Origin of the sequence: Ancylobacter mangrovi (assembly GCF_024752335.1) — a bacterium.
Taxonomy (GTDB): domain Bacteria; phylum Pseudomonadota; class Alphaproteobacteria; order Rhizobiales; family Xanthobacteraceae; genus Ancylobacter; species Ancylobacter mangrovi.
The window spans coordinates 669,101-721,600 of the sequence record NZ_JANTHY010000001.1; the positions used below are offsets into that span (position 1 = coordinate 669,101).

Annotated in this window: 66 protein-coding genes and 1 tRNA gene (2 of these 67 only partly in view); 30 read left to right on the forward strand and 37 right to left on the reverse strand. The window is 69.3% G+C overall.

The features are described from left to right. The 6 genes from NVS83_RS03150 to NVS83_RS03175 all read right to left on the reverse strand — a co-directional run. Positions 1–271, reverse strand: the 5' portion of a protein-coding gene (locus NVS83_RS03150) for a phage terminase large subunit family protein (RefSeq protein WP_258738025.1). Its footprint begins 1,688 nt before the window's first position; 271 of the gene's 1,959 nt are visible here — the first part of the coding sequence; it begins with the start codon at positions 269–271; its stop codon lies beyond the left edge, outside the window. A gap of 11 nt (positions 272–282) precedes the next feature. Next, on the reverse strand, positions 283–945 hold the full coding sequence (locus tag NVS83_RS03155; protein ID WP_258738026.1) for a hypothetical protein: 663 nt from the start codon (positions 943–945) through the stop codon (positions 283–285). Positions 946–1,278: 333 nt separating this feature from the next. Beyond that, the gene (locus NVS83_RS03160; RefSeq protein ID WP_258738027.1) at positions 1,279–2,124 is read right to left on the reverse strand and encodes a hypothetical protein; all 846 of its coding nucleotides are present in this window, start codon (positions 2,122–2,124) and stop codon (positions 1,279–1,281) included. A 373-nt stretch (positions 2,125–2,497) separates the two neighbouring features. Continuing rightward, a complete protein-coding gene (locus tag NVS83_RS03165; protein WP_258738028.1) occupies positions 2,498–4,438 on the reverse strand; it encodes a phage/plasmid primase, P4 family in 1,941 nt (646 codons plus the stop codon). Next, entirely contained in the window at positions 4,435–5,604 is a 1,170-nt protein-coding gene (locus NVS83_RS03170; protein WP_258738029.1) for a DUF7146 domain-containing protein, read from the reverse strand. Before NVS83_RS03170 ends, NVS83_RS03165 begins: the two co-directional genes overlap by 4 nt. After that, complete coding sequence (locus NVS83_RS03175; RefSeq protein WP_258738030.1) at positions 5,601–6,506, reverse strand: hypothetical protein; 906 nt, start codon at positions 6,504–6,506, stop codon at positions 5,601–5,603. Before NVS83_RS03175 ends, NVS83_RS03170 begins: the two co-directional genes overlap by 4 nt. 92 nt (positions 6,507–6,598) lie before the next feature. Between NVS83_RS03175 and NVS83_RS03180 the strand changes: the two genes are divergently transcribed. Continuing rightward, entirely contained in the window at positions 6,599–6,808 is a 210-nt protein-coding gene (locus tag NVS83_RS03180; protein ID WP_258738031.1) for a type II toxin-antitoxin system HicA family toxin, read from the forward strand. A 36-nt stretch (positions 6,809–6,844) separates the two neighbouring features. Beyond that, positions 6,845–7,237 (forward strand): type II toxin-antitoxin system HicB family antitoxin, encoded by a 393-nt coding sequence (locus NVS83_RS03185; RefSeq protein ID WP_258738032.1) that lies wholly within the window; start codon positions 6,845–6,847, stop codon positions 7,235–7,237. A gap of 5 nt (positions 7,238–7,242) precedes the next feature. Here NVS83_RS03185 and NVS83_RS03190 read toward each other — a convergent pair whose 3' ends face one another. Both NVS83_RS03190 and NVS83_RS03195 read right to left on the reverse strand, forming a co-directional pair. Further along, on the reverse strand, positions 7,243–7,974 hold the full coding sequence (locus NVS83_RS03190; protein ID WP_258738033.1) for a hypothetical protein: 732 nt from the start codon (positions 7,972–7,974) through the stop codon (positions 7,243–7,245). Then, positions 7,974–8,582, reverse strand: a complete 609-nt coding sequence (locus tag NVS83_RS03195; RefSeq protein ID WP_258738034.1) for an MT-A70 family methyltransferase — start codon at positions 8,580–8,582, stop codon at positions 7,974–7,976. The genes NVS83_RS03190 and NVS83_RS03195 overlap by 1 nt, the downstream gene beginning before the upstream one ends. A gap of 283 nt (positions 8,583–8,865) precedes the next feature. On the opposite strand from NVS83_RS03195, the gene NVS83_RS03200 reads away from it, so the two are divergent. The 3 genes from NVS83_RS03200 to NVS83_RS03210 all read left to right on the forward strand — a co-directional run bounded on the left by NVS83_RS03200 (position 8,866) and on the right by NVS83_RS03210 (position 10,044). Then, on the forward strand, positions 8,866–9,162 hold the full coding sequence (locus NVS83_RS03200; protein WP_258738035.1) for a hypothetical protein: 297 nt from the start codon (positions 8,866–8,868) through the stop codon (positions 9,160–9,162). A 96-nt stretch (positions 9,163–9,258) separates the two neighbouring features. Next, on the forward strand, positions 9,259–9,447 hold the full coding sequence (locus NVS83_RS03205) for a hypothetical protein (protein ID WP_258738036.1): 189 nt from the start codon (positions 9,259–9,261) through the stop codon (positions 9,445–9,447). A 345-nt stretch (positions 9,448–9,792) separates the two neighbouring features. Continuing rightward, a complete protein-coding gene (locus NVS83_RS03210; RefSeq protein ID WP_258738037.1) occupies positions 9,793–10,044 on the forward strand; it encodes a hypothetical protein in 252 nt (83 codons plus the stop codon). Here NVS83_RS03210 and NVS83_RS03215 read toward each other — a convergent pair. From NVS83_RS03215 to NVS83_RS03235, 5 genes are all read right to left on the reverse strand, one after another. Continuing rightward, positions 10,017–10,910 carry a hypothetical protein gene (locus NVS83_RS03215; protein ID WP_258738038.1) on the reverse strand — a complete coding sequence of 298 codons (894 nt, stop codon included), beginning with the start codon at positions 10,908–10,910 and terminating at the stop codon, positions 10,017–10,019. The two genes, NVS83_RS03210 and NVS83_RS03215, sit on opposite strands and share 28 nt — an antisense overlap. Then, positions 10,907–11,155, reverse strand: coding sequence for a hypothetical protein (locus NVS83_RS03220; RefSeq protein WP_258738039.1), 249 nt, complete (start codon positions 11,153–11,155; stop codon positions 10,907–10,909). The genes NVS83_RS03215 and NVS83_RS03220 overlap by 4 nt, the downstream gene beginning before the upstream one ends. Next, positions 11,155–11,706, reverse strand: a complete 552-nt coding sequence (locus NVS83_RS03225; protein WP_258738040.1) for a hypothetical protein — start codon at positions 11,704–11,706, stop codon at positions 11,155–11,157. Before NVS83_RS03225 ends, NVS83_RS03220 begins: the two co-directional genes overlap by 1 nt. A 3-nt stretch (positions 11,707–11,709) precedes the next feature. Next, a complete protein-coding gene (locus NVS83_RS03230; RefSeq protein ID WP_258738041.1) occupies positions 11,710–12,177 on the reverse strand; it encodes a hypothetical protein in 468 nt (155 codons plus the stop codon). 81 nt (positions 12,178–12,258) lie between these two features. Then, complete coding sequence (locus tag NVS83_RS03235) at positions 12,259–12,663, reverse strand: hypothetical protein (RefSeq protein WP_258738042.1); 405 nt, start codon at positions 12,661–12,663, stop codon at positions 12,259–12,261. A 50-nt stretch (positions 12,664–12,713) separates the two neighbouring features. Between NVS83_RS03235 and NVS83_RS03240 the strand changes: the two genes are divergently transcribed. Next, the gene (locus NVS83_RS03240) at positions 12,714–13,010 is read left to right on the forward strand and encodes a hypothetical protein (protein ID WP_258738043.1); all 297 of its coding nucleotides are present in this window, start codon (positions 12,714–12,716) and stop codon (positions 13,008–13,010) included. A 73-nt stretch (positions 13,011–13,083) separates the two neighbouring features. On the opposite strand, the gene NVS83_RS03245 is transcribed toward NVS83_RS03240, so the two are convergent. Beyond that, complete coding sequence (locus tag NVS83_RS03245; RefSeq protein ID WP_258738044.1) at positions 13,084–13,212, reverse strand: hypothetical protein; 129 nt, start codon at positions 13,210–13,212, stop codon at positions 13,084–13,086. Next, the gene (locus tag NVS83_RS03250; RefSeq protein ID WP_258738045.1) at positions 13,209–13,466 is read right to left on the reverse strand and encodes a hypothetical protein; all 258 of its coding nucleotides are present in this window, start codon (positions 13,464–13,466) and stop codon (positions 13,209–13,211) included. The genes NVS83_RS03245 and NVS83_RS03250 overlap by 4 nt, the downstream gene beginning before the upstream one ends. A 159-nt stretch (positions 13,467–13,625) precedes the next feature. Here NVS83_RS03250 and NVS83_RS03255 point away from each other — a divergent pair, with 159 nt between their 5' ends. Together NVS83_RS03255 and NVS83_RS03260 are read left to right on the forward strand one after the other, a co-directional pair. Further along, positions 13,626–14,375 carry a S24 family peptidase gene (locus tag NVS83_RS03255; RefSeq protein ID WP_258738046.1) on the forward strand — a complete coding sequence of 250 codons (750 nt, stop codon included), beginning with the start codon at positions 13,626–13,628 and terminating at the stop codon, positions 14,373–14,375. A 155-nt stretch (positions 14,376–14,530) separates the two neighbouring features. Beyond that, positions 14,531–15,313: a hypothetical protein gene (locus NVS83_RS03260; protein WP_258738047.1), complete on the forward strand. Its 783-nt coding sequence runs from the start codon at positions 14,531–14,533 to the stop codon at positions 15,311–15,313. Between the two features lie 76 nt (positions 15,314–15,389). On the opposite strand, the gene NVS83_RS03265 is transcribed toward NVS83_RS03260, so the two are convergent. From NVS83_RS03265 to NVS83_RS03275, 3 genes are all read right to left on the reverse strand, one after another. Then, positions 15,390–15,884, reverse strand: a complete 495-nt coding sequence (locus NVS83_RS03265; RefSeq protein WP_258738048.1) for a TIR domain-containing protein — start codon at positions 15,882–15,884, stop codon at positions 15,390–15,392. Between the two features lie 3 nt (positions 15,885–15,887). Beyond that, complete coding sequence (locus NVS83_RS03270) at positions 15,888–16,760, reverse strand: DUF4231 domain-containing protein (protein WP_258738049.1); 873 nt, start codon at positions 16,758–16,760, stop codon at positions 15,888–15,890. Between the two features lie 548 nt (positions 16,761–17,308). Further along, positions 17,309–18,001, reverse strand: coding sequence for a hypothetical protein (locus NVS83_RS03275; protein ID WP_258738050.1), 693 nt, complete (start codon positions 17,999–18,001; stop codon positions 17,309–17,311). Between the two features lie 153 nt (positions 18,002–18,154). On the opposite strand from NVS83_RS03275, the gene NVS83_RS03280 reads away from it, so the two are divergent. The 5 genes from NVS83_RS03280 to NVS83_RS03300 all read left to right on the forward strand — a co-directional run bounded on the left by NVS83_RS03280 (position 18,155) and on the right by NVS83_RS03300 (position 20,204). After that, the gene (locus NVS83_RS03280; protein WP_258738051.1) at positions 18,155–18,667 is read left to right on the forward strand and encodes a hypothetical protein; all 513 of its coding nucleotides are present in this window, start codon (positions 18,155–18,157) and stop codon (positions 18,665–18,667) included. Then, on the forward strand, positions 18,664–19,344 hold the full coding sequence (locus NVS83_RS03285; protein WP_258738052.1) for a hypothetical protein: 681 nt from the start codon (positions 18,664–18,666) through the stop codon (positions 19,342–19,344). The genes NVS83_RS03280 and NVS83_RS03285 overlap by 4 nt, the downstream gene beginning before the upstream one ends. Continuing rightward, positions 19,341–19,574, forward strand: coding sequence for a hypothetical protein (locus NVS83_RS03290; RefSeq protein ID WP_258738053.1), 234 nt, complete (start codon positions 19,341–19,343; stop codon positions 19,572–19,574). Before NVS83_RS03285 ends, NVS83_RS03290 begins: the two co-directional genes overlap by 4 nt. Positions 19,575–19,587: 13 nt before the next feature. Further along, positions 19,588–19,884: a DUF2312 domain-containing protein gene (locus tag NVS83_RS03295; protein ID WP_258738054.1), complete on the forward strand. Its 297-nt coding sequence runs from the start codon at positions 19,588–19,590 to the stop codon at positions 19,882–19,884. A 116-nt stretch (positions 19,885–20,000) separates the two neighbouring features. Beyond that, on the forward strand, positions 20,001–20,204 hold the full coding sequence (locus tag NVS83_RS03300; protein WP_258738055.1) for a hypothetical protein: 204 nt from the start codon (positions 20,001–20,003) through the stop codon (positions 20,202–20,204). A gap of 119 nt (positions 20,205–20,323) precedes the next feature. Here the strand turns inward: NVS83_RS03300 and NVS83_RS03305 are convergent, their stop codons facing one another. From NVS83_RS03305 to NVS83_RS03315, 3 genes are all read right to left on the reverse strand, one after another. Further along, a complete protein-coding gene (locus NVS83_RS03305; protein WP_258738056.1) occupies positions 20,324–20,605 on the reverse strand; it encodes a hypothetical protein in 282 nt (93 codons plus the stop codon). A gap of 111 nt (positions 20,606–20,716) precedes the next feature. Continuing rightward, a complete protein-coding gene (locus tag NVS83_RS03310; protein WP_258738057.1) occupies positions 20,717–21,034 on the reverse strand; it encodes a hypothetical protein in 318 nt (105 codons plus the stop codon). 249 nt (positions 21,035–21,283) lie between these two features. Continuing rightward, complete coding sequence (locus NVS83_RS03315; protein ID WP_258738058.1) at positions 21,284–21,526, reverse strand: hypothetical protein; 243 nt, start codon at positions 21,524–21,526, stop codon at positions 21,284–21,286. Between the two features lie 239 nt (positions 21,527–21,765). Between NVS83_RS03315 and NVS83_RS03320 the strand changes: the two genes are divergently transcribed. Then, on the forward strand, positions 21,766–22,173 hold the full coding sequence (locus NVS83_RS03320; protein WP_258738059.1) for a thermonuclease family protein: 408 nt from the start codon (positions 21,766–21,768) through the stop codon (positions 22,171–22,173). Positions 22,174–22,326: 153 nt separating this feature from the next. Beyond that, a complete protein-coding gene (locus NVS83_RS03325) occupies positions 22,327–23,949 on the forward strand; it encodes a recombinase family protein (RefSeq protein ID WP_258738474.1) in 1,623 nt (540 codons plus the stop codon). Here the strand turns inward: NVS83_RS03325 and NVS83_RS03330 are convergent. Then, positions 23,906–23,982: transfer RNA gene (locus NVS83_RS03330), tRNA-Met, on the reverse strand. The genes NVS83_RS03325 and NVS83_RS03330 overlap by 44 nt on opposite strands. Before the next feature lie 189 nt (positions 23,983–24,171). Then, a complete protein-coding gene (locus tag NVS83_RS03335) occupies positions 24,172–24,618 on the reverse strand; it encodes an NUDIX domain-containing protein (protein WP_258738475.1) in 447 nt (148 codons plus the stop codon). Between the two features lie 117 nt (positions 24,619–24,735). Between NVS83_RS03335 and NVS83_RS03340 the strand changes: the two genes are divergently transcribed. After that, the gene (locus tag NVS83_RS03340) at positions 24,736–25,665 is read left to right on the forward strand and encodes a metallophosphoesterase family protein (RefSeq protein ID WP_258738060.1); all 930 of its coding nucleotides are present in this window, start codon (positions 24,736–24,738) and stop codon (positions 25,663–25,665) included. A 19-nt stretch (positions 25,666–25,684) separates the two neighbouring features. Here the strand turns inward: NVS83_RS03340 and NVS83_RS03345 are convergent, their stop codons facing one another. Continuing rightward, positions 25,685–26,278, reverse strand: coding sequence for a hypothetical protein (locus NVS83_RS03345; RefSeq protein ID WP_258738061.1), 594 nt, complete (start codon positions 26,276–26,278; stop codon positions 25,685–25,687). A 187-nt stretch (positions 26,279–26,465) separates the two neighbouring features. Here NVS83_RS03345 and NVS83_RS03350 point away from each other — a divergent pair, with 187 nt between their 5' ends. Further along, entirely contained in the window at positions 26,466–27,566 is a 1,101-nt protein-coding gene (locus NVS83_RS03350; protein WP_258738062.1) for an alpha-hydroxy acid oxidase, read from the forward strand. On the opposite strand, the gene NVS83_RS03355 is transcribed toward NVS83_RS03350, so the two are convergent. Then, positions 27,560–28,168: a pyridoxamine 5'-phosphate oxidase family protein gene (locus NVS83_RS03355; RefSeq protein ID WP_258738063.1), complete on the reverse strand. Its 609-nt coding sequence runs from the start codon at positions 28,166–28,168 to the stop codon at positions 27,560–27,562. The two genes, NVS83_RS03350 and NVS83_RS03355, sit on opposite strands and share 7 nt — an antisense overlap. A gap of 10 nt (positions 28,169–28,178) precedes the next feature. Then, positions 28,179–28,970 (reverse strand): phosphonate metabolism transcriptional regulator PhnF, encoded by a 792-nt coding sequence (phnF, locus tag NVS83_RS03360; RefSeq protein ID WP_258738065.1) that lies wholly within the window; start codon positions 28,968–28,970, stop codon positions 28,179–28,181. Positions 28,971–29,071: 101 nt separating this feature from the next. On the opposite strand from phnF, the gene phnG reads away from it, so the two are divergent. Genes phnG through phnN form a run of 8 tightly spaced genes read left to right on the forward strand, consistent with a single transcriptional unit; the run spans position 29,072 to position 35,393 of the window. After that, positions 29,072–29,548: a phosphonate C-P lyase system protein PhnG gene (gene phnG, locus NVS83_RS03365; RefSeq protein WP_258738067.1), complete on the forward strand. Its 477-nt coding sequence runs from the start codon at positions 29,072–29,074 to the stop codon at positions 29,546–29,548. Between the two features lies 1 nt (position 29,549). Then, positions 29,550–30,158 carry a phosphonate C-P lyase system protein PhnH gene (phnH, locus tag NVS83_RS03370; RefSeq protein WP_258738068.1) on the forward strand — a complete coding sequence of 203 codons (609 nt, stop codon included), beginning with the start codon at positions 29,550–29,552 and terminating at the stop codon, positions 30,156–30,158. 4 nt (positions 30,159–30,162) lie between these two features. Beyond that, complete coding sequence (locus NVS83_RS03375) at positions 30,163–31,260, forward strand: carbon-phosphorus lyase complex subunit (protein ID WP_258738069.1); 1,098 nt, start codon at positions 30,163–30,165, stop codon at positions 31,258–31,260. Continuing rightward, a complete protein-coding gene (locus NVS83_RS03380; RefSeq protein ID WP_374115009.1) occupies positions 31,257–32,168 on the forward strand; it encodes an alpha-D-ribose 1-methylphosphonate 5-phosphate C-P-lyase PhnJ in 912 nt (303 codons plus the stop codon). The genes NVS83_RS03375 and NVS83_RS03380 overlap by 4 nt, the downstream gene beginning before the upstream one ends. After that, a complete protein-coding gene (gene phnK, locus NVS83_RS03385; protein WP_258738070.1) occupies positions 32,165–32,953 on the forward strand; it encodes a phosphonate C-P lyase system protein PhnK in 789 nt (262 codons plus the stop codon). Before NVS83_RS03380 ends, phnK begins: the two co-directional genes overlap by 4 nt. A 4-nt stretch (positions 32,954–32,957) precedes the next feature. Further along, the gene (phnL, locus tag NVS83_RS03390; protein WP_258738071.1) at positions 32,958–33,662 is read left to right on the forward strand and encodes a phosphonate C-P lyase system protein PhnL; all 705 of its coding nucleotides are present in this window, start codon (positions 32,958–32,960) and stop codon (positions 33,660–33,662) included. Between the two features lie 7 nt (positions 33,663–33,669). Continuing rightward, on the forward strand, positions 33,670–34,809 hold the full coding sequence (locus NVS83_RS03395) for an alpha-D-ribose 1-methylphosphonate 5-triphosphate diphosphatase (RefSeq protein WP_258738072.1): 1,140 nt from the start codon (positions 33,670–33,672) through the stop codon (positions 34,807–34,809). Beyond that, the gene (gene phnN / locus NVS83_RS03400) at positions 34,806–35,393 is read left to right on the forward strand and encodes a phosphonate metabolism protein/1,5-bisphosphokinase (PRPP-forming) PhnN (RefSeq protein WP_258738073.1); all 588 of its coding nucleotides are present in this window, start codon (positions 34,806–34,808) and stop codon (positions 35,391–35,393) included. Before NVS83_RS03395 ends, phnN begins: the two co-directional genes overlap by 4 nt. A 73-nt stretch (positions 35,394–35,466) precedes the next feature. Here the strand turns inward: phnN and sciP are convergent, their stop codons facing one another. Beyond that, positions 35,467–35,742, reverse strand: coding sequence for a CtrA inhibitor SciP (gene sciP / locus NVS83_RS03405; protein WP_258730811.1), 276 nt, complete (start codon positions 35,740–35,742; stop codon positions 35,467–35,469). Between the two features lie 249 nt (positions 35,743–35,991). Between sciP and mnmA the strand changes: the two genes are divergently transcribed. Continuing rightward, positions 35,992–37,179, forward strand: coding sequence for a tRNA 2-thiouridine(34) synthase MnmA (mnmA, locus tag NVS83_RS03410; protein ID WP_258738074.1), 1,188 nt, complete (start codon positions 35,992–35,994; stop codon positions 37,177–37,179). An 82-nt stretch (positions 37,180–37,261) separates the two neighbouring features. Further along, complete coding sequence (locus NVS83_RS03415; RefSeq protein ID WP_258738477.1) at positions 37,262–37,945, forward strand: class I SAM-dependent methyltransferase; 684 nt, start codon at positions 37,262–37,264, stop codon at positions 37,943–37,945. Positions 37,946–38,008: 63 nt separating this feature from the next. Here the strand turns inward: NVS83_RS03415 and NVS83_RS03420 are convergent, their stop codons facing one another. The 5 genes from NVS83_RS03420 to NVS83_RS03440 form a co-directional block, all read right to left on the reverse strand. Next, positions 38,009–39,382: a carbohydrate porin gene (locus tag NVS83_RS03420; RefSeq protein ID WP_258738075.1), complete on the reverse strand. Its 1,374-nt coding sequence runs from the start codon at positions 39,380–39,382 to the stop codon at positions 38,009–38,011. Positions 39,383–39,472: 90 nt separating this feature from the next. Beyond that, entirely contained in the window at positions 39,473–40,441 is a 969-nt protein-coding gene (locus NVS83_RS03425; RefSeq protein ID WP_258738076.1) for a glutathione S-transferase family protein, read from the reverse strand. A 138-nt stretch (positions 40,442–40,579) separates the two neighbouring features. After that, positions 40,580–41,776 carry an HD-GYP domain-containing protein gene (locus tag NVS83_RS03430; protein WP_258738077.1) on the reverse strand — a complete coding sequence of 399 codons (1,197 nt, stop codon included), beginning with the start codon at positions 41,774–41,776 and terminating at the stop codon, positions 40,580–40,582. A gap of 172 nt (positions 41,777–41,948) precedes the next feature. Continuing rightward, positions 41,949–42,488, reverse strand: coding sequence for a GNAT family N-acetyltransferase (locus tag NVS83_RS03435; protein ID WP_258738078.1), 540 nt, complete (start codon positions 42,486–42,488; stop codon positions 41,949–41,951). 12 nt (positions 42,489–42,500) lie between these two features. Further along, complete coding sequence (locus tag NVS83_RS03440; protein ID WP_258738079.1) at positions 42,501–43,064, reverse strand: helix-turn-helix domain-containing protein; 564 nt, start codon at positions 43,062–43,064, stop codon at positions 42,501–42,503. Positions 43,065–43,317: 253 nt separating this feature from the next. Here NVS83_RS03440 and NVS83_RS03445 point away from each other — a divergent pair, with 253 nt between their 5' ends. Together NVS83_RS03445 and NVS83_RS03450 are read left to right on the forward strand one after the other, a co-directional pair. Then, positions 43,318–43,839, forward strand: a complete 522-nt coding sequence (locus NVS83_RS03445) for a GNAT family N-acetyltransferase (protein ID WP_258738080.1) — start codon at positions 43,318–43,320, stop codon at positions 43,837–43,839. A gap of 62 nt (positions 43,840–43,901) precedes the next feature. After that, entirely contained in the window at positions 43,902–44,114 is a 213-nt protein-coding gene (locus NVS83_RS03450; RefSeq protein WP_258738081.1) for a hypothetical protein, read from the forward strand. A gap of 16 nt (positions 44,115–44,130) precedes the next feature. Here NVS83_RS03450 and NVS83_RS03455 read toward each other — a convergent pair whose 3' ends face one another. The 5 genes from NVS83_RS03455 to NVS83_RS03475 form a co-directional block, all read right to left on the reverse strand. Next, entirely contained in the window at positions 44,131–44,661 is a 531-nt protein-coding gene (locus tag NVS83_RS03455; protein WP_258738082.1) for a dihydrofolate reductase family protein, read from the reverse strand. Positions 44,662–44,720: 59 nt separating this feature from the next. Beyond that, a complete protein-coding gene (locus tag NVS83_RS03460; RefSeq protein WP_258738083.1) occupies positions 44,721–46,793 on the reverse strand; it encodes a hypothetical protein in 2,073 nt (690 codons plus the stop codon). A 67-nt stretch (positions 46,794–46,860) separates the two neighbouring features. Further along, positions 46,861–49,734 (reverse strand): DUF4159 domain-containing protein, encoded by a 2,874-nt coding sequence (locus NVS83_RS03465; protein ID WP_258738084.1) that lies wholly within the window; start codon positions 49,732–49,734, stop codon positions 46,861–46,863. Then, positions 49,731–50,660, reverse strand: a complete 930-nt coding sequence (locus tag NVS83_RS03470; RefSeq protein ID WP_258730799.1) for a DUF58 domain-containing protein — start codon at positions 50,658–50,660, stop codon at positions 49,731–49,733. The genes NVS83_RS03465 and NVS83_RS03470 overlap by 4 nt, the downstream gene beginning before the upstream one ends. 95 nt (positions 50,661–50,755) lie before the next feature. Beyond that, a complete protein-coding gene (locus NVS83_RS03475) occupies positions 50,756–51,766 on the reverse strand; it encodes an AAA family ATPase (protein WP_258730798.1) in 1,011 nt (336 codons plus the stop codon). 259 nt (positions 51,767–52,025) lie between these two features. Between NVS83_RS03475 and NVS83_RS03480 the strand changes: the two genes are divergently transcribed. Next, positions 52,026–52,500, forward strand: the 5' portion of a protein-coding gene (locus NVS83_RS03480; RefSeq protein WP_258738085.1) for a DUF1285 domain-containing protein. Its footprint extends 152 nt past the window's final position; 475 of the gene's 627 nt are visible here — the first part of the coding sequence; the start codon lies at positions 52,026–52,028; its stop codon lies off the right edge, out of view.

Sequence of the window (52,500 nt, forward strand, 5' to 3'; positions counted from 1 at the left end):
CGAAGATGTTGGCGAGCACCGTGCCGCCGAGCTGGGCCGACTTCATCAGCGAGACGATCCTGCAGGGATCGTCCGGCGACAGCGCGCGCAGCACCTCGTCGAAATACCCGAACAGCGAACGGTTGTACGGTCCCGAGAACTGGCTCTCGCGTTCCGAGAACACGATGTTCTGCTCGGCCCAGGCGAGATAGTCGACGGGCGGCGGCGGCTCCAGAACGTCCGCCATCGCGCCCGCTGCCGCGCGCTCGGCATTGGCGAGATGGATCTGCATGGAGCGGTCGGTCAGCCGGCGCCCTGGCCGGGTTCGTCGCCTCCGGAACCGGCGGGCGCCACCTCGTCGATGATGTCGGCCGGAAGGCTCTCCATCTTCTGGCGGGCCGCCTTGGAGGCCCGCTCGCGTATGCCGCGCAGTTCGCCCCGCAGCAGGTGCAGGACGTCGCGCTGCGGCACCTCGAACCGGCTCGCGATCGCCGCGGCGAAATCCGGCAAGGCGCCCTCGAAGACGTTCAGCATCGCAGCGGCCACGGCGGTCATCTGTTCGCGGCCCTCCCGCGCCAGCATGTAGGTGCCGCGGCGTGCCAGCTCTCTTTCGGCGGCGTCGCGGTTGCGAAACTCGATCTCGCGGAGCTTCTCCCGCTTGATCCTCTCCTCGATCGGGTCGGCCGGTGCCGGCGGGACGGCAACGGCCGGTGCGGGGGAGGGGGGCGCTGCCGACGGCACGTCGAGCCGCGTGCCGAGCCCGTTTCCGAAGCGCTGGCCGATATCGAGCTTCAGTTTCAGCTGCTCGATCGCGGTTGGCACGTGGATCCGGGCCGTGCGACCTTCGCCGACCAGCGCGGCACCGGAAAGCTTTCCCTCGGCGATCCACTGGGAGACGCGTCCGGCCGAGACCTTCGTGAGCGCGGCGAACTCGCCTTTGGAGATGATCGCAGGCGCTTCCGTCACCGTCTAAAGACCTCTTGAGGCTCGGAGTTTAGCCGCCTTTAGCTGTTTAGGCTTTCGAAACGCGGTCAGACTGGCGAACCTCCGCGCTTCCGCCGCCCGCATACGAATTTGGGCCGGGAAGGACCCGTGAGGCCCGACACCCCGGCGACCCGCCACGACGATCCGAGCCGAACCCCTCAAAGGGTACGGCGCGGCGGCAGCAACGGACCTCTCGGCGATGATTGTCGGTCGGCGTTTCGGCCTCGCGGCAGGCCGAAACGGCGAAGGCCCGGAAGCGTCTCCGCCCCGGGCCTTCTTATCCATGCGCAGTGAGCACCAAAAAAGGGTCGCGCGTCAAGCGCCCGCTGTGGATACCCCGCTGAACGCTTGGAGAATGCGCCCTTGCGCGACATCCTCCTGTTCCCAAGGCCGGGCCGATCGGCGTGGCCCCACGACGAATCGGCTGGCGAGGCGATTGCCAAGCTCTTCAGCCAACAGCGTCAGGCCCGCATGCCAGACCTCGTATTCGGCCCTGTCGACCCCGGCATAGAAGGGCGACGGCACCAGCTCCATCTTCATGTACGCATCGCGGTAGGGCCGTCGCCGCGTCGGATTGAAGCCGTCCTGCTCGACCTCGTATTCCCCGCCCTGCGGCAGCGTGATGGTGCGCTTGACGAACCACGCATTCTGCCCCGTCCTCGTCTTCACGGTGCGGTAGGTCGGCGGCTCCGCTTCCCAGTCCGGTGCCGAGGCAATCATGGCGTGCTTGCGCACCAGCCAGGCGGGGCTGGTCTTGAACCGCCGGACGCCGCTTTCATCGACCACGCAGATGCGGTCGAGCACGTCGCGCAAGGCGAGTTGCCCGGCCTCTCCCCAGCGCTCCGGAGATGCCCAGTCCGCGAACGGCCACCAGCCTCCCGGGATTTCCAGCGAGAGATTTTCGAGACCCTCCACCGCCTGCGCCACCGCCTCGGCATCGGCATGCGGCCCTTCGGTAGCGCTGCGATCGGGCACGACGCCATACCGGTTGCGGATATCGCCCTCATCGACCACGGCCAGCAGCTTGCCGAATTTCGACATGCCCGCCCAGCCGGGCGTGATCCCTCGCGAGAAGGACACCGGCTCAACCTGCGCCTTCGGCAGTTCGTCCCGATAGGCCCACACCAGCAGATCCTCGATATCGATGTCGGTTTTCGCCATCTCACCCTCGTTTGGGAGGCTAGGGAGGATAGGGAGGCAAGTAACCTGCCCTGAAACCCGAATGCCTCTTTCTCAACCCGTTGAACCTGAACAGCTTTTCAAATCAGTTGGGAGGGAAGGGAGGATAGGGAGGATAGATTGCGCCCTACATGAGAGAGAAAATCATCCTGATGATCGGACATCTCTCGCGCTCTCTTCTCTCTCACGCGTACCCGCGCCTTTACCTCCCTACGCTCCCCAGCCTCCCAAGACCCGCCGCAAACCATTGCTCCCCGTACCCCCGGCCGCGGGAGGCAGGCTTGCGAGCTACCCTCCCTTGCCTCCCCAGCCTCCCGGCATGCGGCCGGGCGTGCGTCATCCTCCCCACGCGCGGCTACCCGTACGGGGTGCGTGAGGGGTCGTGCGGCTCGTAATCGGGGCGCAGGCGGATGCCGACATAGACCGAGAGCGAGCTCTTGCCCTTCTCGAAGCCGTAGTCGTGCGCCGCCTTCGGCATCCGCCGGGCGAAGGTGCTGCCTTGCAGCGGCGTCTTGCCCTCCCGCTTGCAGTAGATGGCGAAGGCCTCGTAGAGCCTGCCCTGTTCCACGACGTCATGCGGCATGCGCGTGACCTCGATCGCGGTGCGCACGAAGGCGCCGATGGGGTCGCTCTCGTCGCGATATTCCTTGGTCGCCGACATCACGGCCTCGGGCGGCTCGAGCCCGCCGCGATCGAGATAGGCGAGCGCGCCCTCGATCATCCAGTTGAGGATGCCGCTCATCTCCGCCTTCAGCTTCGCCGGCAGGCGCTTGTCGCGATCCTCCTTGGGGATCTGCACCTCGAACGGCACCAGCGAGACGCGCCGCCAGATGCCGTCGTCATTGCCCCGGATCACCGGCTTTCGGTTGCAGGAGATGGCGAGCTTGAACTGCGGATAAACCTCGAGGAACTCGTGATTGAGCCGCCGCACATTGATCGGCTCGCCACCTGTCAGCTCCTTGATCAGGCTTTCGTCGAGCGGCAGGCCTTCCTTCGGCTCGGCCGAGCGCACGAAGCGCGCGGCGGGCAGGCGGATCAGGTCGGGCGTCGCCTCCGAGCCCTTGCGGGTATTCTCGTTGACGAGGCTCATCACCGGCACGGAGGTCGCGTAGTCGCCCATGATGTGGGCGATGATGTCGACCAGGGTCGACTTTCCGTTCGATCCCTCGCCGAAGAAGATGCAGAACATCTGCTCGGTGGTGAGCGCGGTCAGGCAGTAGCCGAAGAAGCGCTGCACATAGGCCCGCACTTCCGGGTCCGGCAGGATCCGCTCGAGGAAGGCGTGGAACACCGGTGCGCCGGCCTCCGGGCAATGGAACACCGGTGCCAGCTTGGTGATGAAGTCGCCCCGCTCCTGCGGCAGGATGGAGAAGGTCCATTTGCGCCGCACCACGTCCGGGTCCGGGCACTCCGGATCCTCGACGGCGTGGAAGCGGATGGTGCCGTTGAGCACATTGAAGGCGATCGGATCGGGATCGAGGTCGCGCAGGGCGCGCACCAGATAGGGCCGCGCCTCGCCCAGCATGCCGTCGAGCTTGCCGGCATTGCCGGAGGAGACCGCGAAGCGCCGGCGCTGCGACTTGCGCGTCGCCCAGGCTTTCTCGGCCGCCATACCGCGCGCCACCACCACGCGGGCGGCATCGCGCTCGCGGGTGAGCTGGAATTTGCGCCGGCCCTTCTCCCGCTTCGACATTTCGAGGTCGTCGAGCTCGTTGATCTCGTGAGGAATCTCCTCGAGCCGCAGCGCCGCCTCCTGCGCCGCCTCCATCGCCTCGGCTTCCTTCGGCGTCGGAGCCATCACGAACGCCTCGAGGTTGATCGCCTCGGCGGTGGCATGGGCGAGGGCGCGCACGTCGTCCTCGTCATCCTCGGCGCGGAACCAGCGCGTGCCATCCCAGCGGTGCCAGCCGAGATTCGGCACGAACAGAAGGTCGGCGCCGTGCCGATGGCGCAGGCGCCGGCCGTTGCCGATGTCGTTCTGCGGCTCGCCGGCGCAGGCGATCAGCGCCGGGTCTTCGGGCGCGAAGCCCGGCGGCGGGCCGTCGTCGCCGTCGAAGGGCGGCTCGCCATCTGCGGGCCCGTCCGGCCCGTCATCATAGGGATTGTCATCCTCCGGCCCGGGCCGCTCGCGCGGCGGGTCCTCCTGGAAGCCGTCGCGCGGCGCCTCCGCCGGCGCCTCGCTCCCCTGCCGCGGATCGGTGTCGGCGGGGGAAGCCGGGGGCGCGCTCGCGCCGGTTTCCTCGGGCTCGACGATCGACGCGATGCGCCTCGCGATGGTCGGGTCGATCTCGCTCATCGGCTCACCAGCATGTCTTCGAAGTCTCGGCCGGGCTCCGGCCAGGCGATGTGGATGCGCCGGCCCGCGCGGGCGTGGCGGCGTTCGGCGCGCGCCATGGCGAGCCGGGTTTCGAACGGGTCGGAATCGCCGTCGCCGAGCAGGCGCAGGTCGACCACGCTGTCGGGCACCGGCACCGCCTTGCTGGCGGGGTCCGGCTCCGGCCCCGGCACCCGCTTCACCCGGCCGGCGGCGGTGCGCAGGCTGGGGTGCGGCAGCCGCGAATGGTCCGCCGCCTTGCCGGCGAGGTTGCCGAGGCTGATCGCGCTCCACATCGCCATGCCCTCGAGCGGGATCTGCGAGGTCAGCAGCGCACGGTAGACCGCGAGCACGGTCTCGATCCCCTCGCCGAGAATGAGCCGGGTCGGCGCCGCCGAACGCAGCAGCTCGATCCGCCCGCCGCCGAGCGAGCCGCGCACCTTCTTCGCCGGCAAGGCCTCGCCGGTCTCGGGATGGGTCAGCGTCAGCTTGCCCTTGGGCTGGGCGAGGTCGATCCAGGTGATGTGCAGCCCCGCGAAGCGCCCATCCGGGCCAAGGATCGCCGCCAGCATGGCCGGCCCGCTATGCAGGCGCCGCCAGCCCGAGCGGCTTTGCGCATCGGTCGCCGCGACCACATAGGGCAGGGCGGGGTGCGCCCGCAGCAGGGCGCCCGGCGGGGCGACGAGGCGGCGCAGGCGCAGATAGTCGTCCACCGGCGTGCCGGGCCAGGGCTTCGCCTCGCTCCAGCGCGACCACAGATCCGCCCGCTCGCGCTCGCGGAAGGCGTTGTCGTCCCGCGCCGCGCGGGCCTTTGCCTCGGCCTGTTCGCGGGCACGGCGTGCTTCCTCGGCCGGGTCCACCTCCTGCGCCCCGCCGAGCCACTGGACCGCGGCGCGGAAGTCGAGCCGCTCATAGAGCTCGACGAGGCGGATCACGTCGCCGCCGTCCTGGCAGGTGGCGCACACCCAGCCGTCCGCCCAGCATTCGAAGGAGGTACTGTCCTTCGCGTGCGGGTCCTTGGAATGTAGCGGGCACGGGCCGATGAAGCGCCCGGCGCGCGAGCCCCGGCGCAGGCTCACCCATCTGCCGGCGATGTCCGGCACCGGGTTGCGCGCGCGCAGCTCGTCAAGGGCGGAGGCGGGGATCACAGGCCGCACCCCGCTTCGCAGACCATCAGCATGCCCTGGCCGGCTTCCTCGTCGGTGCGCAGGTCGACCTGGTCGAGCGGCACGCGGTCGCGATGCAAGAACTCCTGCTCGCGCATGCTGGGCGTATTTCGGATCAGCCGGTCGATCTCGACGGCATCGGCCCATGCCTGCGGGTCGTTGTCGCGCAGCCAGCGCCATTCGGAGTTCGTCTTATAGGGGCAGAAGATACAAGCGCTCTTTGGCGGCACCGGGAACCCGTGCTCTTGCAGCCAGAGCACGCAATCCATGCGCGACTTCCGCTTTTCGAGAAGCGGGTAGCGGTTGACGGTCCATGACGTGAAGGCCGCGCCCGCCCGCACGACCTCGTCGGTCGAAATGCCGATCCAGACCTCGCAGGAGCCGGCCGGGATGCGCTGGCGCGGGTTAAAGCCAAGCAGTTCGCGCTGTTTCTTCTCCAGCGGCTCGATCTTGAACTCGCGGGTGCACTGGCGCTTGCCCTGCCCGCCGCGCCCGGTAAACGCGGGAATCGTGACAAAGCGGTCCTGATTAAGTGCGCCTCCCCCTGTCGCCCTATTCCGGATACGATCCGAAAGCCGGCCGTCTCGGCTCACCCGATGCATTTCCACGCGGCCATTGCTGTAACGGAGAACCTGCGCCTCCAGCCATTCGAGGTGTCGATAGGTCGCCGATAGCTCGTCGCCGGGATCGGCGTTGATGATGTGGTCGACCCATGGCAACTCGCCCACGCACATCATCATGATCAGCGTGGACGACTGGATGCCGCCGCCGTTGGACAGCACCCGCAGCTTCGCGCCTTCGACCGGCCCCCAAGACCAGCCGCCGCGCCGCACGCGCGCTTTCTTCGGTGCGGGAGGGGAAATGAGGTTGAATTTCTCGGTCATCCCGCTGCCCTCATAGTGTGTATTGATCCACACTTTCGCTTGGCACCTCGCCCGATAGTGTGTATAACTACACACATAAGAGGTGAGGGCAGATGGGCCGCAGCAAGCAGACGAACAAGCGTCGCGATCTTGAAAAGCGGCTGCGGGCCGAGGGGTGGGAGATCGTTCGCCGGGGCCCGGGCGATCATGTCCAGTACAAGCACCCCACCCGCCCGGGCCGGGTGACCATCGACACCGGGCTGAACGACATACCGACCGGCACCCTCAAATCTATTTGCAAGCAGGCGGGCTGGGAGTGGTGAACTCCCCGCCCGTTCCCTTTCACCAAGGAGGTTCACATGCCCCGCGCTCTCGCGCTCATCCATGAGGAAGCCGGCACGTTCGGCATTTCCTTCCCCGATTTTCCCGGCTGCATCTCCACCGGCGCGACCCTCGACGAGGCGGTGCGCAAGGGCGAACAGGCGCTCGCCCTGCACATCGAAGGCATGACCGAGGACGGCGAGGCCATGCCGCGCCTGCGCGGCTTCGACGAGGTGCGCCGTGACGATCCCGACGCGCTGTCGGGCGCCGTGGCGGTGCTGGTGCCGGCCGAGCTGCCGGCGCGCGCGGTGCGCATCAACATCACCGTGGACGAGAACCTGCTGGCGCGGATCGACACCGCCGCGAAGGCGGCGGGGCAGAACCGTTCCGCCTATCTCGCCGAGGCGGCCAAGGCGCGCATGATGGGATAGGAGGCTCATTCGGCCGCCTCCATCTCCAGCGGCACGCCGGGGTTGCCCCATTGCGCCGCCATGGCGCGAGCGACGCCTTCATAGGTGCGCGAACGCTCGCGCCAGCGCTCCGGCCCCGGCGGGGCGCGGTGCACCTGCGACCACGCCTTGTGCTCGGCCGTGCCGGCCTTCGGCCGCGTCAGCCGGTCGGTCGGCACCAGCGGCGGCAGGCCGCGCAGATAGAGCCCCGTAGCCTTGAAGGCCGGCTCGCCGAACCACCAGGGCTGCACCGTCTGCGGTTTCGCCCAGCCCCTGATGCGCTCGCGCGCATGGCGGTGCATCACCGGGTTCTCGACGCAGATGCGCGGGATCGGCGCATTCCAGCAGTCGGAGAACAGCGCCGCGCCTTCCTCCAGCTTCGCCCACATGAAGGCGAGCCGCGCCTCGCGATCCATCGCGGCGTAGGCGGCAATCTCGGCCGGGCTGTAGGCCTCATTCAGCTTCGTCGGCGGCTCGTTCAGCCATCGCACGCCGCTGTTGCACAGCCGCGTGCAGGGCGGGTGCATGACGGCGAGCAGATCCCAGCCATCGTCCAGATGGTCGCGGATATCGCCGATGATGTGCCGGTTGCTGCCATCCTCGGCCGGCAGCATGTCGACCGACCAGGCGTCATGCCCATAGGCCGCGAAGGCGCGCCGCACGACACCCGAGGTCTCGCAGCCGACCAGCACGCGCATGGGGGCGGGGTGATCGTCCATCACGCCACCACCCCCGCCCGATCGAACTTCGTCGCCTCGTTCCCCCAGCTCGCCCAGCCCTCCCGCGTCTGCCGCGAGAACACGGACACCCGCCGCGCCTCCGGCCAGGCCGCCTCGCAGCGCGAATAGAACTCGTCGGGCTTGCGGGAATGCTCGCGCGCCAGCCCGTCGAGCGAATCCGCCTCCAGCGTCTCCACGAGGTTGGGAAAGCCCGCCCCCGCCCACTTGGCGCCGGGCAGGCGGGCGATGATGTAGGGCTCGTGCAGCGACCGGGCGACATAGCCCGTGCCCCAGCGCAGCTTGCCGCTCGCCGTGCGCTTGGCCCAGCCGCCGCCCGTCACCGGCAACAGCCCCCAACCCCTGATCACCTCGACATGCGCACCGGCCGCCACCAGCGGCCACGTCGTCCACATGATGCAGACCCCGCCGGGCGCGAGCAGGTTGCCCACCGGCATCGCCGTGATGTCGGCGAGCGACATGGTCGCGTACTGCGCCTGCGCCGACTTCGCCGCGCCCTTCGCCGAATACAGGTCGAAGTTCCACGCCGGGTCGATCTCGACCAGGTCGAAGCCGAACAGGGGCAGGGGATCGAAGAACCAGCCGTCCATCACGCCGCCCCCTTCCCGACATGCACCCTTCGGCGCCACGGGCGGCTCGGCCGTGCCGATTCCGGGTTGTTGGCGCGCCGGCCGGCCGCCCGCCCGCCGGAGCGCCGACGCGGCGCCTCCGGGCTTTCGACGGGGCGCAGCGTCACGCGCCTGTCAGCGAGGGAAAAGAATCCGCTCATTTCGCCCTCCCCGCCGGAACAAAAGCCGGTCGGCCGGGATTGACCCGCTCCAACATGGAACAGCCGCGGTCGCAGACGCGTGGGTACCCCCTGGAGAAAATCCTATGCCCACCACTGTCCTGGCCGGCACCGGCTGGTTGCGCACAACCTATGCGGACTCGCCGGCGAACTATGAAATCGAGCTCCACACGGCGGCCGGCGGGCGCGAACTGCCGAGCGCCGATGGCACCCTTTCCGCCGATGTCGCCCTCATGATCGAGGCGCGCTCGAGGGGCAGCGCCACGCTGGTGCTGGAAACCGAGCGGGTCCTCCGCATACGGATCCTCGACGCCAGCCAGATGGGGCTCGCCTTCCGGGTGATAGACGTGGACCGTCTTCTTCTCGAGACGGGGCAGCGCTAGAGCCGGTCTGCTGCAATGCGCACTAGTGAGCAGATCGCGCCCGGCGAGTGTTGTACTGTCCGGTCGATGAGTAGGATCGAGACGACGGCCCGGGCCATGTGCGCGGTTGATTTGCAGCGGGTCGGCTATTCGGGCGAGGAGCTGCAAGGGCTGGTCGACACCTATTGGCCCGTTCTCGCCGCCGAGATCTATCAGGGACAGACCATCGAGGGCGACTGGCCTTTCACGCTGGAGGAGATCGAAAGCCTCACCCAGCGCTATCGGCGCCTGGTCCCCGCCGATTGACCGGAATCGCCGGTGTGGCCGGCGCGGTCGGGTCCCGCCTGCCGGCGCCTCGGCGGCGGGAAAGCGGGCTTCGGTGGAAGGCGGCTGCAGCGCGCCGCAGCGGCAGGTGGGATTAGGTGAAGCACCCGGACCCGTGCTAATCTTCGGGTTCTGACAGATCGTTGCCGCCCCGGAAGGATTCAGGGGCCGGGCCACGAGGTTCCTGGCCCGGCTGCATTGCCTCCGGGCCGGAAGGCGGCACCGGCGATATTCGGTGAATAAGCGCCCGCAGGGCGTGTCGGGCCGTGCTTCGGGCTCATATTCCCACGTCGGACGCTCGCCGACGGTAATACACAGACTGGAACCATGGAAAAATCCGAGCAGCGCGCTCGGGCTCAGTGCGAGCTCGACGCGCGACGTGTCGGCATTCAGGCGATAGCGATTCCCGGCTTGGTGGAACGTCTCTGGCCGGCTGTCGCGATCCAGATGAATGGCGGCGCGGTCGACCCGGGCGGCCCGACACCGCCGTCCGACATCGTGGACCGCGTGGAAGAGTTCCGCCTGCTGCTGGGCTGGGACGATCCCGATGCTCATGCGCGCACCGCCCTGGTGCGCTGACCCTTGTGCCCGACCTGCTCGGGCAGGCGGAAACCCCGACGCATCCCGCCGGTGTCGAGCCGGACATGCCGCTCCTTCACGATCGTGCCGAGCTCGGCGTCGCCTCGCTGGTGCCCATCGACCCATATCCAGTAGGGCTCGACCACCCCGTCGATCAGCCGCCAGTGGCCGATGACCATGTGCAGGCGCGTCCCGGCTGCACTTTCGACCGAGCGCAGTACCCCGTTGTGCATGGCCGCGCCGGGCCGGATCATGTCCACCTTGTTGTAGGAGAACACCGGCACGCCGCGCTGGGCACGTCGAAGCGCGAAGGCCTTCTGCCCCCGGTCCAGACCGGCGCCGGGAAGCACCCGGCGCGAGGTCGCCGCGCGAGGCGAGGCGAGGGCCATTAGAAACTTATGAACGAGCCCAGCCGCTCGGCCGAGATACGCTCGAAGTTTGGTATCAACTTCATCCCTCCGATCGAAGGTCGTTTGGACGAAGTCGGAAAACCGGACGAAGATGTCGTTATTGACGTCGCCGACGAGAGGGACCGTGGCGGCGTGACGAATGCCCCAAGCCCGACCGAAATCGAAGATGGCATAGGCTGTATCGCCGGATACCAGCCAGCCGTGGCTGGCGGTAACGTCGATCCACGCGCACTCCGCCGGCGTGGGAGTGACCCGTGCCGCGTCGTCGCCGAAATCGAAGGTGGAGCCCCGAAGCGCTTTCAGCGCCACCTGATCGAACACGAAGCGGTCGCACAGAGCGACCGGGCCGGCGGCCGGGGCGTGGTTGGTGCCCGGCGTCTTGAGCGTTGTGAGCGCCCACCCCTCCACGTCGCCCTTCGGCCGGGACAGCATGAGTCGATCCGCCAGCAGTTTCACCGCCCCATCTCCCTCTGCTGCGCCGCCACCAGCCGCGCCCATTCCTCGGGACTCCACACCCCGCCGCCCGCGCTCAGCGCGCGCCGCACATAGCGGCGGCTGATCGAGAGGCGCCGGGCGATCTCCCATTCGCGCAGGCCCAGCCGCGCCAGCCCGCGCACCGCCGGCACCACCCGCCGCCACGGCCGGCGGCGGATGACGAGGACCGGGCGGGCCATGAATTGCCCGGGCGCGCGCGCCAGCATCACGCCAGCTCCGCGCACAGCGCGCCGGCCGAGCCGCACGCCCCGGCCACCGGCACCAGCTCGCCCCAGTTCACGCGCATGCCGTCCCGCGGCGGCGGGCGCACATCGGCCGCCGGCGCGCGCTCCGCGCCCCCATGGGCCGCCCGCAGCGCCGCGATCAGCGGATCGCCCCCACGCTCGCGCCGGCCGTCCGCCCGCGACCCCGGGCCGGTGGCGGGCCGGCGCAGGCCCAGCTTCGCGATGCGGGCGTCGACCGCGTCGCGCGAGCGCCGGGCGATCCGCCGCGCCGCCATGCGCTCGGCGATCGCGCGCGGGGTCAGCCCCTCGGCCACGCCCTCGCGCAGCACCGCGTCCATGGCGGGCGTCCAGCCGGCCCTGCCCGTCGCGGGGCGGGCGAGGCCCAGCCGGTGCAGCCGGCTGATCACGGCGTTGCGGGTGCGGGCGGGAAAGCCGTCCTGCGCCAGCACGCGGGCGATCGTTGAAGCGCTGGCCTTCCGCGCGTGCAGTTCCCGCAGGCGGGCGTCTTCCTCGGCCGAGAACGGATTTGCCATCGTTCAGCCCTCCCGCACGCCATCGATCTTGCGGCCGATGCTGGCCATGATGTCGAGCAGCTCGGCCTTGGCCTTGTTCAGCCGCCGCCGCTCGGCGCGGGTCAGCCGGCCGTCCTCCAGCGCCTCGGCGAACTCGATCTGGAACCGCAGCGAGGCGCCCGCCATGGCGAACACGTCGGCCATGCCGGGCGCGTCGCTCGCCTCGCTGGCGGCCACCGGCACCAGCCGGTGCCCGGTCAGGCTCGCCAGCGCCCCGGCGAACACCGGCTTCTGGCTGATGAACTCGACCAGGAACACCACCTCGAGCGGCATCAGCTCGCGATGCGCGTCCCCGCCCCACCGGCTGATGGCGCCGGGGGAATAGCCGGTCAGCTCTTCCACACGCTGCGGGCCGGTGGAGCCGGGCGCGGAGCAGCCCATCACCGAGAGCCGCGCGGCGTTCTTGATCAGGGCGATAAGCCCGTCAGGCATAGGGGGAGCGCTCACGAAAAATGCCCTCGCACTTTTTCGTAGGGAAAACGGTAGTTGGGTGACACGTTCGGTGCCGTCAGATCACGGCGGCCCACTCATGCGCGGCATGGGTGCGAAGGAGATGAAATCATGACCAGGACGGCGGAAGGTGAATGGACCGTCGATACCGAGGGCCGCCTGGTGGCGCTTGAACTCCTCGTGACGGCCCTCGCGGAACGCGTCGACCAGGGCGGTAAAGCCGTCGCCGCCGCCCTCATCATGCGCGAGGGGCTCGGTGCCGACCTTCTTGACCATGAGAACGTCGAGGAAGCGCAGCGGCATGCAGCGGTCCTCGCGGCAGCTCGCAAGCAGATCCTCAAGGTCGCGCTCGAAGTCCGCGCCTTCCGGCGTGGCAACGGAGTCGAAGAAATCGGGTGAGAGCGGCCGGACGAAGATGGGTTCCCCATCCGCCAGCTCGGCGATCAGCGCGAGATCGGCGGGGCTCATGCGGCGGCCCTCGACGAAGCCGGGGCCCCCAGCAAGGAACGGAGAAACGAATGGAACAGCAGCCTTTCAGCGCCATCCCCCGCACCGAGGAAGAGATGATCGTGCTGATGGTGCAGGCCGGCATGGTCCGGGCCTACGCCGATCTTCGGAAGGCGGCCAAGAAAGGCCGCCTGACCGAGAGCGACATCGGCGAGATCGAGCGTGGCGTTCTGGTCGACGTCTGCGGCGTCGGGGCCGCTGCCCGCGAATTTCCCCATATGGACATGACGCGGGTGGTGCGGGCGATCAGCGACAGGCTCACCGAATTCTTCGCCAGCACCAAGGCTGCCAGCCGCAAGAAACCGTAGCAGGAACGCCGTGAAAAGCGGGTGAGCATTCATGCCGGCACCCGGGCCGGCTGGCTGGACGAAGGGGGAAACGTCATTTCAGCGGACCTCCGGTTCGATGGGTGAGCGCGGCGAGCAGGCGCGGGTCGAGCGCGGCGCCGATCGCCGGCTCGGCGGCGCGGACGCGGCGGCAGTGCGAGAGAGCGGCGAGGGGCGGGTTCATGCGGCGGCCTCGGGGGAGGGGGCGGGTGCGGGGCGTGGAATGCCTTCCGGCCACGGCTCGCTGTTTGGCCAGTTGACGGAGAACCAGGCCATGGCGCGCTCGAAAGAAGCAATCGTCGGGTCAAGCTGACCTCCGGCGATCTTCGCTAGCCGCTGGCCTTGGTTGAAAACGAGCGTCGACACCCGTGCGCGGCTGCGCGATGTCGCTGAGCCAAATGCATCGGAGACTGTAATGAGCTGGTCACGCAGGTTCATGCCCGCATTGATGCGGCACAAGTGCCGCCTTGTCAACGGCACTATTGCCGCTCGCGCATTGCCGCCGGTGCGGCCAATATGCCGCGCATGACACCTTACGACCGCATAATTGCTCGCTTGCACGAAGTCCGGCCGGGATGGTCGGTCCGCAGGGCATCAATGGAAGCCTCTGGTACTTCCGACCTGCTACGGAATATCAAGCGCGGACGATCTAATTTTCCACGTGGTGACAATCTCAAGGGTCTGGCGCGCGTGCTGGATGTCTCCACCGACTGGCTTACAAGCCTCGTGGACGAAGATGATGACGCCATTTCATCCGAAGATGTTGCCGCCGAATTGGATGGGAACCGACATGTTGAGTCTGCTGATATCGCGGCTGATTCAACACCGATCGACCCTGATGAGCAGCCCACGATAGGTAGCGAAACGGGACGGCGTGGTATTCCGAAGGATGGCACCGCACAGCTCGACGTCACGGCCGGCATGGGTGGCGGCGGACTGACCATCATCAATTCGGGGATCGCCGGAAAGAGCGGCATGACCTTCGCCGCCGAACACGTGCGCGACTTCTGGCGCCTTCCGCCGGAAGTGCTCGCCGGCATGGGGCTTCGCGCTCACGACATCATCGTCATGGCGGCGCAAGGCGATTCCATGCTGCCGACACTGAACGAGGGCGACTTCGTTTTCGTCGATACGCGGCACAGGCTGCCATCGCCCGATGGGCTCTACGCCATCACTGACGAGTTCGGCGGCATGGTGGTGAAGCGGCTCGAGGTTGCGGGCAGGGAAGATGACGATATTCGCGTTCGCATCATCTCCGACAATGCAGAACGCCATCCACCCAAGGATCGATTGCTTTCGGAAATGCAGATAATAGGCCGCGTGGTGAGACGTTTCGGGATAGTCTAGAACATCAATGACTCTGAAATAGTCCGTTTGAAAAGTGTCGGTCGCGGCTGCTGGTGGCGGTTATCATCATGCAATAGTTATGAGCTAGAATGTTTAATCTAATTATGCGGAATTTTGACTGGAGCGACCGGACCGGGTCAATGGACTTGGGTCGAATGTTCGAATTCACGGACTACGCTCTGGCCGAACAATTCAAAACTGGCAACATGCCCGACTTGGAACGCCTCCGGCGCCTGCCGTGTCTCTTTCTTCCGGAAGGCACTCAAGATGAGGTATGCCGAGTGGGTACAATCACAGACGCACGCCTCTCAAATTTCGAGATTAGGTTCGAATACGCGATCGATCCGGATGTTCCACCTCTAAAAAATGCCTTTTTATTTGAGCGAAGAAGTCGTCTCGACATGGATAGACATAAACACCATTGGGACTGGCATCGCAATCATTGGGCAGTGAAGGATGTCGATCTTTTTCGGTTCCTTCTCCAAAACGTGAATCCTCGAAGGCAGAGACCGTCCGTATTCGTCATCCCTGAACACGAGTTGATCGAGCGGCACCTCGTCGCCGTGATGATGCCTTTTGATAGTGACAGTGGACCGGTCTATGCGGCAATTCAACAAGCTAGCGAGAGTTGCGGCCTTATAGCGAGACGAGCTGATGAGATATGGGAAGCGCCCGGCATCATTCAGGACGTAGTGAATCTAATCGATCGAGCACGTATTGTCGTTTGCGATCTTACTAACAGAAATCCAAATGTTTTCTACGAAGCCGGAATTGCCCACACACTTGGGCGAGAGGTGATTATTATCACGCAAATTTCACACGACGTTCCATTTGATCTTCGTCATTTGCGCCATATTCGCTATCTGAACAACCCGGAAGGGTTGGCGGCGGTTACAATAGAATTGAAAAATCGGATGAACTCTATCATTGGGCACTAAACCACAACAGATGTCTTGTAACATTTATTATATTGGTCCAAGTTGTGGCATTGTTCGCGTATTTGCAAAGATATTTCTAGGCGCCCCATGCGAGGTATTGTTTGTCGCTATAATGACGAGCTCCGCCAGCTCGATCCTCGCGGGACATTCTGTGAAATTCATCGGGCCAGTAGGTCAGTGCGTGCTTTATCGGTGCGAGCTTGAATGGGACGTGCACCACGCATTTGTCTCGTATAATGGGCGGGCACAGATCGTCTTGAACCTTACTGCCGTTTAAATTTACCGCGATAATTGGGAGACCAAGTTCCAAGGCGAGATCGAGTTCCCAACGTACAAACTTGTAGAGATTTTTTGTAGAGTTACCTATCAGCACAACTGCAGTTTTGGATTTCTGCATTCTAAGCTTAAGATTCCGCTTTACGTACTCCTCTCCCTGCGCGCGCGCTGTCATGCTGTCCAGATCGTGCGCGTTCTCGAATTCGAATGGCACACCGGGAAGGGCCGCCCACCCTTTCATACGACCGTAGGCCCATTTGTCATTCTCCCCATCAAAAATCGTATAAGTTGCCACTACTCACTCCCCTGCTGTCTGCCGAGCGACCCATTGGGTATGCTCACGCGAGAATACGAGCTCAACCTCGTTGACTGCTTTGCTAAAACTAATCTCAGTATGTGCGTCAGTTACTATCGTTTCGGCTAAGCCGATCTCATGTGCGGTCAATGCATAGGCGGACGCTAGCTCGTTGAATTTCTTTATTTGCATCCACCCTAATACAGCTGACGCCCCGACGATAGCGGGTTCAATTGGAAAAATGACGTCCGTGAAGCGGATGCGCAGTATAACCATGATTGTGCTGATGATATATAAAGATCCACCCACGTATTGCCAATTTCGTGCTGCAGATCGATTGGCTATCGCCTTGAGGGCGTACCATGTTTTCTGGTCATTGATTCGATAGGTGAGATAATATGATTTCCGAATTGGAAGTGTACTGTTCCGCATGTCCGACATATTATCAGTAATTTGCGGTCCACTAGCATCCAACCGAGCTAGATGCTCTCCAATTTGTCTGTTGCTTTTAAGAAGCGCAGCAAGCGTGTCACGGAAATCCTTATTTGCATCAGCTTGGCGATCGTCATCGAACGGCTGAGCACGCATTGCATACCGCCAACTAAGTGTTTTTATGGATTCAGCAAGCGCGCGGGCCTTATACCAGGACTGCTCTGGACGAGTGTGTGCGCGCCATGCCAAAACGGCCAATGAGGCAACGAAGATACAAGCGTATCCGCTCAAGAATACTGGGTCGTTACAATCCACAAGTGTCAAGATGGCTGCGGTAACTAGCAGGCCATACTCACCTCTTATCAGAGTCAAATAGAGTTTCTGCTGCTCGTTCGACGCTGCGTCGGCGGACTGAAATAGCGCTGGATATTGTAAATCTGTCATGTTTGGCATCTGATGCGAACTGACATGCATATAGCACGAATTGTAGGCACCTATATACGCTTTTGGGGTGGCCGATAGAAGCAACGTTGATAGTGGCGACGCTGCTTGAGCCGCTGCTGTTCAAATCAACGCCTTCTTGCTGTTTTTCTAAAATTACGCATGCGCCTTGGTTGGCCGAGGTGGGACGCAATGCCGACAGTCCGGGGTCGTGCGGCAGGCTTTCTGCAATTGTCAAATTTCTTCTGCGGAGCAAATGCGGCACAAGTGCCGGTATCTGTCATTGACGCGGCACAAGTGCCGTATTAGCATTTCTCCGCGTCATCCGAAGCTATCGAGTTAGCTCGGCCTTTTCCGCGCTGTCGCAATGAGCGGTCGCAAGGGGGGCTCTTCAGCGTGGATACAGGCCAATGCATACGGCTAAGGCCGCCGATCCGGCCATACCTTCATTTTTTTCGGCGGCTTTGGTCGGCCGCAATCGAAGTAATGCGGCCACCTCGGGACAGGGCCTTAATCATCCGTCGAGGAGCTGCCTTGCCGCGGCTCATTGGCTAGAGGCGCTTCCGCCTTGCGATTTCGGCGCGCTCGCGCGGTGTCGTGAAGGTGTGGCCGGCGTACCGCCAGATATGACGGGTCAGCCACTGCCAGGTCGTGACGGTTTGAAGATCGTCGTGATCCAGTTCGCCGGGATTTGTCACGGCCGCGAGCGCGGAGTTCCACGCGAGAGCCTCCACCGCAGCCATCGTGTGGGGTTCCTCGCCGTAGATCTTCACAAGGCTCGCGGAAATGCGCTGGCAGGCGGCAGTGTCTCCAGCGGCGCATTCTTCGAGCTCGGCCATCAGGTCGAAGCAGCGCTGCCGGATCTTCTCGTGCAGGCGGGCGGCACCGCTCAGATCGCAGACGAGATCGAGTGTCGAGAAGAACGCCACCACCAGCCCGATGATCAACGTGGGAACGCCGCTTTCCGCAAAGGCGCTGCCGACCGCTGCCGTGCCCGCCAGAACGGTGATGAACATCACGAGCCGGTGGCTGCGCTCGAAGAAGCCCAGCCTGTCCCCGTGATAGTGGGCATTACGCAGCAGGTCGAAGCGTACGTCCTGGACCGTCAGGGGCGCGGGCGTCCCCCCGGCGGCTGGTTGCGCGGCTCCGGACCCGTCGGTGCCGGTCGCGGGGGCGCCGGGCGTGGCGGCGGCGGTGCCGGCGGGCGCGGCGGTGTCGGCGGCTTCGGTGTCGATGCCATCCATAAGAACAGTCCTTCCATACGTGTCTCTCCGCCGGTGCTTCGGTGGGTGGGGCTCGTGGTGCGGCGTGCGAATCACCGCGCACGTCGCACCAAACGGTATTCAACTCTGCCGCTCATCGGTGGGGCAATGTCCTCGGCTGACAGGAGATCCGTCATGGATTGCACGATCCCCGCTTTTCACCAGGCGGCGCTGGCCTCCTTCTTCTCTCGTCATGACATCCCGGTCCGCTTCGCGGGGCACCTGCCGCTGTTCCAGCGGCTCGGTCTCGCCGTGCTGCTGGCCGGCGCGCTGCGGGGGGCGGGGTTCCGCAGCGGGGCAGGGGCCGCTGGCGGGCTAGAGGTCGGCGGCATCCTGTTCCCGCGGGACGACTGGCACGCCGGCATGGACGCGGCGGCGCGGCTCGCCGGCACCTGGCGCGCGCTGGAGGAGGGCGGGGCGCCCGGGCCGGGCACGCCGGTGGACCGCATGGCGCTCATCATGCGCCGGCTGGAAGGCGCGGGCATCCCCGTCACGCCGGAGGTGATCGTCGGCGAGGGCTTCACCATGGCCGAGGCGCTGGAATGGGGGCTTCCGGCCGCCCAGCTCGCCGAGGCGATGAAGCTCGCCGCGCATCATTACCGCCGGGCCCGCATCGACGGCGGCGCGCACGCCCGGGAGGCCGCATGAGCAGGGCCCCTGCCGGCATCGCCCCGAGCATCTGGCACCAGTCCCCCTCCGGCCGGGCGCTCGACATGGTCGAGCCGGCGGCGGCGCAGGTCGATTTCGCCGAGATCGCCGGGCAGCTCGCCCTCGTGAACCGCTATGCCGGCGCCAGCCGCGTGCCGGTCTCGGTCGCGAACCACACCCTCATCGCCGATCGCGTGGCCGTTCTCTCCGGCGCCACGGAAAGGCTGCGCGCGCTCGTCCTGCTGCACGATTGCCATGAGACGCGCATCGGCGAGGTGCCGGCGCCGTCCACCCGGGCGAAGCTCGCCATCGCCCGCCAGCTTTACGGCCTGCCGGGCGAGGATGTGGTGCGCGAGGTGCTGGCGGAGGAGAAGCGCCGGCACGACCGCGCCATCCACGAGGCCGCCGGCATCGCCCTGCCGACGCTGGAGGAGAAGGCCTTCATCCACCATTGCGACATCGGCGCGCTGGCGACCGAGCGCAAGCACTTCCTCGTCGAGCCGCCCATGCCCTGGGCGCGGGAGGTGGAGCAGGCCGCCTTCCTGCGCCAGCGGCCGGCCCTGCCGGTGCCGGTCGAGGCAGCGGAAGAGCTGCACGCCCTGTTCCTCGCCTTCCTGCCCGGCGCCCGCGCGCAGAGCGCCCGCGCCCCGTCCCGCAGCACCAGGGGAGCCGCATGATGCGCACCACCGCCCGCATCTCCCACCTGTCGCAGAAGCGCCTCGCCCTCGCCGACGAGCTGCGCGCCCGCCGCCGCGAGCATGCCGTGCGGGCGGACGTGCTCGCCGACATCCGCAGCGCCACCACCCACCAGCTCGCCGAAGAACTGGAGGAAGAGCGCCGCGCCGCCCGCGCCGCCAGGAAGGCCGGCACGCTCGCTGCCGCCCTCGACCTTTTCACCAGCCGATAGCCGGGAGGCCTCCATGTCCGCCGTCACCACGGCCGCCGAGCCCGTATCCGACGCGCCCCTGTCCGATGCGCCCGCCTCTTTCGCCAAACAGCATCTGAAGGCCTTCGTCGAGCGCATCGAGCGGCTCGAGGAGGAGAAGAAGGCCATCGCCGACGACATTAAGGATGTCTTCGGCGAGGCCAAGGGCAACGGATTCGACGTCAACGCCCTCAAGGAAATCCTGAAGATCCGCAAGCAGGACGCCGACCAGCGGGCCGAGCAGGAGGCGATCGTCGACCTCTACCTGCAGGCCCTCGGCATGCTCGGCTGAAACCGCTCCTCCCACCGGCCCCGTTGGCGCGGGGCCGGTGACCTGCCGGGCGGCGGACGGGGAGGGCGTCCCTCTTCCGCCGCCCGGTTTTTTCCCGGCAATCGATGGAGACCATCATGAAGGCATTCGGCTTTTCTCTCGGCGAGGCGGTCGGCCTCAGCGCGAGCAACGAGCACGGCGTCGTCATTGCCCGTGCCGAATATGTCAACAGGTGCCCGGCCTATCTCGTCCGTTACCGCGCCGCCGACGGCAGCATGGTCGAGGCGTGGTGGGACGAGGACGCGCTCGTCTCGCTGGAAGAGACCCGCAGCGCCGCCTGACGCATGCCGCGGGCGGCGTGTTCTGCGCGAGCCGCCGCCCGGCTTTTCACCCGCCGGCGCACCGGCGTCGCCGGGGTTATCGGCAAGGGGTCGTATCGATGAAAACTATGGCGCGGGTATCAGTCGAGCTGCAGCAGCCCGACATCGGAAGCCTCGACATCGAACCGCATGCCCGACGGGCCGGTCGAGATCACCTCGAGGCCGACGGAGCGGCCGCATTCGAGGATCAGGCTCATGCTCGAATCCAGCGGCAGGGTGGACACCGCCGCCATGTTGGCGTGCAGCACCCCGGCGGCGCGCATGCGCTGGTCCCGCTGCCGAAGATCGATCGTATAGGCCGCCCGCGTCGTTCCGCCGCCACGGTGATAGAGCCATCCCTGGCCGGTGATTGTTTGAGCCATCGTGAATGTCCGCCTTGCCAGTCCGCCCCAATGCGGTCACGCGACATCATCGCAGGAGATCGACGCCAGGTTGTTGATCTGGCGCAATACAGCCCACGGCTACGAGTGGCCTTAGCCGAACCCGTCGGCCCGGCCGTTGGCGCCTTCGAGCAGGGCGCGCGCCACGTCGAAATGCAGGCCGTCGCGGTCGAGCTCGCCGATGCGGATCGGAACCGGGCGGCCGGATTCGAGCACCAGGAAGGCGGGCGAGGGGCCGCGTGCGGCGAGCATGGTGAAGGTTTCAGCCCGCAATACACCGGCCATCACCGCGCCGCCGCCCGGCTCGATGGTGTAGCTCGCCGTCGAGGAACCCATGGTCCGGGTGCGCAGCCATCCGTCGCCGCGCAGCTCGCCGCGGGGCAGCGGCGCCGGCGTCGCTGCCGGTATCACGCAGGCCGGCCGGTCGACGCGTGGGCTTCGGGCGCCTTGGCGGCGTGTGTCGTCCGTGCGGAAGGGCGCCGCCAGCCATACGGCAAGCGTCCTGTTCAAGGCTCGCATGAGGAATGCCTCCCCCGTGACATGCGGCCCGCGATGAGCCGTCGGGGAAGCAACCGGTGTTGGACGCCCGCGTTCCTCGGCGTCCCGGCCTGTCGGTCGGCAGGGTTAACCTTCCCTTTCAACAAGCGGTCGATTTTCCGGCTATCCCCAGCGGTTGGCGCGCAGCAGCTTCTGCGCCCGCTCGCGCGCGAGGCGGCAATCCTCGTCGCTGCCGGAAACCGCGGCCGCCCGCAGCGCGCCGAGCGTCCCGGCCACATGCGGGCTGGCGGGCGCCGCGCTGCGATCGCGGATGAACTCGTCGACATCGCCCAGCGTGCGCAGCGCACGCCCGTGCAGCGTCTTGATGGGCTGGAGAAGATGGAGATCCCACTGGAGATCGGACATTTGCGTCCCACCCGTTGCAACGGACCGACGGCCGGTCCCGACGCCCTGAAACGCTTCGGGCGGCAATTGGTTGCGGTGGCTTCTTCCATTTTCTTCGGGCAGGCCGTCGCCGGGCCGCGGGCCTTCCGGGGCCCCCGCAACCGGTCGGGGGTGGAGCTATGAGAGCGTCGAACGATAACCGGGATCCGGCCGCCCGGCGCCGCGCCGCCCGCCGGCGGCTCGCCTGGATGTTCGCGGCGATGCTGGCTTTCGTCGCGCTCTGCGTCGCCGCCTCGATCGTCCGCGCCGAAATCCGCGTGCTCGACGGCGACACCATCGTGGTGAACCGCGAGCACATCCGCATCGTCGGGCTGAACGCGCCGGAAATCGGCCACGCGAAATGCAAGGCCGAGCAGATGATGGGCCGGCTCGCCCGGGCGCGGCTGGTGGAGATGCTCGCCGCCGCCTGCGGGCCGCTGCCGCGGGCGGATGGCTCCTGCCTCGAGCTGCAGCGCGTGCCCGGGCGCGACCGCTGGCGCCGCTCGCTCGCCCGCGTGCGGGTGGATGGGGTCGACGTCGCCGGCGTGCTCATCCGCGAAGGCTATGCCGAGCGCTACGAGTGCCCGCGCGGGCGTTGTCCCCGCCGCGCGGCCTGGTGCGAGAGGTAGGGCCTCGCCGATGCCGTCCCCCGCTCCCCGTCCCCCTGCCGTCGATCCGCGGCTCGTCGAGCTCGTGCGCGCCCTTGCGCGCGAGGCGGCCCGCGAGGATCATCGGCGCGCGCTTGCCGAGCAGGCGGCGCGGGGCATTCGGACGGAGCGGGGATGAGAGCGGCGATCTACGCTCGGTTTTCGAGCGATCTCCAGAACGAGCGTTCGATCGACGATCAGGTGGTGCTCTGCCGCTCGCACGCGCAGCGCTTGGGCCTCGCCGTTGTCTCGACCTTCAGCGACCGCGCACGGTCGGGAGCCTCGATCCTCGGCCGCGACGGCCTCATGCAGATGATGGACGCCGCCCGGGACGGGGCGTTCGACGTTCTGGTGGTGGAGGCGCTGGACCGCCTGTCGCGCGATCAGGAGGATCTTGCCGGGCTGTGGAAGCGGCTCGGTTTTCTCGGCATCGAGATCCGGGCGGTTCATGAGGGCAAGGCGGACGCCGTGCAGATCGGCGTGCGCGGGCTGGTCGGCGCGCTCTACCTGCAGGACCTCGCGCACAAGGTTCGCCGCGGCCTCTCGGGCGTGGTCCGCAACGGTCGCCACGCCGGCGGCCGGGCCTATGGCTATCGTCCGGTCGCCGGACGTCCGGGCGAGATGATGATCGTGGAAGAGGAGGCGGACATCGTTCGCCGCATCTTCGCCGAATATGTCGACGGCCGCCCGCCGCGCGACATCGCCTGCGCCCTCAACCGCGAGGGTGTGCCGCCGCCGCGCGGACGCCTGTGGAACGGGTCGGCCATCAACGGCTCGCGCCAGCGCGGCTCCGGAATCCTGCAGAACGAGCTTTATGTCGGGCGGATCGTCTGGAACAAGGTCCGCATGGTGAAGGACCCCGACACCGGCCGCCGGGTATCCCGGCCGAACCCCGTCGAGGAATGGCAGAGCGCCGATGCCCCGCACCTCGCCATCGTCGAGCCCTCCCTGTTCGCGGCCGCGCGGCAGCGCAAGGAAACGCTCGGCGGCGCGAAGCCGCAGCACCGGCGGCGGCCGCGGCACCTGCTCTCGGGCCTCCTGCGCTGCGGGCGGTGCGGCGCCGGCATGTCGGTGCACGATCGCGGCAGGACCGGGAAGACGCGGATCCGCTGTTCGGCGGTTCGCGAGAGCGGTGCCTGCGACCACCGGCGCGTCTATTACCTCGAATCGGTCGAACGCGTGGTGGTCGACGGTCTCCGCACCGAGCTGCGCGATCCACAGCTCATCGCCGAATATGTCCGCACCTATCAGGAGGAGCGCCGCCGCCTTGCCGGCGAAGAGACCGCACGGCGCGGCCGGATCGAGCAGAAGCTCGGCGAGACCACACGCGCCATCGGCCGGCTCGTCGATGCGCTCGCTGCCGGCCTCGCTTCCGCCGCCTCGGTGCGCGAGCGGCTGCAGGAGCTGGAGGCCGAGAAGGTGCGGCTCGGCGAAGAGCACGCGGCGCTGGCACCGCCGGTGGACGTCGTCGCCCTGCACCCGGCCGCGGTGAGCCGCTATCTCGGGCAGGTCGAGAATCTCTCCCGGGCGCTCACGGAAGCGGGTGCGATCCGGCGCGGATCGAGTGCCGACGCTTTTCGGTCATTGGCGGAGAGTGTGATCGTTCACCCGACCGAGCCCCGCACGCCGCTCGACGTCGAGCTGCGCGGCTATCTGGCCGAATTGACGAAAAGCCCCACTTTTCCACCCAACGGGCGGCATAGTGGGTTTGTTTTGGTAGCGGGAGAGGGACTTGAACCCCCGACCCCAGGATTATGATTCCCGTGCTCTAACCAGCTGAGCTACCCCGCCACGACGAACCGGCCGGGGCCGATCCGCGAAGTGGCGCGATATAAGGAATGGGCCGGGACGGTGTCAAGGCGCGTGCGCGCGATGCCCACCCCCTTGGCGTCCGTCGAGGCGACGCGTGCCATGGACAGGCGCCGTCGACACGTGCGGACGGCGCGTCCGCCGGCTTTCCGCGCCCGCCCGTGACACGCCTCACCAGTGCGCCGAGGCCGGATGGCCCGCGCGCACCTCGGCGATGCGCCGGCGCGTGGCGCCGGTCGTCGCTTCCGGCAGGGCGTCGGGCGGGAAGAAGCCGACCTCAAGGATCTCGCGGTTCGGTACCTGCGGCGTGCCCGCGACGAAGTGCTCCACCACATAGACCGCCACATGGTCGCGGCCGGCGAGGTTTGTGTTGAGCAGCAGCCCGTGCAGGCGCACCGGTCCGGCGATCGTCACCGCCGTCTCCTCCAGCAGCTCGCGCGCCAGCGCTTCCTCGGCCGTCTCGCCGACATCGACCCCGCCGCCCGGCAGGTGCCAGCCGACGACGTAGGAATGGCGCAGCAGCAGGATCCGTCCCGCCTCGTCGACCACCACCGCGCGCACGCCGAGCGTGATGCCGTGGGCGAGGCGGCGCCAGCCATGGACGACCCGGGTGAACAGGCGCGGCCTTCCCCAGCGCGGTCCCGGCGCCGGGGCGGGCGCCCCCGAACCCGCTTCACGCAAAGGCGCAAGCGGGCGGCCTTCCTCCGGCCCGGTGGGGCTGATAAGGAAACCCTCGTGTTCGTTCTCGCCCATCTCACCGACGCCCATCTCGGTCCCCTGCCGCGCGCCCGCTTCGCCGAGCTCGCCGGCAAGCGCGCGCTTGGCGTCATCAACTGGCGACGCGGCCGCCAGCACCGATTCAACATCGCCACGATCGATCTGCTGGTCGCCGACATCAAGGCGATGGCGCCCGACCATATCGCGGTCACGGGCGATCTGGTGAATGTCGGCCTCGCCGCCGAATTCCAGACCGGGCTCAACTTCCTCAAGACGCTGGGCGAGGGGAAGGACGTCACCGTCGTGCCGGGCAATCACGACGCCTATGTGCGCTCCACCGCGCATCACGCCCTGCTGAACTGGGGCGACTACATGCGCGGCGACGGCGTCAATGGCGACGTCACGGCGCAGAACGCCTTTCCCTTCGTGCGCCGGCGCGACGGCGTGGCGCTGGTCGGCGTCTCGACCGCCGTGCCGACGCATCCCTTCATGGCGACCGGGCGGGTCGGCACCGGCCAGCGCGAGCGGCTCGGCCACATCCTCGACGGGCTCGCCCAGGAGGGGCTGTTCCGGGTCGTGCTGATCCACCATCCGCCCTGCGGCCTGCGCGGGGCGCACAAGCGGCTGATCGACGCCGAGAAGGTGCGCGCGGTGCTGGCCCGGCACGGGGCGGAGCTCGTCATCTGCGGCCACGACCACGTGCCAATGGTGGAGATGCTTCCCGGCCCCAATGGCGGGCTGATCCCGGTGGTCGAGGCGCCGTCCTTCGCGGCGGGGCCGGAGGACCGCCACTGGCCCGGCGGCTACAATCTCTACCGTATCGAGCGGTTGCCGGATGCCAACTTCCCGTGGCGCTGCACCATGGAGGCGCGCGGCTTCAAGAGCGGCGAGGTCGACGTCGATACCCGCACCGTGCGCGTGCTCAGCTCCGATACCGGGCTCGCCTGAACCCGCGGGCGCGGCGTCGTCAGCGCAGCGTGACGTTGACGCCGAGCGCCGTCGCCGCGGCGAAGGCGATCGCCCCGAGAATGAGCCCGAGCACGAACACGCCGAACCGCCCGCCGCGCGCCGGCTCGGCCGGGGAGGGGGCGGGCGCGGGGTGGTGCGGCGCGGGGCGCGGGGCGATGTCGTCGGGCGCCGAACTCGCCACCAGCGCCTGCTCGCGGGCGACCAGGCGGCGGGCGACATAGCGCGTCACGGCCTCGGCGATGTCGCGCGGGTCGGTGCTCTCGGCCAGCACCCGGCGCCCGGCGCGGGTGTCCTGCAGGAAGCGATAGGTGCGCCGGTCGCGCCCCAGCGCGATATGGGCGACCATGTCGACGAACAGGCGAGGGGTCTCGCCCGGCATCAGGCCGCGGTCGAACAGGTCCGCATGCTCGGGCGGCACCTCGGCGAAGATCGGGTCCAGCAGCTCGTTGAGCATGGAAAGCCGCGCCAGGCTGGCGTCGCGCAGCTCCACGATCACGCCGGAGCGCTCCGCCGCTTCCTGCCGCGCGGAGCGCAGCGCCTCGCGAAGCGATAGGCCGGTCGCATCGGCGCGCGTGCGGTCGGCATCGTCCATGGTGGAAACCCCCGCCCCGAATCCGGCGCCCGAATCCCGGCACCCGTGCGCCGGCGTCAAGCGTCATCCGCATAAACGATGGTAACACTGCGGCGGTTAATGGGCGGTTCGCGCACGGTGAGGGCTGCGCGCGCCGTCCGCCGCCGCTAAGAAGCGTGCGGGAGCCGGGCCGGGGGAAAGCGAGCGTATGGCGAGAAGCTTCGAGATCCCGCAGGACGCGGTGGCGCTGGAGGATTATGAGCGCCTCGCCCGCGAGCGCCTGAGCCCCGAGGCGTGGGCCTATTTCGCCGGCGGGGTGGCGGACGAGGTAAGCCTGCGCTGGAACCGCGAGGCGTTCGAGCGGCACGCGCTGGTGCCGCGCGTGCTCGCCGATTTCGCGGGCGGCGGCACCGGGCTGACTTTGTTCGGCCAGTCCTTCGCCCATCCCATAATGGTCGCGCCGACCGCGCACCACACGCTTGCCGCGCCCGAGGGCGAGCTCGGCACGGTGATCGGCGCCGGCGGGGCGAAGGCGGGGATGGTGGCGAGCACCGAATCCGACTTCACGCTGGAGGAGATCGTGGCGCGCGCCGGCGGGCCGCTCTGGTTCCAGCTCTACATCCAGCACGACCGCGGTTTCACCGCCGATCTGGTGCGCCGGGCCGAGGCGGCGGGCTATGGCGCGCTGGTGGTCACGGTCGATGCGCCGGTGCACAGCCTGCGCAACCGCGAGCAGCGCGCCGGCTACACGCCGCCCAAGCTTTCCGAGCACGCGAATCTGCGCGGGCTGCACACGGATTACGTCGCCCATGCACCGCTGGGCGAAAGCCTGATGTTCCGCGGCTTTCTCGACGTCACCGCGCGCTGGGACGACATCGCCCGGCTGCGTGGGCTCACTCGGCTGCCGGTGCTGCTCAAGGGCATCGTCAGCCCGCAGGATGCCGTGCGGGCGATCGAAGTTGGGGCGGACGGGATCATCGTCTCCAACCATGGCGGGCGGGTGCTCGACACCGTGCCGGCGAGCCTCGATGTGCTGCCCTCCGTCGCGCGGGCGGTGGCGGGCCGGGTGCCGGTGCTGCTCGACGGGGGAATCCGGCGCGGCACCGACGTGCTGAAGGCGCTGGCGCTCGGCGCCTCGGCGGTGCTGGTGGGGCGGCCCTGCCTCTACGGGCTCGCGGTCGCCGGGCCGGCGGGCGTCGCCCATGTGTTGCATCTGCTGCGCTGCGAGCTGGAGATCGCGATGGTACTCACCGGCTGCGCGCGGCTGGAGGAGATCGGCCCGCAGGTGCTGTGGCGCGAGGCTCAGTAGAGCGTCTCGCGGTAGCGCGCGAGCATTTCCGCCTGCGTCTCCGCGGCGGCGAGGCCGAGCTGGTCGCGCAGCATCTCGCCCATGCTGGGGAGCTCCGCGCGCGCCGTGAAATGCGCCGGGTCCCAGGCGTGCGAGCGCATGAACGCCTTGGCGCAGTGCAGATAGGCTTCCTCGACCGTGACGCGCAGCACCGTCGCCGGGCGCCGGCCCTCGACCTCGAACCGGGCGGCGAGGGCGTCGTCGTCATGGATCTCGGCGGTGCCGTTGACGCGCAGCGTCTCGTCGACGCCCGGCACCAGGAACAGCAGGCCGAGCGAGGGGTTGGCGAGCAGGTTGGTGAGCGTGTCGAGCCGGTTGTTGCCGGGCCGGTCGGGGATCAGCAGCGTGTGCGGGTCCTCGACCGCGACGAAGCCCGGCGCGTCGCCACGCGGGGTGACGTCGGCCCGCCCGTCGGCGCCGAAGCTCGCCATCATCACCAGTGGCGACAGGCCGACGAAGTGGCGGCAATGCGCGTCGAGCGCGGGCAGGACTTTCAGCCGGCTGCGCTCGCGCGGCGCGGCATAGCGGGTGCGAAGCTCGTCGAGGCTGGTGATGCGCGCCATGGGACCCCCTTCAGTTCTTCACCACCAGCTGGACCCGATCGGCGGCGAAGCGTGCCCGTGAATACTGGATCGGGCGGCGCTGCGCATCGCCGTTGATCGAATCGACCACCAGCACCGTGCGCCCGGCCGGCAGGCTGAGCAGGCGGCGCTCCTCCTCGTCGGCGGGGCGGGCGGTGACGCGGGTCTCGAGCCGTCGGTAGTCGCCGAGGCCGAGCGTCTCCAGAGCGCGCGTCACCGAGCCGGTGGCGGCCACCACGAGATCGAGGTCGCGGCAGCGCTCGGCGTCGTACCAGTGGCTGCCGACGGTGAGCGGCACGCCGTCCGCCTCGCGCACCATGTCGACACGCAGCACCTCCGCACCCGGGGGCAGGCGCAGCGCCTCGGCGATCTCGGGCGTCGCCACCTCGACGCGCGAGCCGACCAGCTTGCCGCCCGGCGCGCGCCCCTCGCGCGAGACGATCTCGGAGAAGCGGGTGCGCGCGGCGATCGGGTAGCGCAGCGGCGGCTCCTTGATGAAGGTGCCGCGGCCCGGCGTCGCCTCGATCAGCCCCTGCTCGGTGAGCATGGCGAGCGCGCGGCGCAGCGTGTGGCGGTTCACGCCGAAACGCTCGGCCAGCTCCATCTCGGGTGGCAGCCGCACGCCCGGCGCGAGCCGGCCATCGGCGATGTCGGCCTCGATGCGCTCGACGATCTGCTTCCACAGCGCGACGCCGGTGCCGCGCGCGACGTCGTCGAGCGGATCGGTAGAGGGCAGGCCCGCATCGAGAGGGGGCGTCATCGGCACGTCGTCGCTGGCGCTCATTCTGGGCTCATCCGGTTCGATCGGCCTTGCCTGTTTGTATAGATCATTATACAAATAGGCCGACAAGTAAACGCCTCTCTCCCAGCGCGTTCCGGATGCCGATGACCTCTCCCGAGCCGAAACCCAGCGATGCCAGCGCGTCTCGTGCTGCGCGCAAGAGCGCCATGGGGCTGCTCGCCCGCGCCGAGCCGGACGAGCTCGACGCGGTTCTCGCCATGCTCGCACCGGTGCCGGCGGCGACCGACCTGCGCAGTCCCGAGGTCGGGCTGGTGATGCTGCGCGGGCGCACCGGGGGCGACGGCGCGCCCTTCAATCTCGGTGAGGCGAGCCTCGCCCGGGCGGCGATCCGCCTCGAGGGCGGCGCTACCGGCTTCGCCTACCGGCTCGGGCGCGACGCGCAGGCCGCGCGCCGGGCCGCCATCGTCGATGCGCTCTGGCAGGACGAGGGCCGCCGTCCGGCGGTGGAGGCGGCACTGGCCCCGGTGCGCGCCCGGCTCGCCGCCCGCCGCGCCGGCGTGGAGGCCGAGACGGCCGCCACCAAGGTCGACTTCTTCACTCTCGTGCGCGGGGAGGACTGACATGCCGGCCGCTCTCGCCCTCGGCTTCCGCGATCCGGTGTTCGACGCGCAGGCGAGCTTCCGCGCCGCGATGTGGGCGCTGGCGCGGCCGGGCACGCCGTGCCCGCTGGATGTCGCGCTCGCCCCGCCCGCACCGCTCGCCCCGGAGGCGGCCGCGCTGGTGCTGGCGCTGTGCGACTACGAGACCCCGCTCTGGCTCGACGCGCCGCTGGCGGCGGCGCCGGAGGTCGCGGAGTTCCTGCGCTTCCACACCGGCGCGCCGCTCGTCGGCAAGCCGGGCGAGGCCCGCTTCGCGCTGATCGCCGATCCGCGCGAGATGCCGGGCTTCGAGGCGTTCGCCCAGGGCACGCCGGAATTTCCCGATGCCTCGGCGACGCTGATCGTGCAGGTCGAGGGCTTTACCGACGAACGCTTTGCCGACGACGCCTTCACGCTCGAAGGACCAGGCATCGAGGGCAGCGCCCGTTTCGGCGCCGCGCCGCTGCCTCCGGGCTTCGCGGCGCGCATGGCGGCAAACCGGGCGCTGTTCCCGCGCGGGGTCGACCTGCTGCTGGCGGGCGCCGGCCATGTCGCCGGCCTGCCGCGCTCGGTCACGGTCAGGGAGGGCTAGCGCCATGTATGTCGCGGCCAAGGGCGGCGAGAAGGCGATCCGCAACGCGCATGAGCTGCTGGCCCGGCGCCGGCGCGGCGACCGCACCCTGCCGGCGGTCACGCTGGAGCAGATCGCCGCCCAGCTCACCCTCGCGGTGGACCGTGTGATGGCGGAAGGCTCGCTCTACGACACGGCGCTGGCGGCGCTGGCGATCAAGCAGGCGCGCGGCGATCTGATCGAGGCGATCTTCCTCATTCGCGCCTTCCGCACCACCCTGCCGCGCTTCGGCAGCGCCCGGCCGCTCGACACCGGCGCGATGCTGGTGCGCCGGCGGGTCTCGGCCACTTTCAAGGACCTGCCGGGCGGCCAGCTTCTCGGCCCCACCTTCGACTATACGCACCGCCTGCTCGACACCTCGCTCGCCGAGGCCGACGCCGGCGGCGCGGAGGAGGGCGAGCCGCCACCCGCCGCCGAGCCGGCGCCGCCCATGCCGCGCGTCACCGACCTGATCGGCGCCGAGGGGCTGATCGAGCCCTCGCCGCGGGAAGACGGCGCGGAGCCGTTCGATATCACCCGCGCGCCGGTGAGCTACCCGGTCGACCGCGCGACCCGGCTGCAGACGCTGGCGCGCGGCGACGAGGGCTATCTGCTGGCGCTCGGCTATTCGACCCAGCGCGGCTACGCCCGCTCGCACCCCTTTGTCGGCGAGATCCGCTTCGGCGAAGTCGAGGTGGTGCTGGACATTCCCGAGCTCGGCTTCGAGGTCTCGATCGGCGAGGTCGAGGTGACGGAGTGCCAGATGGTGAACCAGTTCAAGGGCTCGGCGCAGGTGCCGCCGCAATTCACGCGCGGCTACGGCCTCGTCTTCGGACAGTGCGAGCGCAAGGCCATGTCGATGGCGCTGGTCGAGCGGGCGCTGCGCTGGCAGGAACTGGGCGAGGAGCCCGGCGCCCCGGCGCAGGACGAGGAGTTCGTGCTCTCCCACTGCGACAACGTGCAGGCGACCGGCTTCGTCGAGCACCTGAAGCTGCCGCACTATGTCGACTTCCAGGCCGAGCTCGACCTCGTGCGGCGGATGCGGGCGGAAATCGCCACCGAGCGCAAGGAGGCGGCCGAATGAGCGCCCCGCAGGTCGGCAGCATGCCCGACATCACCTACAACTTCGCCTATCTCGACGAGCAGACCAAGCGCATGATCCGGCGCGCGATCCTGAAGGCGATCGCCATTCCCGGCTATCAGGTGCCCTTCGCCGCCCGCGAGATGCCGATGCCCTATGGCTGGGGCACGGGAGGCGTGCAGGTCACGGCGGCCGTGCTCGGCCCGGACGACGTGCTGAAGGTGATCGACCAGGGCGCGGACGACACGACGAACGCGGTGGCGATCCGCGGCTTCTTCGAGAAGACCGCCAAGGTCGCGACCACCACCTCGACCACCGAAGCCAGCATCATCCAGACCCGGCACCGCATTCCCGAGACCAGGCTGCGGGACGACCAGATCCTCGTCTATCAGGTGCCGATCCCCGAGCCGCTGCGCTTCCTCGAGCCGCGCGAGACCGAGACCCGCCAGCTCCACGCGCTGAGCGAATATGGCTTGATGCATGTGAAGCTCTACGAGGACATCGCCCGGCACGGCCACATCGCCACCACCTATGCCTATCCGGTGGAGGTGGCGGGGCGCTACGTGATGGACCCTTCGCCGATCCCGAAATTCGACAATCCCAAGATGGACGACTGCCCGGCGCTGCAGCTCTTCGGCGCGGGGCGCGAGAAGCGCATCTACGCCATCCCGCCCCACACTAAGGTGCGCTCGCTCGACTTCGAGGACCATCCGTTCCGGGTGCAGCGCTTCGCCAGGCCCTGCGCGCTGTGCGGCGCGACGGGGGTCTATCTCGACGAGGTGATCCTCGACGATCGCGGCGGGCGCATGTTCGTGTGCTCGGACACCGACTACTGCACCACCCGGCAGGAGGAGGGCCATCGCGGCGAGATGTCCCCGCCGGCGCGCGATGCGCAGGAGGACGCGGCATGAGCGTGAGTGTGGCTGACCTCCCGCTCCTCGTCGCCGAGGGGCTGTCGAAGGATTATGGCGTGCGCATCGGCTGCCGCGACGTCTCGCTCGAGATCTTCCCCGGCGAGGTGCTGGCGGTGGTGGGCGAGAGCGGCTCGGGCAAGTCGACGCTGCTCGGCCTGCTCTCCACCGAGCTGGCGCCGGATGCGGGGCGCGTGCGCTACCGGCTGCGCGACGGGCGGCTCGCCGACCTCGCCGGCCTCGGCGCGGCGGAAAAGCGGCTGTTGATGCGCACCGACTGGGGCTTCGTGCGCCAGAACGCGGCGGACGGCCTGCGCATGACGGTCTCCGCCGGCGGCAATGTCGGCGAGCGGCTGATGGCGGTGGGCTGGCGCAACTATGCCAGGATCCGCGCCGAGGCGGCCGACTGGCTCGGCCGGGTCGAGATCGCCGCCGACCGCATCGACGACGACCCGCGCGCCTTCTCCGGCGGCATGCGCCAGCGCCTGCAGATCGCCCGCAACCTCGTCACCCGGCCGCGCCTCGTCTTCATGGACGAGCCGACCGGCGGGCTCGACGTCTCGGTGCAGGCGCGCCTGCTGGACCTGATCCGCTCGCTCGTCGCCGAGCTCGGGCTGGCGGTGGTGATCGTCACCCACGACCTTGCCGTGGCGCGGCTGCTCTCGCACCGCATGGTGGTGATGCGGCACGGGCGGGTGATCGAGACCGGGCTCACCGACCAGGTGCTCGACGACCCGCGCGAGCCCTATACGCAGCTCCTTGTGTCCTCGGTTCTGGCGGCGTGAGGCGATGACGAGCGAACCCATCCTTTCCGTCGACGGCGTCGCCAAGACCTTCCTGCTGCACCTGCGCGGCGGGGCGCGGCTGCCGGTGGTCTCGGGCGCCGCCTTCGAGCTGCGCCCGGGCGAATGCGTGGCGCTGGGCGGGCCTTCCGGCGCGGGCAAGAGCTCGCTCTTGAAGATGGTCTATGGCAATTACCGCATCGATTCCGGCACGATCCGGGTTCGGGAGGATGGCGACTTCGTGGACGTGGCGAGCGCCGATCCGCGCCGGCTTATGCGCCTGCGCGCCTCCACCATGGGCTATGTCAGCCAGTTCCTGCGGGTGATCCCGCGCGTCTCGACGCTCGAGGTGGTGGCCGAGCCGCTGGTCGGCGACGGCGTCGCGCGCGAACAGGCTCTGGAGCGGGCCGGCGCGCTGCTCGCGCGGCTGAACCTGCCCGAGCGGCTGTGGCCGCTGCCGCCCGCCACCTTCTCCGGCGGCGAGCAGCAGCGGGTGAACATCGCCCGCGGGCTCATCGCCCATCGCCCGCTCCTGCTGATGGACGAGCCGACCGCCTCGCTCGACGCCGCCAACAGCCGCGTCGTGGTGGAACTGATCGGCGAGAAGAAGCGCGCGGGCGTCGCCATCCTTGGCATCTTCCACGATGCGCAGGTGCGCGAGGCGGTGTGCGACCGGGTGATCGACGTGACGGAATTCGCGAAAGCGGCGTGAGGATGCGATGAACGAGACGGTCTACGCCAATGCCCGGCTGGTGCTGCCCGACGAGGTCCGGCAGGGCCATCTGGTGGTGCGCGACGGGCGGATCGCCGAGATCGGCGAGGGCTCGGCGCCGCGCTCGGCGCTCGACATGGCGGGCGACTACCTGCTGCCCGGCCTCGTCGAGCTGCACACCGACCATGTCGAGGGCCATCTCTACCCGCGCCCGCATGTGCAGTGGAACGCCTTCGCGGCGGTGACCGCCTATGACGCGCAGATCGCCGCCTCGGGCATCACCACCGTGTTCGACTCGCTCAGGGTCTGGCCCGACAAGCGGGCGGTCGGCATGGACGGCGACGCGCCGCTGCTCGCCGAGACGATCGCGCAGGCGTCGCGCTCGGGGCTGATGCGCGCCGAGCACCACGTTCACCTGCGCTGCGAGGTGGCGGCCGACGGCGTGGTGGAGGATGCGCAGGCGCTGATGGAGACCATCGACGTGCGCCTCGTCTCGCTCATGGACCACACGCCCGGCCAGCGCCAGTTCCTGACCGAGGAGAAGTTCCGCTCCTACTACAAGAAGAAGTCCGGCATGACAGATGCCGAGATGGACGTCATCGTCGCCGACCGGCTGAACGCCCACGCCAACCATGCCCGCCCCAACCGGGCGCGCCTCGTCGCGCTCGCCCGCGCGCGTGGCATCGTGCTGGCGAGCCATGACGACGCCACCGACGCCCATGTCGCCGAGGCGATCGAGGACGGGGTGGCGATCGCCGAGTTCCCGACCACCACGGGCGCTGCCGCCGGCTCGCACGGCGCCGGCATCCGGGTGCTGATGGGCGCGCCGAACGTGGTGCGCGGCGGCTCGCACACCGGCAACGTCGCCGCTGGCGATCTCGCCCGCGCCGGCGTGCTCGACATCCTCTCCTCCGATTACGTGCCCGGCAGCCTGCTGCTGGCCGCCTTCGCCCTGCCGCGCATGGCGCCCGCCATCTCCCTGCCCGAGGCGGTGGCGATGGTGAGCGCGAATCCCGCCGACGCGGCCGGGCTCGCCGATCGCGGCCGGCTCGCACCGGGCCGGCGGGCGGATTTCCTGCGGGTCGCCGATGCTGGCCCGGCGCCGGTGGCGCGCATGGTGTGGCGCGAGGGGGAGCGGATCGCGTGAGCGGAGTGGCGGTGGAGAGTTCCGACCTTTCCGGCGAGGGCCGGCTGGGGCCGGGCCAGCTCGTGCTCGTGGTCGGCCCCTCGGGTGCCGGCAAGGACACGCTGATCGCCTATGCCCGTGAGCGCCTCGCCGGGCGCGCCGACATCAGCTTCGCGCGCCGGCGCATCACCCGGCCGGCGGACGCGACCGAGAACCACATCGCGCTCGACGAGCGCGCCTTCGCCCATGGCGTGGCGATGGGCGACTTCCCGCTCTACTGGCAGGCCAACGGGCTGAGCTACGCGCTCGGCCCGGAGATCACCGGCGAGATCGTCGCCGGGCGCATCGTCGTCGCCAACGGCTCGCGCGCCGTGCTCGGCAGGGCGCGGGCCCGTTTCGCCCGGGTGCGGGTGGTGCATGTGACGGCGCCGCTGGAGGTGCTGGCGGCGCGGCTCGCTGCGCGCGGGCGCGAGGCGCACGAGGCGGTGCTGGAGCGCCTGCGTCGCGAGCCGGCGCTCGACCAGACCCCGGACCTGCGCATCCTCAACGTCGACGCGGTCGATGCGGCCGGCGAGAGGCTGGCCGCGTTCCTGCGCGGACTGTGACGCGGAGGCCGAAAAGCGTCATGGCCGGGCGGGGCCCGGCCATGATTGCGATCCGACGGGATGGCGTTGCGATCTACTGCCGGTACTGCTGGATGCGCGTGGTGCGCAGCCCTGCGAGTCCGTGGCGGTCGATCGAGGCCTGCCAGGAAAGAAATTCCTCGGTGGTCAAAGTATAGCGCTTGCAGGCTTCCTCGAGACTGAGGAGCCCGCCACGAACGGCGGCGACGACTTCCGCCTTGCGGCGGATAACCCACCGCCGGGTGTTTGGCGGGGGCAAGTCGGCAATGGTCAGCGGACTTCCGTCCGGCCCGATTACATATTTCACCCTCGGGCGATAGGCGTCGGTCATGGTACGCTCACTGAATACCCACGATCAATGGCAGGATGGTAGCGCCTGAGCTTTAAATATTTCCCTAAGCGAATCACGGTCCGGTGAAGATGAGCTGGTTTCCGCTTCGTTAATATTTGCGAAGGACTTTGTTTACTTTCCCGGCGTGGCGTCGGGACCACGGCGGCGGGCGGATGCGCCGGCAGGGTTCATAGAAAGGCCACGGTGTCCTATATAGAAGGAGCGTCCCTGAGCACCCGTCCCGCATCCATGATCCGCCTCGACGATACCTCCCGCCTCCCGAGCCAGACCCGCGTGGTCGTGGCGATGTCGGGCGGCGTCGATTCCTCGGTGGTGGCGGCGCTCTACGCGCAGGCGGGTTACGACGTCGTCGGCGTCACCCTCCAGCTCTACGACCATGGCGAGGCGATGCATCACCGGCCCGGCGCCTGCTGCGCCGGCCAGGACATCTATGATGCCCGCACGGTGGCCGAGAAGCTCGGCATCCCCCATTACGTGCTCGACTATGAGAGCCGCTTCCGCCACGCGGTGATCGAGCGCTTCGCCGACGCCTATGCGGCCGGGGAGACCCCCATTCCCTGCGTCGACTGCAATCGCACGGTGAAGTTCCGCGACCTCCTCGAGACCGCGCGCGACCTCGGCGCCGACATTCTCGCCACCGGCCACTACGTCACCAGCCGGGCGCTGCCGGACGGGCGGCGCGCCCTGTTCCGCCCGCTCGACGAGAGCCGGGACCAGAGCTACTTCCTCTATGCCACCACGGCCGAGCAGATCGGGATGCTGCGCTTCCCGCTCGGCGAGACCACCAAGCCGGAGGTGCGCGCGCTGGCCGAGGCGGCCGGGCTGAAGGTCGCCGACAAGCCGGACAGCCAGGACATCTGCTTCGTGCCCAACGGGCACTACACCGCCATCGTCGAGAAGCTGCGCCCCGAGGCCGCCGAGCCGGGCGATATCGTCCATCTCGACGGCCGGGTGCTGGGCCGGCACGCGGGGGTGATGCGCTACACGATCGGCCAGCGCAAGGGACTGGGCATTGCCGCCTCGGAGCCGCTCTACGTGGTCGGCATCGATGCCGGCCGCCGCCGCGTCGTGGTCGGCCCGCGCGATGCGCTGGGCGTGGCGGCGATCCGCATCGACGAAGTGAACTGGCTGGGCGACGAGACGTTGGACGAGGCGGCCGCGAGCGGCCGCGCGGTGTACGTCAAGGTGCGCTCGGCGCGCGCGCCGGTGCCGGGGGCGCTCGCCCGCGGCGCCGATGGCGGGATCGACGTGCTGCTCGACGTCGCCGAGGAGGGCGTGGCCCCGGGCCAGGCCTGCGTTTTCTACGCCGACGGCGGCGCAGGCGCGCGGCTGCTCGGCGGCGGCGTTATCCGCCGCGCGCAGAAGGGCTTCACCGCGCTGACACGTGAAGCCGGGATGATGGCACGATCGGCGTGAGTCGGCCGGTCGGGGCGGGCCGCGCGCCACGCGGCGAGGAATGGCTGGTGTGCCGCGCTGCGGCGAGAAGCTGGGGGACGACATGACGACCGATCTCGACCGCAACACCGTCGAGGAGGCCTATGCCCGCTGGGCGCCGATCTACGACGTCGTGTTCGGCGCCGTGTTCGAACCCGGCCGCAAGGCGGCGATGAAGGTTGCGGAGAGCATCGGCGGGCGGATCCTCGAATTCGGCGTCGGCACCGGCTTCGCCCTGCCGGCCTACCGCCGCACCAATCGCCTGGTCGGCGTCGACATCTCCGAGCCCATGCTGCAGAAGGCCCGCGAGCGGGTGGCGCGGGAGCGGCTGACCCATGTCGAGGGCCTGTGCCTGATGGACGGCGCCCATATGGGCTTCGCCGATGCCAGCTTCGACGTCGTCATCGCCCAGTTCGTCATCACCGTGGTGCCGCACCCCGAGGAGACGCTGGACGAGATGGCCCGCGTGCTGCGCCCGGGCGGCGAGATCATCCTGGTGAACCATCTCGGCGCCGAGGACGGCCCGCGCGCCTCCTTCGAGCGCTGGTTCGCGCGCCGGGCGCGCAAGCTCGGCTGGCGCCCGGAATTCCAGTTCGCCCGTCTGCGCGACTGGGCGCTGCGCAACGACACGGTCGACATGCCGATCAAGCGCGACGTGGCGCTCGGCATGTACACGATGGTCCGCTTCCGCAAGCGCACCGAGGCCGAGATCACCGCCGCCGAGGAGCCGGTGGCTCTGGCGGGGTGAATTCGCCCGCGCCCGATCAGCCCCCTCGACGCCGCAACGCGGCGAGGTGATCGCCCGTCCCCTTCAAAACGTCACCGTGCTCCGCACCCCGAACACCGCCGCGTCCCTCAGCGCCTGGGTCGGGTTGCTGCCGTCCGGGTCCGGTACGTTGCCGCCGGGGTGGAAGACGTACTGGAAGAAGGGCTGCACGCTGAGCCAGGGCGTCATGGCAGCCTGGTAGTCGATCTCCAGTACCGCCTCGTAGTCCTGCACCGGGCCGTCCATGCCGCTCAGCGCATTGCTCGTGCGGTCGAGCCGGGCGAGGGCGGGACTGATCTTCGCATAGGCGAGGCCGATGCCGGCGACGTCGTTGGGCCGGCCGGGCAGGGGGCCCGTCAGCGCGAGGCCGGTGTCGACGTAGAAGCTGACCTCGTTGCGGTCCTCCGGCGCCCAGGCGACGCGCACGAAGCCGGACAGGCTCGCCGTCGACGAGGTCCAGAGCTGCTGGTCGGCAATGGCGTAGAGCGAATAGTCGCCCTGATGCGCCAAGGGGCCGTTCGCCCCCGGATCGGCCAGCGAGAGCCCGTTGGCGGCGACCGAGAGATCGTCGAACGTCTCGGAATTGTACCAGGCGCCGAGGCGGAAGGTGCCGGTGAGCCCGTTCGCGCCCTTGTGGACATAGCTCGCCTCGACGATGGCGAGGACACCGTCGTCGAGCGGGAAGTCGAGCCCGTCCGCATTGCCGCCGGCACCGCCCAGCGGGTTGCCGTTGAAGGCGGCGGCCTGCACGGAGAAGGCGTCGTCCGGCGCCCACCTCACCCAGGCGCCCGGCGTGGGCAGCGGATCGGCCGGCCCGCCGCCGGGCAGGTCGACGCCATAGATGCCCGGCCAGCCGAAGGCCGAGTTGACGAACAGGCCCGCCGTGTCGCTGACGGCGAATTCCTCGTCGATCGCGATCTGGCCGATACGAGTGGTGAGCCGATCATCGGCGAAATGGTTCTCGAGATAGAGCTCGCCGAGCCGCGCGCCGGCATCGCCCGCGATGTTGGTGAGGGTGAGCAGGTTGCCGACATCGTCCGACAGGTTGGAGCCCTGCAGCCAGTAGAGGCTGGCGACGACGCTGGCGCCCTTCCAGCCGGCGAGCTTGTCGAGGTCGAGGGCGACCTCCAGCTCGTACTGCCCGTCCATCGCCGCGCCCTGGCGGATGCCGCCGCTGGCATTGCCGAGCGCGTCGACGATCCAGTTCGAGGTGACGGTGACGCCCTTGTCGGCGAGCGCGGTGCGGGTGCCGCCCCAGTCGCCGGTGAGCGTATTGCGGGTCAGCCAGTCGGATGCGGGCGTGCCGGCGGGGTCGGCGAGGGCCGGCAGGGCGACGAACGAGGCCGCCGCGCAGGCGAGGGCGCGCAGCCGCGCGGCGCCGGGTGGCCGGCTAGGGTAACGGAACGCTTTGCTGCGCATGGCCTCGACAATCTTCCCGATCCGCCGGCACTGCGTGCCCGAATGAAGCGCGCCTCGTTATGGCCGGACCCGAGCGGGCCCGTCAGTGCGTCAGCTCCACCAGCTCTCCGGCCCGACGGGCACGATGCCGGTCGGGTTGATGGTCTTGTGGCTCTGGTAGTAGTGCCGCTTGATGTGCGTCATGTTCACCGTGTCCGCCACGCCCGGCAGCGCGTAGAGCGCGCGCACGAAACGCCGGAGGTTCGGGTACTCCCGGATCTGCCGGATGTTGCACTTGAAGTGGCCGACATAGACCGGGTCGAAGCGGATCAGCGTGGTGAAGAGGCGGATGTCGGCCTCGGTGAGCGCCTCGCCCAACAGCCAGGGGCGCCCTTCGAGCCGCCCCTCCAACTCGTCGAGCATGGCGAACAGCGCGCGCACCGCCTCCTCATAGGCCTCCTGCGTGGTGGCGAAGCCGGCCTTGTAGACGCCGTTGTTGACCGCGTCGTAGACCCGCGCGTTGAGGGCGTCGATCTCCTCGCGCAGCGGCGCGGGATAGTAGTCGTGCTCGTCGTCGGTGAAGGCCGTGAAGGCGTCGTTGAGCATGCGGATGATCTCCGCTGACTCGTTGTTGACGATGGTCTCCCGCTCGCGGTCCCAAAGCACCGGCACGGTGACGCGGCCGGAATAGGCGGGGTCGGCGGCGAGGTAGACCTCATAGAGCCGCTGCTTGCCGAGCACGCCGTCCGTCGTCGCGCCTTCGGTGGGCGTCGTGGCGTGGTCGGCGAACACCCAGCCCTCCGACCCCATGAACGGGTCGACCACCGAGACCGGGATGACCGGCTCCAGCTTCTTCAGTGCCCGGAAGATCAGCGTGCGATGCGCCCAGGGGCAGGCATAGGAGACGTAGAGGTGGTAGCGCCCCGCCTCGGCGCGGAAGCCGCCGCCGCCGGAAGGCCCCGGCGCGCCGTCCGCCGTCACCCAGTCGCGGAAGCGGGTGACGGTGCGCACGAAGCGCCCGCCCGTGCTCTTGGTGTCGTACCACTGGTCAACCCATTTGCCCTCGACGAGCAGTCCCATGGCGGTTCTCCTTTGCCGCCATGCTAGAGCACAAACGGGCCGGATCGAAGCGGGCCGGGTCCGTTCTTTTGCGCAAGATCTTGAATTCAGGGCGAAAATGCACGCTCATGCGCGTGGCCCGGGCTGGCGGCCGCGCGTTCAGGGCGCGCGCATCTCCCGCGCGGGGAGCGCGACGCGGGGCGGCTCGCGCAGCGGGCGGAACTCGCTGCGCATGGCCCGCAGCATGTCGGGCACGGTCGCCGGCGAGATCTCGCTCTCGGGATCGGCGAAGGCGTCCTGTATCCGCTCCATGCTCGGCTGGATCAGCAGGAACACGTCGACGAGGCGCGGGTCGAACATGATGCCCCGGTTGGCGGCGATGTAGTCGCGCGCCGATTTGCGGCTCCACGCCTTCTTGTAGGGGCGGCTCGCGAGCAGGGCGTCGTAGACGTCGCATATGGCGACGATGCGCGCTTCCAGCGGGATATCCTCGCCGCGGAGCCCGCCGGGATAGCCGCGCCCGTCCCACCGCTCGTGGTGGCGCAGCGCCACCAGGCGGGCCATGTGGATCACCGGCGAGGGATGGTCGGGAATGATCTCGGCACCGATCTCGGTGTGACGCTGCATCACCATGCGCTCGGCCTCGGTCAGCGGCGCCGGCTTGAGCAGGATGTCGTCCGGCACGCCGATCTTGCCGATGTCGTGCAGCGGGCTCGCCATCTGCAGCGCGTTGGCCCAAGCGGGGCTCTGACCGGCGGCGAGGGCGAGCGCATGGCACATGCGGCTGACGCGGATGAGGTGGTGGCCGCCCTCGTAATCGCGGTACTCGCCGACCCGGGCGAGGCTCATGTTGAGCTCGTAGGTCAGATCGTCGATCTCGCCCAGGCAGGCGTCGTAATAGACCGCCGAGGCGAGGCCGAGATCGAGGAAGGCGACGCGGTTGATCGCCGCGATGTTCAAAGACTGCCTTTGTACGTCGCCGGCGAAGTTCCGGCAGACGAGATCGACGATGCCGCTCACCAGCAGGCTGTAGGTCGCCGAGAACTGCAGCGGGTCGATGCCGAGCCGGAAATGCACCGTGCCGAGCGCGCGCGCAGCGGCGAGATATTCGCCGTCGAAGCGGCCGGCGAAGACATAGTCGAGCCAGTGCCGGCGCATCGCCTCGCGCGCCCGCTCGATCGAGGCCGGCTCGGCGAAGGCGAGCGGGGCGCGGCCCGGCGCGGTGAGGGGCGAGAGGGCGGCGCCGATCACCTCGTCGCCATGGGCCTTGATGAGCGGGGCCATCGCGCGCAGCGTCGCCGTCGTCGCCTCGTCAATATTGAACAGCGCGATCCAGCGCGCGAGGGAACGTGGCATAAGCTCTCGCCGATTGAAGCCGAAAGCGAATTAAGACCAACGCCGCCGGCACCTTCCTTGACATGAATCAATCGGCGACTGTTGAATCAAAGTGGAGAATGTACAGTCGGCGCGGGTAGATTAACGGAATATTGAAACGGGCCCAGCAAAGGCCAGTTCTGCACCCGTTATGTCAAGAAGTGTGCACAAGACGTTTCCAGTAGAGCAGCGTGGCGGTGAGCCCGCCATGCGGCTTCAGCGCGAAATCGGGGATCTCGCCGGCCCGCACGAAGCCGTGCTTCTCGTAGAGGCCTGCCGCGCCGCCATCCTTCGCCGTGTCCAGCACCAGCAGGGTGCGCCCGTGCGCGGCGGCGAGGCGTTCGGCCTCGGCGAGCAGGGCGCTGGCGATGCCGCGCCCGCGATGGGCCGGCCGCGTCATCATCTTGGCGATCTCGGCGCGGTGCGGCTGGTTCTCCGGCAAGGCGAGCTGGAGCGTGACGGTGCCGGCGAGCCCTTCGCCGTCGGAGCCATGAACGAAGGCGCCGAGCACGATCCGCTCGCCGCGCGCGGCGGCCTCCAGCGCGCCGGCGCAGAAGCTGCGAGCCCGGTCCGTGTCGAGCGGGTGCATGAAGCTCACCGAGCCGCCCGCCGCCACGGTCTCGACCAGCAGCCCGGCGAGCGCGTCGATGCTTGCCAGGTCGGGGCCGAGGGGGCGGATGCGAAGGTCGATCATGGGCGCCGCCGGTCAGATGCGGGAGAGGGCGACGAGATAGCGGCAGGGCGCGCCGGTCTCGTTGGCGAAGACGGTGTCGCCCGGCGGGCCGAAGCCGAGGCAGTCGCCCGGCTCCAGCCGGTGGACCGCGCCGCCCTCGTGGAGCGTCAGCGTTCCGGCGCGGACCTGCACGAGCTGGCGGAGATGGGCGAAGGAGGAGGCGGGCAGGGCGACGCGCCGGCGCGGCGGCAGCTCCACCTCCACCAGCTCCACCGGATGGTCCGGCCGCGCGAAGATCTGGCGGCGCACATAGCCGGTCTCCGGGTCGGTCCAGACCGGCTGCTCGGCGGCCCGCACCAGCCGCTCGCCGCCCTCGGCGCGCAGCAGCAGCCCGGCCAGCGTGAGGTCGAACGCCCCGGCGAGACGCACCAGCACCACGGCGGTCGGGCTCGCCGTGCCGCGCTCGATCTTGCTGATCATCGCCTTGGACACGCCCGAGCGTGCGGCGAGGTCGGCGAGCGACCAGCCGCGTGCGTCGCGCTCCACGCGCAGGCGCCGCGCGAGCCGAAGGCCGGTGTCGTCGACTATATGATCCATGTGTCTCCTATAGTGGATGACACTGCCGGCGGCAATCGGCGCGGCGAATCCCTCGACCTGCCCGCCGCGCTGTGCTATCCGGGCCAGCCCTCAGAGGATGGACCCATGCTCCGGACGCCCGCCCAGCGACGACGAGACGCGCGCAGCCGCCGCGCCGTCGTGCGCGCGCGCCTTTTCTCCTCTGCCCGCCGGCGGCCGTGACGCGCCCGCTCGGCGCGGCGACGTGCCGAGCCCTGAGCGCCCGAGAGCCCCGATGACCGAGTTGTCCATCACCATCCTGCCCGAGAACCCCGCCGACGATGCCGCGATCGAGCGGCTGGTGGCCCGCACCTTCGGGCCCGGCCGCTTCGCGCGCACCGCCTACCGGCTGCGCGAGGGCAACCCGCACCGGCGCGACCTGTCCTTCACCGCCTATATCGGCACCATGCTGGTGGGCTCGGTGCGCCTGACCCCGATCGTCATCGGCGAGGCGAAGGCGCTGCTGCTCGGCCCGCTCACGGTGGAGCCGCCCTTCCGCTCGCACGGCATCGGCCGGCGGCTGGTGGAGCGCTCGCTCGAGGCGGCGCGGACCGAATCCGCGCCCGACGCCGCGCGCCTCGTCATGCTGGTGGGCGACGAGCCCTATTACGGGCGCATGGGCTTCCAGCGCGTCGCCCCCGGCAGGGTGAGCCTGCCCGGCCCGGTCGATCCCCGCCGCGTGCTGGTCTGCCCGCTCGACGGCGTGCCGGTGGAGACGGTGGAGGGCTCGGTGCGGAAAGGCTTCGCGCCGGCTTGAACGCGCCGTCCCCGCCGCCCTATAGGGGATGAGCGGATGAGCCGCGACGCGAGGAGGTCCGCTTGAACGGTGACGAACTCAGACTGATCCTGTGCCGGATGGCGCCGGGCATGGCCCTCACTGTGCCGGACGAGTGGATCGACAAGCACATCTCCGGGACCAACGCCGCCCGCGCCGCGCTGGTGGACGAGATCGCGCGGCAATATCAGTGCATCAGCAAGCCCGGCTTCGGCGTGCAGATCTTCGAGAAGCAGATCGTGCCGTTCACGGGGTGACGGGACGGCGCGGATTTCAGCCGGGCCGGTACGCCAGATGCACCATGCCCTTTCCGAGAGCGGCGCTGCTCTCCAGCGCGAGGCTGCGCGGCGGCCGATCGCTCTTCGGGAACAGGGGAACGCCATCGCCCAGCAGAACCGGAATGATGAAGAGATCGAGCCGGTCGAGCGCGCCGGCTTCGATGAAGGCCGCCTGCAGCGCGGCGCCGCCCACGATCCAGCTGTTCCCCTCCCGCGCGCGCAGATGCGCGATCAGTCGCGGCACGTCGTCCGTCCAGGCCGAGACGCCGGCGGGCGCGTCCCCGAGCGGGCGCGAGGTGAGGATGAGGGCGCGCTTGCCCTCATAGAACCAGCCCGCGCCGCTCTCCCGCCCCATGAGCAGGACCTGGTCGTAGGTCGTCCGGCCCATCACCACCGTGTCGATCCCGGCGATGAAACCGGCATAGCCGGCATCGACCTCGTCGAAAGGCGCCAGCCAGCCGATGCCGCCGTCCCTGTCGGCGATGTAGCCGTCGAGGCTGGCGGCCATGTAGCCCTGGATCGTCATTGCGAACTCCCGCACAGCGCGAATCTGTCGCGCCAGCATAGTCCGCGGCGGAGGCTTCCCTAGCGGCCCTCGCGCGCCCAGGCGGCGGCGATGCCGGCCATGAGGATGAGGAGGCCCGACAGGCCGGCGAACAGCGGGAACAGGCCGAGCCCGCGCACCACCGAGACCTCGCGCATCGACAGGCCGAGCCAGTCCTCGCCCGCGAAGCGGTCGCTGGAGCGCACTGCCACCACGCGCGGCACGCCACCGGCGAGATCGGCCATGCGCCATACCCCGCCGCCGGTCTCGGCCAGCGGCGCGCGCAGCGTCTGCGTGGTCGAGGTCACCTCGGCGAATTCGCGCGGGTTCAGCGGGCCGACATTGACCAGCGCCGTCAGGTCGCCATTGGCCGCCCGCCACAGGCCGAGCGTGTCGGCCGGGAAGGTGGCGCGGAACAGGCCCGGCTCGGCGGCGGTGAGATCCAAGGTGCGGGTGGCGCCGGTGGGCGTGGTGATGACGACCGGGGGCACGCTGTCGCCCATGGTCTGGCGCTCGACCACGATGTCGGGCCCGCGCGCCACCATGCTGAGGCGCTCCTCCTCGAGCTCGGGCTCCTTCATCAGCCAGTGCGAGAGCCGGCGCAGCAGGTCGATATAGGGCCCGCCGCCCTCGAAGCCGCGCGCCCACAGCCAGAACTGGTCGGACAGCAGCAGCGCCACGCGGCCCTGGCCGATGCGGTCGAGCAGCAGGATCGGCTCCTTGTTCGGCCCGTCCATGACGCTGGTGCCGCGCACGCCGCGGCTGTCGATGACGCGGAAGAAGCGTGCCCATGAGGGTGGGTCGTTCTGCGAGCCGGGCAGGGCGCGGGTCACCGGGTGGCGCTCGCCGGCCGAGGTGAGCTTGGCGCGGAACGGCTCCTCGGTGAGGTTCCCGGTGGGGCCGGCCGGGAGGATCGATTCCAGCGGCGTGTTGAACACCGAGCCTTCCGACGTGTAGTCGGCGCCGGCGGCCACCAGCAGCGCGCCGCCTTCCTCCACATAGCGCACGATGTTGTCGAAATAGATCATCGGCAGCACGCCGGTCTGGGCGTAACGGTCGAAGATGATGAGGTCGAAATCCTTGATCTTCTGCTGGAACAGCTCGCGCGTGGGGAAGGCGATCAGCGACAATTCGTTGATCGGCGTGCCGTCCTGCTTCTCCGGCGGGCGCAGGATGGTGAAGTGGACGAGGTCGACATTGGCGTCGGACTTCAAGAGGTTGCGCCAGGTGCGCTCGCCCACGTTCGGCTCGCCCGAGACCAGCAGCACCCGCAGCTTGTCGCGCACGCCGTCGATCGAGACCGCGGCGCGGTTGTTCACCGGCGTCAGCTCGCCGTCGAGCCCGGCCGCCTCGATCTCGACGATGTTGGCCCCGGCATGGGTGATCTCGACGTCGATCTCGGCCGGCTGGCCGGCGGTGACGACCGGCCGAGCCACCACCGCGCCGTCGCGCCGCACGGTGACGGGGACCCGCGCGCCGGCGGGCGCGCCCTCGTCCTCGACCCGGTAGCCGATGGTCTGGCGCTGGCCGACGATGCCGAAGCGCGGCGTCGAGGTGAGCGCCACGCGCCGGTCGCGCTCGCCCTCATGGCCGGAGATGATGGCGTGCACCGGCGCGTGGAAGCCGAGCGCCGCCATGGTGGCGGGGATGTCGTGCACCCGCCCGTCGGTGAGGAAGATCGCGCCCGCCACCCGCTCGGGCGGCACGTCGGCGAGGCCTGCGGAGAGCGCGGTGAACAGCCGCGTGCCGTCCACCTCGCCGGCGCCGGCCCCGGCGTCGATGAAGCGGATCTCGGCGCCCTGCTCCTTCAGCTTGTCGAGCCGCTTCTCGAGCTCGGCGCGGGCGGCCTCGGTCATCTGCGTGCGGTCGCCGAACTGCTGGCTGGTGCTCTTGTCGACCACCACCGCGACCACGGTCGGCAGCGGCTCGCGCTCCTCGCGGGTCAGCGAGGGGTTGGCGAGCGCCAGCACGGCGAGGGCGAGCGCCAGCGTGCGCAGCCAGGCGCCGCGGGTGCGCGCGAAGATGAGCAGCAGCGCCACCACGCCGGCCACGGCGCCGGCGGCGATCAGCAGCGGCAGCGAGACCAGCGGATCGAAGGCGAGGCCGAGATTCATGCGCGGCCTCCCTCAGCCATGGCGGCAGGCGGGGCGGCGAGGGTGAGGCGCGGGAAGGGGCGTGCGTTCACTGGCCGAGCCTTTCCAGCAGAGCCGGCACATGGACCTGGTCCGCCTTGTAGTTGCCGGTGAGCACATACATCACGAGGTTGGTCCCGGCGCGGAACGCGAACTCGCGCTGGCGCGGTTCGGTGCCGGAAGTCGGCAGCATCGGCTGGCCGTCCTCGCTCACCGCCCAGGCACCGGCGAGGTCGTTGGAGGTGATGATGACCGGCGAGACGCCATCGCCCGCGCGGGCGGGCCGCTCGACCCCTTCCTCGGTCGCCGGCAGCGCCTCGACCCAGGTGGTGCCGCCGGTGAAGCGGCCGGGAAAGTCGTGCAGCAGGTAGAACGCCTTGGTGAGCACGTGGTCGCGCGGCACCGGCTCCAGTTCGGGAATGTCGAGCCCGGAGAGGATGGTGCGCAGCGTGTCGTTGGCGGGCGTGCCGGAGCCGTTGGAGCCGGGCAGCACGCTTTCCGCGTCGCGCGTGTCGAACACGACGGTGCCGCCCTGCTTCATGAAGGCATCGATACGCGCCAGCGTCTCCGGCGCCGGGCGCGGCGTGCCGGGCACGATCGGCCAGTAGAGCAGCGGGAAGAAGGACAGCTCGTCGCGGGAGATGTCGACGCCCATCGGCTCGCCGGCCTCGAGCGCGGTGCGCTGGGCGAGGAAGCGCGTCAGCCCGCCGAGGCCGACGCGGCTCACCTCGTCGGTCTCGGCATCGCCGGTGACCACATAGGCGAGGTGGGTGGCGCTGGTGGCCTTGATCGCGAAGTCGATCTGCTCCGGCGTCATCGGCTTGCTGGCGGGGGCTTCGTTGGCGGCAGGCGGGTTGGCCGGCGCGGTCTGGGCCATCGCCCGGTCGCCGGGTGCGCCCGCCAGCACGGCGGCGAGGGCGATGATCGAGGCGGTGGCGGCGCGCCGCGCGGTCAGACGGCTGAGCCCGCCGGCGAGCAGGAACACGATCATGGCGTCGATCAGGAGCAGCCCGAGCAGCGCCAGCAGCAGCGGCGCGCGCAGGTCGCGCGGCGTGGCGTCGCGATAGGGTTCGATGCGGCCGAGGCCGGACAGGTCGAGCGCCACCAGCCGGTCGCGCGGCAGCAGCGCGTTCACCGCGACCATGCCCTCCGGCGGGCCGTAGAAGCCCGGCGGGTGGTCGTCGGTGGCGCGGCCATTGTAGCCGACCGGGATCGCCCGCGCGGTCGGGGTCGAGGGCTGGAAGGCGCCGAAGCCGTCGAGCAGGCGGGTCGGGGCCAGCGTCTCGCCGGTCGGCGCCGTGGCGCCGGCACCGGAATCGGCCTCGACCGCGGTCGAGCCGCCGAGCGCCACCACCCGGCGCAGCATGTCGACGAAGGCGCCGGACATGGGCAGGTTCGACCAGGAGGTGTCGGCGGTGACGTGGAACAGCACCAGCGTGCCCGCGCCGCGCCGCTCGCCGGTGACGAGGGGCGTGCCGTCGGACAGCGTCGCCCAGGTGCGCGAGGCGAGCAGCCCGTCCGGCTCGGCGAGGACCTGGCGCTCGACGCTGACATCGTTCGGCACCGGCACGTCGCGGAACGGCCCGTCGGGCGAGAAGCCGCCGAGCGACTGCGGCTGCTCCCACGAGAGCGAGCCGCCCAGAACGCGGCCGCCGCGCCTCAGCACGACCGGCACCAGATTGTCCGAGCCGTTGGCGAGGTGCGGGCCGGCGAAGCGCACCAGCACGCCGCCGCCCTCGATCCAGCGCGTCAGGCGGTCGGCGGTCTGCGGCAGCAGCGTGCCGACGTCGGACAGGATGATCACCGGCAGGCGCTGGTCGATGAAATGGTCGATCGCCTCGGTGGTGCCCTCGCCCTCGGCGGTGCGGATGTCGGCGAAGGGGCTGAGCGCGCGGGTGAGATAATAGGAGGGGGCGAGCAGCGGCTGGCGCTGGTCGACATTGGCGCCCGAGACCAGCCCGACCGTGCGCCGGCGCCAGCGCTTGTCGAGAAGCTGGACCGCGCCGGCCGAATGCTCGTCGACGATCTCGAGCCGAGCCACCTCGTTGCGGATCTCGACCGGCAGGTCGAAGCGCGCCTCGGTCTCCTTCGCGCCCGGCTCGAAGCTGAAGCCGCCCTCGCCGAGCGGCAGGCCCTTCATGTCGAGCGCGCGCACCGTGCCGTTGCGCGGGAGCGTGTCGCGGTCGGCGCGGATCACCTTCACCGTCAGCGCGTCCACCGCATTGTCGGCGCCGGTCAGCGCCAGCGGCTCGTCGACGCCGCCCGCAAGCGTGGTCAGCGGACGATCGCCCACGGCGGTGGCGATCTCGGCCGGGACGCGCTCGGTGCCGTCCAGCGCGACGCCGTCGGAGAGGTAGATCACCGAGGCCTGCGGCGCACCCGCCAGCGCCTTGCGCAGGCTGGCGAGCGCCGGTCCGCGGTCCGGCACGTGGCCGACCGGCGACAGTGTGCGCAGCCGCTCGCGCGCCTCGGTCGGCGACAGAACCTGCGGATCGAGCGGGGGATCGCCGGTGGGGATGAGCACGACGCCGCGCCCTTCGAGGTCGGCATCGGAGACGACGCCCTCGGCGCTGGCGCGGCGCGCCTCCCAGGCAGAGGCGGCGGGCCAGCCGGAATCGATCAGCAGCACCACAGGCCCGGAGGCGGCGGGCCCGGCCACCGGCGGGTTCCACACCGGCCCGGCGGCGGCGAAGATGACGAGCGCCGCCAGCAGCAGGCGCAGCGCGGTGAGCCACCACGGCGTGCGGGCCGGGGTTTCCTCCTTCGGCGGGATGTCGAGCAGCAGACGGGTCGGCGCGAAGGCGATGCGGCGCGGGCGCGGCGGCACCAGCCGCAGCAGGAACCACAGCACCGGCAGCACGGCGAGCGCGCTCAGGATCAGCGGCGTGGTGAAGGCGAGGGGCAGGCCGAGAAGTCCGCTCATGCCGCCGCTCCCTCGTCCGTGCCGGCCGCGGGCGTGAAGGTGGCGTCGGCATTGCTCATGCGCGCATGCAGGCCGAGCAGCAATTCGCTCGCCGGCCGGTCGGTGCGGTGGACGATGAAGCTCCACATCCGCCGCTCGGCCTCATGGCGCAGCGTCGCGCGGTGGGCGGCGACGCGCTCCACATATTCTGCCCGCACCGTCTCGGCGCGGCCGATGGTGAGCTGGGTGCCGGTTTCCGGCTCGCGGAACTCGACGCGACCGGAGAAGGGGAAGGTCTCCTCCGCCGGATCGCAGACCTGCACCACATGGCCGCGCGCGCCGGAAGCGGCGAGGCCGGCGAGGCTCGCCACCACCTCGGCGGTCGGGCTCCAGAAATCGCCGAGCAGCACCACCTCGGCCAGCGGCGAGGGCGAGAAGGCGGGCGGCAGGCTGTCCGGCAGCGAATGGGCGTGCACCAGCGATTCCGCCATTTTCTCGACGATGCGCCGGGAGGCCGACGGGCGCATCACGCCGGGAATGCCCACGCGCTCGCCGCCCTTCACCAATAGCTCGGCCAGCGCGAACGCGACGACCAGCGCGCGGTCGCGCTTGGTCTCCCACACCAGCGGGGAGGCGAACACCATGGAGGCGGACAGGTCGGCCCAGATCCACACCGTGTGGGCGGCCTCCCATTCGCGCTCGCGCACATAGAGATGATCGTCGCGGGCGGAGCGGCGCCAGTCGACGCGCGAGGAGGGCTCGCCATCCATGAAGCGGCGGTACTGCCAGAAGTTCTCGCCCGTGCCGGCGCGCCGGCGCCCGTGCAGGCCGTGATAGACGCTGGCGGCGATCCTGCGTGCCTCCAGCACGAGACGCGGCATCGCGCTCACGAGGCCGGCGGCATCCTGGGCCGCACTTCTCACCGCGGTATCGGCGTCGAACTCCACCCGAAAACGTCTCCGTCAGTACCAGTGCGGGGCGTCGCCCCGAGGCGCCCCCGCCTCTCATCCTCGCGGCGGGGCGTGCCCCGCCGCGGTCGGCCTCAGCCGATCTTGCGCGTCAGCTTGGCGATGATGCCGGGCACGGTCTCGCCGTCGGCGCGGGCAGCGAAGGTCAGCGCCATGCGATGCTTGAGCACGGGCTCGGCGAGCCCGATCACGTCGTCGACCGACGGCGCGTAGCGCCCGTCGAGCAGGGCGCGGGCGCGCACCGCCAGCATCAGCGACTGCGAGGCGCGCGGGCCGGGGCCCCAGGCGATGAATTTGCCGAGTTCGCCCGAATCCGGGCCCGGACGGGCGGAGCGCACCAGAGTGAGGATCGCCTCCACCACCGATTCGCCCACCGGCAGGCGGCGCACGAGCCGCTGCGCGGCGGTGAGGTCGTCCGCGGTCATCACCGCGCGCGGCTTGGTCTCCTCGGCGCTGGTGGTGTCGAACAGGATCTTCCGCTCGGCGTCGCGGTCGGGATAGTCGACGTCGATCTCCATGAGGAAGCGGTCGAGCTGGGCTTCGGGCAGCGGGTAGGTGCCTTCCTGCTCCAGCGGGTTCTGGGTGGCGAGCACGTGGAACGGCTTGGGCAGGTCGTGCCGTACGCCGGCGACCGTCACATGGCCTTCCTGCATCGATTGCAGCAGCGCGGACTGGGTGCGCGGCGAGGCGCGGTTGATCTCGTCGGCCATCAGCAGCTGGGCGAAGACCGGGCCGGGAATGAAGCGGAAGGAACGCCGCCCGCCCGCGCTCTCCTCCAGCACCTCGGCGCCGAGAATGTCGGAGGGCATGAGGTCGGGAGTGAACTGCACGCGTCGCGCGTCGAGGCCGAGCACGGTGCCCAGCGTCTCGACCAGCTTGGTCTTGGCAAGGCCCGGCACGCCGACCAGAAGGCCGTGGCCGCCGGACAGGATGGTGATGAGCGTGCGCTCGACCACCGCTTCCTGGCCGAAGATGATCGCGCCGATGCCGGCCTTGGCGGCCCGCACATTGGCGGCCGTGCTCTCGGCCGAGCGGATGATCATGTCATCGAGGGACTCGAAATTCTCGCCGGTGGCAGACGTCATGCCGTGCTCCTTCAACCCCGCTCTCGACACCGATCGCGCCGCCCCGTTGTCATGGTGCATTGCAATAAAATTTATTGCAATGCACGAAAGGAATACCTCCGGTGGCGGACTGCGGTATCTCGCGGGACGCGACAGGTGGTATGCCGACCGGGCCGGCGCGGCTTTCGGAAGGGCAAGCTTACGCTATCTTGGAACCGCGTCGACTATCGGGCGGTGGATCACGACTGCGCGATTACGACTGTGTGACAGGGATTTGGCCATGGCTTCAGGAGCTTCGGGGCGACTTGACGATTTGGTGCGCTCGCTCGCCGCAGGCGAGGCGCCCTCGCTGCCGCCGATCGAACGCTGGAATCCGCCCGATTGTGGCGAAATCGATATCCGCATCGACCGCGAGGGCGTCTGGCACCATGAGGGCCGGCCGATCCGCCGTCCGGCGCTGGTGAAGCTGTTCGCCTCGGTGCTGCGCCATGGCGGGGAGGGCGGAGGGCGCTACGAGCTCGTCACCCCTGCGGAGAAGCTCGGCATCCGGGTCGAGGACGCGCCGCTGCTGGCGGTCGAGATGCAGGTGGCACCCTCGCCGGCGGGCGAGGTGCTGGTGTTCCGCACCAATCTCGACGACGTCGTGACCTGCGACGCCGACCATCCGCTTCGATTCGACGAGCAGCCGGGCGGTGCCGGGCCGCGGCCCTATATATATGTCAGGCGGGGCCTGTGGGCGCGGCTGACCCGGCCGG

Bases quoted from the DNA above. Each gene is read 5' to 3' on its own strand.
- NVS83_RS03160 (WP_258738027.1), bottom strand. From the start codon at position 2,124: ATGGCGAAAACCGACATCGATATCGAGGATCTGCTGGTGTGGGCCTAT.
- NVS83_RS03165 (WP_258738028.1), bottom strand. From the start codon at position 4,438: ATGAGCGAGATCGACCCGACCATCGCGAGGCGCATCGCGTCGATCGTC.
- NVS83_RS03175 (WP_258738030.1), bottom strand. From the start codon at position 6,506: ATGACCGAGAAATTCAACCTCATTTCCCCTCCCGCACCGAAGAAAGCG.
- NVS83_RS03180 (WP_258738031.1), top strand. From the start codon at position 6,599: ATGGGCCGCAGCAAGCAGACGAACAAGCGTCGCGATCTTGAAAAGCGG.
- NVS83_RS03185 (WP_258738032.1), top strand. From the start codon at position 6,845: ATGCCCCGCGCTCTCGCGCTCATCCATGAGGAAGCCGGCACGTTCGGC.
- NVS83_RS03190 (WP_258738033.1), bottom strand. From the start codon at position 7,974: ATGGACGATCACCCCGCCCCCATGCGCGTGCTGGTCGGCTGCGAGACC.
- NVS83_RS03195 (WP_258738034.1), bottom strand. From the start codon at position 8,582: ATGGACGGCTGGTTCTTCGATCCCCTGCCCCTGTTCGGCTTCGACCTG.
- NVS83_RS03200 (WP_258738035.1), top strand. From the start codon at position 8,866: ATGCCCACCACTGTCCTGGCCGGCACCGGCTGGTTGCGCACAACCTAT.
- NVS83_RS03205 (WP_258738036.1), top strand. From the start codon at position 9,259: ATGTGCGCGGTTGATTTGCAGCGGGTCGGCTATTCGGGCGAGGAGCTG.
- NVS83_RS03210 (WP_258738037.1), top strand. From the start codon at position 9,793: ATGGAAAAATCCGAGCAGCGCGCTCGGGCTCAGTGCGAGCTCGACGCG.
- NVS83_RS03220 (WP_258738039.1), bottom strand. From the start codon at position 11,155: ATGCTGGCGCGCGCGCCCGGGCAATTCATGGCCCGCCCGGTCCTCGTC.
- NVS83_RS03225 (WP_258738040.1), bottom strand. From the start codon at position 11,706: ATGGCAAATCCGTTCTCGGCCGAGGAAGACGCCCGCCTGCGGGAACTG.
- NVS83_RS03230 (WP_258738041.1), bottom strand. From the start codon at position 12,177: ATGCCTGACGGGCTTATCGCCCTGATCAAGAACGCCGCGCGGCTCTCG.
- NVS83_RS03235 (WP_258738042.1), bottom strand. From the start codon at position 12,663: ATGAGCCCCGCCGATCTCGCGCTGATCGCCGAGCTGGCGGATGGGGAA.
- NVS83_RS03240 (WP_258738043.1), top strand. From the start codon at position 12,714: ATGGAACAGCAGCCTTTCAGCGCCATCCCCCGCACCGAGGAAGAGATG.
- NVS83_RS03245 (WP_258738044.1), bottom strand. From the start codon at position 13,212: ATGAACCCGCCCCTCGCCGCTCTCTCGCACTGCCGCCGCGTCCGCGCC.
- NVS83_RS03250 (WP_258738045.1), bottom strand. From the start codon at position 13,466: ATGAACCTGCGTGACCAGCTCATTACAGTCTCCGATGCATTTGGCTCA.
- NVS83_RS03255 (WP_258738046.1), top strand. From the start codon at position 13,626: ATGGAAGCCTCTGGTACTTCCGACCTGCTACGGAATATCAAGCGCGGA.
- NVS83_RS03260 (WP_258738047.1), top strand. From the start codon at position 14,531: ATGTTCGAATTCACGGACTACGCTCTGGCCGAACAATTCAAAACTGGC.
- NVS83_RS03270 (WP_258738049.1), bottom strand. From the start codon at position 16,760: ATGACAGATTTACAATATCCAGCGCTATTTCAGTCCGCCGACGCAGCG.
- NVS83_RS03275 (WP_258738050.1), bottom strand. From the start codon at position 18,001: ATGGATGGCATCGACACCGAAGCCGCCGACACCGCCGCGCCCGCCGGC.
- NVS83_RS03280 (WP_258738051.1), top strand. From the start codon at position 18,155: ATGGATTGCACGATCCCCGCTTTTCACCAGGCGGCGCTGGCCTCCTTC.
- NVS83_RS03285 (WP_258738052.1), top strand. From the start codon at position 18,664: ATGAGCAGGGCCCCTGCCGGCATCGCCCCGAGCATCTGGCACCAGTCC.
- NVS83_RS03290 (WP_258738053.1), top strand. From the start codon at position 19,341: ATGATGCGCACCACCGCCCGCATCTCCCACCTGTCGCAGAAGCGCCTC.
- NVS83_RS03295 (WP_258738054.1), top strand. From the start codon at position 19,588: ATGTCCGCCGTCACCACGGCCGCCGAGCCCGTATCCGACGCGCCCCTG.
- NVS83_RS03300 (WP_258738055.1), top strand. From the start codon at position 20,001: ATGAAGGCATTCGGCTTTTCTCTCGGCGAGGCGGTCGGCCTCAGCGCG.
- NVS83_RS03305 (WP_258738056.1), bottom strand. From the start codon at position 20,605: ATGGCTCAAACAATCACCGGCCAGGGATGGCTCTATCACCGTGGCGGC.
- NVS83_RS03315 (WP_258738058.1), bottom strand. From the start codon at position 21,526: ATGTCCGATCTCCAGTGGGATCTCCATCTTCTCCAGCCCATCAAGACG.
- NVS83_RS03320 (WP_258738059.1), top strand. From the start codon at position 21,766: ATGCTGGCTTTCGTCGCGCTCTGCGTCGCCGCCTCGATCGTCCGCGCC.
- NVS83_RS03325 (WP_258738474.1), top strand. From the start codon at position 22,327: ATGAGAGCGGCGATCTACGCTCGGTTTTCGAGCGATCTCCAGAACGAG.
- NVS83_RS03345 (WP_258738061.1), bottom strand. From the start codon at position 26,278: ATGGACGATGCCGACCGCACGCGCGCCGATGCGACCGGCCTATCGCTT.
- NVS83_RS03350 (WP_258738062.1), top strand. From the start codon at position 26,466: ATGGCGAGAAGCTTCGAGATCCCGCAGGACGCGGTGGCGCTGGAGGAT.
- NVS83_RS03355 (WP_258738063.1), bottom strand. From the start codon at position 28,168: ATGGCGCGCATCACCAGCCTCGACGAGCTTCGCACCCGCTATGCCGCG.
- phnF (WP_258738065.1), bottom strand. From the start codon at position 28,970: ATGAGCGCCAGCGACGACGTGCCGATGACGCCCCCTCTCGATGCGGGC.
- phnG (WP_258738067.1), top strand. From the start codon at position 29,072: ATGACCTCTCCCGAGCCGAAACCCAGCGATGCCAGCGCGTCTCGTGCT.
- phnH (WP_258738068.1), top strand. From the start codon at position 29,550: ATGCCGGCCGCTCTCGCCCTCGGCTTCCGCGATCCGGTGTTCGACGCG.
- NVS83_RS03375 (WP_258738069.1), top strand. From the start codon at position 30,163: ATGTATGTCGCGGCCAAGGGCGGCGAGAAGGCGATCCGCAACGCGCAT.
- NVS83_RS03380 (WP_374115009.1), top strand. From the start codon at position 31,257: ATGAGCGCCCCGCAGGTCGGCAGCATGCCCGACATCACCTACAACTTC.
- phnK (WP_258738070.1), top strand. From the start codon at position 32,165: ATGAGCGTGAGTGTGGCTGACCTCCCGCTCCTCGTCGCCGAGGGGCTG.
- phnL (WP_258738071.1), top strand. From the start codon at position 32,958: ATGACGAGCGAACCCATCCTTTCCGTCGACGGCGTCGCCAAGACCTTC.
- NVS83_RS03395 (WP_258738072.1), top strand. From the start codon at position 33,670: ATGAACGAGACGGTCTACGCCAATGCCCGGCTGGTGCTGCCCGACGAG.
- sciP (WP_258730811.1), bottom strand. From the start codon at position 35,742: ATGACCGACGCCTATCGCCCGAGGGTGAAATATGTAATCGGGCCGGAC.
- mnmA (WP_258738074.1), top strand. From the start codon at position 35,992: ATGATCCGCCTCGACGATACCTCCCGCCTCCCGAGCCAGACCCGCGTG.
- NVS83_RS03415 (WP_258738477.1), top strand. From the start codon at position 37,262: ATGACGACCGATCTCGACCGCAACACCGTCGAGGAGGCCTATGCCCGC.
- NVS83_RS03420 (WP_258738075.1), bottom strand. From the start codon at position 39,382: ATGCGCAGCAAAGCGTTCCGTTACCCTAGCCGGCCACCCGGCGCCGCG.
- NVS83_RS03425 (WP_258738076.1), bottom strand. From the start codon at position 40,441: ATGGGACTGCTCGTCGAGGGCAAATGGGTTGACCAGTGGTACGACACC.
- NVS83_RS03430 (WP_258738077.1), bottom strand. From the start codon at position 41,776: ATGCCACGTTCCCTCGCGCGCTGGATCGCGCTGTTCAATATTGACGAG.
- NVS83_RS03435 (WP_258738078.1), bottom strand. From the start codon at position 42,488: ATGATCGACCTTCGCATCCGCCCCCTCGGCCCCGACCTGGCAAGCATC.
- NVS83_RS03440 (WP_258738079.1), bottom strand. From the start codon at position 43,064: ATGGATCATATAGTCGACGACACCGGCCTTCGGCTCGCGCGGCGCCTG.
- NVS83_RS03445 (WP_258738080.1), top strand. From the start codon at position 43,318: ATGACCGAGTTGTCCATCACCATCCTGCCCGAGAACCCCGCCGACGAT.
- NVS83_RS03455 (WP_258738082.1), bottom strand. From the start codon at position 44,661: ATGACGATCCAGGGCTACATGGCCGCCAGCCTCGACGGCTACATCGCC.
- NVS83_RS03460 (WP_258738083.1), bottom strand. From the start codon at position 46,793: ATGAATCTCGGCCTCGCCTTCGATCCGCTGGTCTCGCTGCCGCTGCTG.
- NVS83_RS03465 (WP_258738084.1), bottom strand. From the start codon at position 49,734: ATGAGCGGACTTCTCGGCCTGCCCCTCGCCTTCACCACGCCGCTGATC.
- NVS83_RS03475 (WP_258730798.1), bottom strand. From the start codon at position 51,766: ATGACGTCTGCCACCGGCGAGAATTTCGAGTCCCTCGATGACATGATC.